Source organism: uncultured Intestinimonas sp. (assembly GCF_944387245.1).
In the GTDB taxonomy this organism is placed as follows: Bacteria; Bacillota; Clostridia; order Oscillospirales; family Oscillospiraceae; genus Intestinimonas.
The window spans coordinates 1-41,248 of record NZ_CALXEE010000007.1; the positions used below are offsets into that span (position 1 = coordinate 1).

Genomic DNA, 41,248 nt, shown 5'->3' on the forward strand with positions numbered 1-41,248 from the left:
AGGAGGAGCGCTATGGATTACGAGACCCAAAGACGGCTCATGTGCGAGCTGGGCCGCAGACTGTGGGAACGGGGCTGGGTGGCCGCCAACGACGGCAACTTCAGCCGGAGACTGGGAGAGGGCCTCTTTTTGGTGACCCCCGCCGGGGTGAGCAAGGGCTTCCTCACCACCGACATGCTTCTGGTGGTGGACAGCCAGGGCCGGATGACCAGTCCGTCCTCCTACCGCCCCTCCTCGGAGACCCCCCTGCACCTGGCCTGCTACCGGGTCCGCCCCGATGTGGGCGGCGTGTGCCACGCCCATCCCCCCGCCGCCACCGCCTTCGCCTGCGCTCACATGGGCCTGGAGGAGCCCCTGCTGGGGGAGGCCGTCATGTCTCTGGGACCGGTCCCCTGCGCCCCCTACGGCCGCACCGGCACCGCTGAGCTGCCCGCCGCCGCCGCGCCCCTCATGGCCGACCACGACGCCATCCTCCTGGCCAACCACGGCGCCCTCACCATGGGTCCCGACCTGGAGCGGGCCTACTGGCGGATGGAGACCCTGGAACACACCGCCCAGATCCACCTCAACGTCCGTCTGCTGGGCGGAGGCGTGCCCCTGACCCAGGAGCAGGCCTCCGCTCTGAGAGGGGGCTGACAACCATGGAACCGCTCTTTCAGGTGGAGACCGCCCACGACGCCGATGCCTACGGCAACATGGTGACCGTCCACTACATGCTCCATCAGAAAAACCCCATCTGGGCCCTGTATATCCTGGCCGTGGTGGTGGCCGCCGCCATTTGGTGGCTGGCCGCCGCCGGGAACTACACCAACCTGGGCGCCCTGGGCACCGGCATCTTCTGCCTGGCTTTCTTCCTGCTGGGAGTGCCCTATGTGGACCGCTTCGCCGCCCAGCGGGTGTGCCGGCGGATGGAAAAGCAGGTGGTGAAGGCCGCCCGGAAAAACGGCGCCTACGGCAAGCCCATCCGCTACCGCTTCTTCGACGACCACCTGGACGCCGCCGACTCCTCCGGTTCCACGGAGACCCCCTACGACCAGATCACCGACCTGGTGGAGACCGCTGGCTACCTGCTGGTCTTTCTCAAGAGCGGCCAGTGCATCCTGGCCCGGAAAAAGGACTTCACCCTGGGAGACCCCGCCGCCCTCTTCCCCCTGCTCTCCCAGCGCAGCGGCAAGTCCCCCCGGACCTTCCAGATGCCGGAGAAGCGCCGGTGAAAAAATCCCCTCTTGCATGACGGGCGGGTTTCTGTTATACTGGTCCCATTCTATGGAAAGAAGGGTCTGGTGAGTCCCTGTGGACCAACCTCCGCCTAGTCAGTGTATGATATGTCTTTTTAAGGGCAGCCTTAGCCGCAGGGCATAGGGCTGTCCTTTTGCGCGCAATTTTCCCCTTCCGCACCTCCCCGTCCCCCTTTCCTGGAACTACATTTAATTAAAGAAAGTTGAGTTGATCGTCCTTATGGACCCCCAAAGTATCACAATGATCGCGGTCTTGTTCCTGATGGTGGCTTTTTCCGCCTACTTCTCCGCCACGGAGACCGCCTTCACCTCCCTCAACCGCATCCGCCTGAAGAGTAAGGCCGACGCCGGCGACCGCCGGGCCGCCCGCACCCTGGCCCTGGCGGAGGACTATGACCGGCTTCTGTCCACCATCCTCATCGGCAACAACATCGTGAACATCTCGGCCTCCACCCTGGGCACCGTCCTCTTCACCAAGCACGTGGGCACGGCCTACGGCCCCGCGGTGTCCACCATCGTGCTCACCGTGGTCATCCTGATCTTTGGCGAGATCTCCCCCAAGAGTCTGGCCAAGGAGCAGCCCGAGGCCTTTGCCATGTTCTCCGCCCCCATCCTGCGGCTGCTGATGCTCATTCTCCGCCCCCTGAACTTCCTCTTCGCCCAGTGGAAGCGGCTGCTCAGCCTGGTCTTCCGCCACAGCTCGGACAGCGGCATCACCGAGGAGGAGCTCATCACCATGGTGGACCAGGCCGAGACCGAGGGCGGTCTGGACCAGGACGAGAGCCAGCTCATCCGCTCCGCCATCGAGTTCGGCGACCTGGAGGTGGACGAGATCCTCACCCCCCGGGTGGACATCGTGGCGGTGGAGGACACCGATACCATGGACGACATCGCCAAGGCCTTCGCCGAGAGCGGCTACTCCCGGCTGCCGGTCTACCATGAGGATATCGACAACATCGTGGGCGTCATCCACGAGAAGGACTTCCACGCCGCCCGCTACCACGGCCACGACGACGTCTCCGCCATCGTCTCCACCGTGCTCTACACCACCGCCAACACCAAGATCTCCGACCTGCTGCGCATCCTCCAGAAGGCCAAGGCCCACATGGTCATCGTGGTGGACGAGTACGGCGGCACCGAGGGCCTGTGCACCATGGAGGACATCGTGGAGGAGCTGGTGGGCGAGATCTGGGATGAGCACGATGAGGTCATCGAGGAGTTCAAAAAGCAGCCCGACGGCAGCTACCTCATCTCCTGCAACGCCAACCTCACCGATCTCTACGACCTCTTCTCCATCAAGGGGGAGAGCGATTCCACCACCGTTTCCGGCTGGGTCATGGAGGAGGTAGGCCGGGTGCCCGAGGAGGGCGACCACTTTGTCTACGAAAACCTGGACGTCACCGTCACCAAGGTGGACCACCGCCGGGTGCTGGAGATCCGGGTGGTGGTGCTGGAACAGCCCCGGGACGAGGAAAAACCCGAAAAGTAAAACGAACCCCCGGCGGTCTCAGACCGCCGGGGGTTTTGTGCTTCTTATGCCTTTGCCTGCGTCTTTGCCGCCGCCACGAAGGCCCGGAAGAGGGGGTGGGCCTTGTTGGGCCGGGACTTGAACTCGGGGTGGAACTGCACGCCCACAAACCAGGGGTGGTCGGGGAGCTCCACCGCCTCCACCAGCCGGCCGTCCGGGGAGAGGCCGGCCAGCACCAGTCCCTTGGAGGTGAGGGCCTCCCGGTAGTCGTTGTTGAACTCGTAGCGGTGCCGGTGCCGCTCGGAGATGTCCTGGACCCCGTAGGCCCGCTGGCAGGGGCCGCCCGGCGTGGTGAGGTGGCAGGGGTAGGCCCCCAGGCGCATGGTGCCGCCCTTGGCGGTGACTCCCACCTGGTCGGGCATGAGGGCAATGACGGGATAGGGGGTCTCCGGGTCCAGCTCGCTGGAGTGGGCGCCGGCAAGGCCGGCGGCGTGGCGGGCGAACTCCACCACCGCCATCTGCATGCCCAGGCAGATGCCAAAATAGGGTACCTTATTCTCCCGGGCGTACTTCACGGCGGCGAGCATGCCGTCGATGCCCCGGCTGCCGAAGCCGCCGGGTACCAGCACCCCGTGGCAGCCCTCCAGCGCCTGGGCGGCGTTGTCGTCGGTGAGGGTCTCGGAGTCCACCCAGCGGATGTCCACCTTCACGTCGTTGATGATGCCGGCGTGGGCCAGGGACTCCACCACGGAGAGGTAGGCGTCGTGGAGGCCCACGTACTTGCCCACCAGGGCGATCTCCACATGCTCCCTGGCCGCCTTCTCCCGCTCCACCAGGGCGGTCCACTCGATGAGGTCGGGGGGCGTGGCGGTGAGGCCCAGACGGCGGCACACCGCTCTGGCCAGTCCCGCCTCCTCCAGCATCAGGGGGACCTCGTAGAGAGAGGAGGCGGTCAGGTTCTCGATGACGTTCTCCGGGGGAATGTTGCAGAAGAGGGAGATCTTCTTCCGGATGTCGTCGGGGATGGGATACTCGGAGCGGCAGACGATGACGTCGGGCTGAATGCCCAGGCCCAGCAGCTCCTTGGCCGAGTGCTGGGTGGGCTTGCTCTTGAGCTCGTCGGAGCCGGGGACGGCCACGATGAGGGAGACGTGGAGGTACATGACGTCCTGCCGCCCCACCTCGGCAGCCACCTGCCGGATGGCCTCCAGGAAGGGCTGGGACTCGATGTCGCCCACGGTACCGCCGATCTCGGTGATGACCACGTCCACGTCGCCCCGGCGGCCCACCCGGTAGATCCGGTCCTTGATCTCATCGGTGATGTGGGGGATGACCTGGACGGTTCCGCCCAGATAGCCGCCCTCCCGCTCCCGGTTGAGGACGGTCCAGTAGACCTTGCCCGAGGTCACCGAGGAGTCCACCGTCAGATCCTCGTCGGTGAAGCGCTCATAGTGGCCCAGATCCAGATCGGTCTCGGCGCCGTCGTCGGTGACAAAGACCTCGCCGTGCTGAAAGGGATTCATGGTCCCCGGGTCCACGTTCAGGTAGGGGTCGAACTTCTGGAGGGCCACCTTCAGCCCCCGCTGCTTCAGAAGCCGCCCCAGAGAGGCCGCCGTGATGCCCTTGCCCAGGCCGGAGACCACGCCGCCGGTAACGAAAATATACTTGACCGCCATATTACATTCCTCCCATCGTTTGATGGGACGCCATTGCCCCGGGACCCCGTTGCCCCATAAAAAATCCTTTCTATTTTATGCGCCTAAAGGGCCATCGTCAAGGGGTCGGGAGGAAAAAAACAGCGGTGTTTTTTCTCAGCCCGCCAGATCGGGGAAGGCAATCCGGCCCCAGTCGTCCACCTGCCAGCCGCCGCTGCCGTCGGGGATGAGCCAGAACACGTAGGTCCCCTCCCCCTGGGGGGCGTCCGCCGAAAAGTCGGCGTAGAGGACCAGCACGTCGGCCCGGTCAAGGCCGCTCCCCTGCCCCTTGCCATTTTCCAGATAGGTCTGGACGTGGTAGCGGGCGTAGAGGGGCAGATACTGGGGAGAGCCCTCCAGGGGCGTCCCCCAGCCCTGCCCTTCCAGCCAGGCGGACAGGGCGTCCATGCCGGCGTCTACCTGCTCCCAAGTGAAGGGGTCCTCCTCCTGGGCCAGGGCGGAGCAGTAGTCCATCATCCTGTCATAGGGGCTCGTCTGATAGGCATAGGCAGGACGGTACCAGAAAACCTCACCCTCGATGGTGATGCGCAGAAGGCCGTCCTCCTCCAGGAAGAGGAGCTCGTCGCCGCTCTCTGTCTGATAGCGCACCGCCTCACCCTCGATGGTCTCCGGCCCTTGGCCCTCCATCCACACGAAGGTTTGGAGGTACCAACGCACCTCACCCGACAGGAACTCCGGGTTGTGGAAGGCCAGCCTGCCCTCGCTGCTGCCCGGGTCGCCGTCCAGATAGAAGAGGCTCTCCAGCGTGCCGGCCTGGCCCGCCACCTGCCCGATGGTGCTCCACAGGTCCCCGGCGGGCACCCCCTCCAGGAGGGTGAAGGTGAGGCCCTCCAGGGTCTCGGCGTCGTACTTCTCCTGGTACCACTCCATGGCCGCCTGGACCGGGTCCAGGAGCCCGGGCCGGTGACCCTGGTCCACCTGGGCCTGGAGGTCGGCGTAGTACTCCGCCGCCGTCACCTGGATGCCGTAGGGCAGCTCCCTGCCCCAGCCGCCGTAGTTGTTGTCAAAGCTGCCCTCCACGCACCAGATGCCGCCGCTGCCCTGGGTGACAGGCTGGGAGAGGAGGAGGGTCAGGGAGACGGCGTAGTCGGCGCTGTGGACCTCCACATAGCGGTGCTCTCCCGTCCACAGGAAGGGCCGGTTCAGCTCCGCCCCGCTGTAGGGGGTGAGGCCGTTGCGTACGATGAAGTCGGCCTGGATGTCGGGGATGCGGGAGCAGACATACTCCCAGCGCCGGTAGTCCGCGCTGTCGGTGTCCTGGTCACCGTCTGCGGTGAAAAACTGCACATCGGTGGGGTACGCCATGCCGTAGTACCACTCGCCATCCCGGGCAAAGATGGTCTGGCCCGCCCCTCCGTCCACGGCCAGGTAGTTCTGCTCGTACTCCACCTGGTCATAGCGGAAGAAGGAGAACAAAAAGCCCATGGGGGCGTCGAAGTCCTCTATGCCGGCCTCATAGCTGGAGCGGTGGTAGACCCTGGGGAACACCGGCTCCGAACCGTCTCCCAGATCCTCGTCAAAGAGGACCATGGTGTCCTCCACAATGTCGGTGGGGATGGCCAGGGTGAGCCCGCCCCCCAGGTCATAGAGGGCAGCGTCGGTAAAGAGGGCGTCCGGGGCCACCGTGGGCGCCTGGGTTTCGGCGGGGGCCGACACCTCCGAGTCAGGGGGCACGGTGGCTGTGCCGCCGATCAGGGAACAGCTCCCCAGCAGCAGGGCCACACACAGGGTCAGCGCCAGGGCGGCAGGGCCTCGTTTTGTGCCGTTCACCAGATCCACCAGCCTTTCCTTCAGATGCTCCTTTTCCTCGCACAGGGTGGTGACCACCAGCCCCTTGGGAGGCTCCGCCGCCAGGGAGAGCAGTGTCTCCCCGTACCTCCGTCGCTCCGGGTCGGACAGCGCCCCCGCCGCCGCCTCGTCACAGGAGAGCTCGCACCGCCGGGCCATCTCCCGGCGGAACACCGGCATAAGCGGGTTAAACCAGTGGAGGCTGGTCACCACCGCCGCACACCACTTATAGAGGAGGTCGTGGCGGCGCAGGTGGGTGAGCTCATGGCGGAGGATGTCCTCCAGCCGCCCCCGGTCCTCCACCCCCTCGGGCAGAAACACGGTGGGCCGCAGCAGCCCCAGGGCCATGGGACAGGGGATATCGGGGCACACCGCCAGGGCGATCTTCCCGCCGGGGTCCAGCTCCTTCAGCACCTCCAGCGCCACCGGACCGGGGGCGTGGCTCCCCCGCCGGACCAGCCTGGCAAAGCGATGGTAACTCCGGCCGTACCGGCCCAGGCTGAGGGCAAAGCCCAGGACCCACACTGTGAACCACAGGGCGGGCGAGGTGAGGACGTCCCCCCAGTCCACCGCCGGGGCGGCGGAAGTTACCGTCATTCCTCCCCCATCGGGGACCGACGGCCCACCGCCTGAGCTTGGGGACTGCCCCCCTTGATCTGTGGGCGGAAACAGAACGGTGGTCCCGCCGGTCCAGCCGCCGGCCGGGTTGGTCATCACCACACCGGTAACGGTGGTGGAATACGAATAGACGGGGACGGGCAGATCCACCCACACCGGCACACACAGCCGCAGCAGCACCAGCAGCCACAGGTAGTAGCCCGCCGCCCGGCTGATGCGGCGGCCCAGCAGGTGGAGCGCCCCCATGAGGACCACCCCCAGCACCGAGCCCAGCAGGCTCAGCCGCAGCAGGGTGAGGAGAAAACCGGTCATGCGTCCTCCCCCCTCTCCTCCCACAGCCTGTCGAAGAGATCCCTGAGCTCGGCCACATCCTCCCGGTCCAGCTGCCGCCGCTCCACCAGGGCGGCCACCAGATCCTTGGCCTTGCCATCGTAGAGCTTTTCAATGAGGGTGCGGGTCTTGTAGTCCCCCAGCTCCTCCCGGCTCACCAGGGGGCGGTAGTGGTACACCCCCCGCTTCTCCTGGGCCACCGCTCCCTTCTCCAGCAGCCGCCTGAGAAGGGTTTTTACCGTGTCGCCGCTCCAGCCCTTCCGGGCGGTGACGCCCTCCTTCACCTGGGCCAGGGTCAGGTCCTCACCCTGCCACAGCACCTCCATCACCTCCAGCTCTGCGTCGGTGATCTTCGCCTCCCGCTCCCACATACGGGTATCCCCCTTTCATGTAAACGAGGTTACAGTTGTACCCTTTGTGTGTAGGGTACAACTGTAACCTCGTTTTGTCAAGGTAGGATGGGTAACAATTTGGCGTCAGAAAAGCGCCCCAGACTTGAGGTCCGGGGCGCTGCGGCGGCAGAGGGATTTATCTGTGATAGAGCTTATTGGTCTCATAGGTGGGCTCGCAGGTGAGGCGCATGCCCAGCTTGGCGTAGGTGCCCGAGTCGGGGGCGGAGAGGATGACCGAGGCGTGGGCCTCGCAGTCCCGGAGCTGCTCCAGGCAGTCCAGGGCCTGCCGGGCCAGGGGGTTGGTGGTGGCGGAGATGGCCAGGGCGATGAGGACCTCGTCGGAGTGGAGCCGGGGGTTGGCGCTGCCCAAGTGCTTGACCTTCACGGTCTGGATGGGCTCGATGGCCTCCCGGGAGATGAGGTGGTGCTCATGGCCGATGCCGGCCAGGCGCTTGAGGGCGTTGAGAAGGGTAGTGGAGGAGGCGCCCATGAGGTCGGTGGTCTTGCCGGTGACCACCTCGCCGTCGGGGAGCTCGATGGCGGCGGCGGGCTTGCCCGTCTCCTCGGCCACGGCCAGGGCGGCGCCCACCACCGGGCGGAGGGAGGCGTCGGCCTTCACCTGCTGCATGAGGAGCTCCAGCTTGTAGACCGGCTCGTCCCCGCAGCGGCCCTGCCGGCGGTCGCACAGGGCGGCATAGTACCGGCGGACAATCTCCTGCCGGGCGGCCTCGCACACCACGTCGTCGTCCACGATGCAGTTGCCCACCATGTTGACCCCCATGTCGGTGGGGGACTTATAGGGACACTCGCCGGTGATCTTCTCAAAGATGGCGGAGAGGACGGGGAAGATCTCCACGTCCCGGTTGTAGTTCACCGTGGTCTTTCCATAGGCGGCCAGGTGGAAGGGGTCGATCATGTTCACGTCGTTGAGGTCGGCGGTGGCCGCCTCGTAGGCCAGGTTCACCGGGTGCTGGAGGGGCAGGTTCCAGATGGGGAAGGTCTCGAACTTGGCGTAGCCCGCCTTGACCCCCCGCTTGTACTCGTGGTAGAGCTGGGAGAGGCAGGTGGCCATCTTACCGCTGCCGGGGCCGGGGGCGGTGACCACCACCAGGGGGCGGGAGGTCTCGATATAGTCGTTCTTGCCATAGCCCTCGTCGCTGACGATGAGGGAGACGTTGTTGGGGTAGCCGGCGATGGGGTAGTGGAGGAAAACCTTCATGCCCAGGTCCTCCAACCGCTTCTTGAAGGCGTCGGCAGCGGGCTGGCGGTCGTACTGGGTGACCACTACGCTGCCCACGTACAGGCCCTGGGCCCGGAAGGCGTCGATGAGCCGGAGCACGTCCACGTCGTAGGTGATGCCCAGGTCGCCCCGAATCTTGTTCTTCTCGATGTCGCTGGCGCAGATGGAGATGACCATTTCCACGTCGTCCTTGAGCTCCAGCAACATGCGGATCTTGCTGTCGGGCGCGAAGCCGGGCAGCACTCGCGAGGCGTGGTAGTCGTCAAAAAGCTTGCCGCCAAACTCCAGGTAGAGCTTGTCCCCGAACTGGGCGATGCGGTTCTTGATGTGGGCCGACTGGGTCTCCAGGTATTTTGCGTTGTCAAAGCCGATTTTTTTCATCTGCACCCCTCCATGCCGTATTTATTACATAATCGTTTTATTTTACCCTCTTTCCGCCCCCGCCGTCAAGGAATTCTGTTTATCGCCGCAAAAAAGCGGTCTCCGGAAGATCAGATTCCGGAGACCGCTTATATAAGGGCGGATGAAATCAGGCGGGATAGTCGATGATGATGGTGTCGATGCTCTGCCAACCCTCGTCATCGGCGCCGAAGGAGCCGTTGGCGTCCTTGGAGACGGTCAGGGTAACGGTCTGGTCGGCCAGATAGCCCACATTGTCCATCTGGGCCTGCACCAGGTCGATAATCATGTTGGCATACTCGATGCTGTAAGCGTCATACTCGGCGTCGGTCATACTGGCCAGCGCCTCGCCGTCATACTTGGCGCTGAAGTCGTTCAGAGGAGCGTAAGTACCGGACTCATAGACCTCCACGGCGCGAGTGACCACGTCGATGGGGCTGACAGTGACGTCCACGGTGTAGCTGCCGTCGGCCTGCTCCACAGGGGTACCCACGGTGTACTTGGAGTGGGTGTAGATCTCGGTGATGAGGTCGATGATCTCATTCTTCACGGTGGTGTCCAGGGTGTCGAAGCTCTCGTCGTTCTCAGGCATCACGATGCCCCAATACAGAGAGAAGTACTCAGACTCGGCCAGAATGTTCTGGAGATGGCCAGCCTCGGCCTCGTCGGCGGTGATACCCACCAGAGACAGATAGGACTCGCCGTACTTACCCAGGTAGAGCTCGTCCAGGTTGCCCTGCACCAGAGCCTGGGCCTCCTCACCGGTGATGGTGAAGGGGATGGAGGAGAGGACCACGGTGCTCGTCTCGCTGTCCCAGCCCACCTCAAGACCAAGGGCAGTGGACACGGCGCGCACGGGCAGATAGGTGGTGCCATCCACGGCAAAGGGCTCCACCGCCTTACCGTTGGCGTCGGTGAGGGTGAGCAGGGTGCCATCCAGGCTCACCTTGATGTCGGCGTAGTCCGCCTGGAGGGTCATGCCGATGGTGCGGCCCTTGGCAGGGATATCAGTGGTCTGGGTGGTGACCTCGCCGCCGCTGGTGAGGGCCACGGTGCTGGTGTCGGCATGCCACTCCACGTTCAGACCCAGGGCGCCGGCCACGGCACGCACGGGCAGGTAGGTGGTACCGGCCACGGCGAAGGGCTCCACCTTCTCGCCGTTGGCGTCGGTGAGCACCAGGTAGGACCCGTCCAGCATCACCTTAATATCGGTGAAATCGGCCTGAATGGGCTGAGAGCCGGTGAGGGCCAGAGCATTGCCGGCCAGGCCGGCAGTGAGTGCCAGAGTGAGCAGCCCGCAGGTCAGGCCGTGCATGGGTTTGTTGTGCATTGGGTAGGACTCCTTTCCATTCTCAAAATACCACCTTATTTTAGTTCCCGCGCAGCCGCTTGTAAAGCCCGCAGCCTGAAATTGTTACTTTTCTTTCCAAGCCAAATACCATTTTCCAGTCCAGTATTATGTTACCCATTTCCGTTTGTACTGGACATTTGACCCCATCCGGCGTACAATATGCATCATTGGATATGCCGGACCTATCTACCCCGGCAGCCATGCCAAAGTGCTGAAAAAAGGAGCCAATTATGCAGTCTATGATAGAGATCCTGGCCCGTGAACTGGGCCGTGACCCCATCCATGTGGAAAACGTAGTCAAGCTCATCGACGAGGGAAACACCATTCCCTTTATCGCCCGCTACCGGAAGGAGCTCCACGGCGCCATGGACGACACCACCCTGCGCACCCTGGCCGACCGGCTCCAATACCTCCGGAACCTGGACAAGCGCCGGGAGGAGGTCAAGGCCTCCATTGAAAACCAGGGCAAGCTCACCGAGGAGCTCTCCGCCGCCATCGACGCCGCCGCCACCCTGGCTGAGGTGGAGGACCTGTACCTCCCCTACAAGCCCAAGCGCCGCACCCGGGCTACCGTGGCCAAGGAAAAAGGGCTGGAGCCCCTGGCGGACGCCCTCTTCGCCAAGGGGAGCCCCGTGGACCCGGCGGCCCTGGCGGCGGACTTCATCGACCCTGAAAAGGGCGTAGAGACGGTGGAGGACGCCCTCCAGGGGGCCAACGACATCATCGCCGAGGCCGTCAGCGACGACGCCGCGGTCCGCAAGGCCCTGCGGGAGCTCTACCTGCGCCGGGGTGCCCTGGTCTCCCGGGCGGCAGAGGACGAACCCGCCGACACGGTCTACCGCCTCTACTACGACTTTACCTCCCCGGTGAACCGGGTCCAGGGCCACCAGGTCCTGGCCATCAACCGGGGTGAGCGGGAAGGCGTCCTCAAGGCCGGGGTGGAACTGGACGCTGAGGCGGCCAAGGTGGCGGTCCGCCGCCAGGTGGTGCCCGGCCGGGCGGCCATGGACTTCGTCCGCGCCGCCGCCGACGACGCCTGGGACCGGCTCTTGAAACCCTCTCTGGAGCGGGAGATCCGCAATACCCTCACCGAGCAGGCCGACGAGGGGGCCATCCACAACTTCGCCCTCAACCTGAAGCCCCTCCTCATGCAGCCGCCGGTGAAGGGTTTTGTCACCATGGGCCTGGACCCGGGCTACCGCAATGGCTGCAAGGTGGCGGTGGTGGACGCCACCGGCAAGGTGCTGGACACGGCGGTGGTCTACCCCACCTTCAACGACCGGAAGAAGCAGGAGGCCATCGACACCCTGGCCAAGCTGGTGAAGAAGCACGGCGTGCAGCACATCGCCATCGGCAACGGCACCGCCAGCCGGGAGACCGAGCAGATGACGGTGGAGCTCATCAAAAAGGTGGGCGGGGACCTCTCCTATATGATCGTCAGCGAGGCGGGGGCCAGCGTGTACTCCGCCTCCAAGCTGGCCGCCGAGGAGTTCCCCGACTACGACGTGAACCTGCGCTCGGCCGTATCCATCGCCCGGCGGCTCCAAGACCCCCTGGCCGAGCTGGTGAAGATTGACCCCAAGGCCATCGGCGTGGGCCAGTACCAGCACGACATGCCCCAGGCCCGGCTGGACGAGACCCTCTCCGGCGTGGTGGAGGACTGCGTCAACGCCGTGGGGGTGGACCTGAACACCGCCTCCGCCCCCCTCCTCCTCCGGGTGTCCGGCCTCAACAACACCACCGCCAAGAACATCGTCAAGTACCGGGAGGAGAACGGCGCCTTCACCGCCCGGAAGCAGCTTCTGAAGGTCCCCAAGCTGGGACCCAAGGCCTTTGAGCAGTGCGCCGGCTTCCTGCGGGTGCCCGAGAGCAAAAACGTGCTGGACAACACCGCCGTCCACCCGGAGAGCTACGCTGCGGCGGAAAAGCTCCTCTCCCTGTGCGGCTGCGACCTCTCCGCCGTGAAGGCGGGCGCCCTCACCGACCTCCGGGACCGGGTGTCGGCCTACGGCGAAGCCGCCGCTGCCGAGGCCTGCGGGGTGGGTATCCCCACCCTCCGGGACGTGGTGGGCGAGCTCATGAAGCCGGGGCGGGACCCCCGGGACGAGCTGCCCAAGCCCATTCTCCGCACCGACGTACTGGAGATGAAGGACCTAAAGCCCGGCATGGAGCTCACCGGCACCGTCCGCAACGTCATCGACTTCGGCGTCTTTGTGGACATCGGCGTCCATCAGGACGGCCTGGTCCACATCTCCCAGCTCAATACCCCCCGCCGTGTGAGCCACCCCTCCCAGGTCTGCGCCGTGGGGGACGTGGTCACCGTCTGGGTGCTGGACGTGGACGAGAAGAAGAAGCGCATCAGCCTTACCATGAAAAAGCCCAAGGACCAGACCATATAAGGAGGTTCTGTCATGAGCATGCTCGGCTTCGATGAGGTGGGCCTTCTGCTGGACGACATGGCCGAGGAATTCCCGCCGGAGTTCTTTGACGAGCTCAACGGCGGGGTGGCCCTGCTGCCCGAATCCAAGGCCGACCCGGAGTTTCCGCCGGGGGAAATGTATATTCTGGGCGAATACTGCAACGACATGATGGGCCGGCACATCAACCTCTACTACGGCTCCTTCGCCGCCCTGGCGGAACTGGAGCACTGGACGGAGGAGGATTGGGAGGATGAGCTGTGGGACACCTTCTCCCACGAGTTCACCCACCACATCGAAGGTCTGGCCGGAGAGCGTGGCCTGGAGATCAAGGACGAGGCCTATCTGGAGGAACAGCGGTCCCTGCAGGACCAGTGACCTTTGGAACAGAAACAGCGGCGTTGGAATCCTCCAACGCCGCTGTTTTAATCCTGTTGTTCCGGAACATAGGCCACTACATCCTCGATCCGGCAGTTGAAGAGCCGGCACAAAGCCTCCAAGGTGTTGGTGGAAACCGACTCCCCCGCCTTCAGCCGCCGGACGGTGGAGCTGCTGATCCCCCCCTTGACCTGTAAGGTATAGGTGGAGGCGCTCCGCTGCCGCATCAGTTCCCACAAAGGCTCATAGGAGATCATGGTCCACCTCCCTGGCAGTTTCTCCTTGACATATAACCATTATTGCCTATAATAGTATGAAAGCGTGATAGGCAATATTGGCTATCATCCCAATAGAAAATGAGAGACAGGTGGACCTGTCTGAGGAAGGAGTTATGGAGTGATGAGTAAATCCAGCGATATTTTGGAGTTTCAGCCCGGCGAGCAGGAGCTCAAGCGAATCAAGGGCGATTTTTGGGGCACCAGCGCCGGCAGGGCCCAGGTCCCCGGCACCTACATCTTTACGGACCGCCGCATCCTGTTCCGGGGCAACGGCCTGGTGGAGGCCCTGCGGGTGGTCTTTTCCCTTCCTTACAGCGCCATTGTGTCCATGGAGCCCTACAATGTTTCCCTCTTCATCCCCACGGGCATCCGGGTCAACACCCAGGACGGCAAGACCTTCCGTGTCTCCGTCCTCAAGCGCAAGGAGATCATTGCCTTCATTGAGGAGCAGCGGCAGAAGCAGGGCTGACGGTACTTCTCCCGCCATTTTCAACTGCATATAATGAAACTACCGGTGTGTGAGCATGCTCACACACCGGTAGTTTCATTTCTGCCAGTCGGCGGGATAGACGAAGTAGAGGAAGCGGACCTTCCCCCTGGCGGAGAACTGGATCTCGCTGCCCCGGGGAATATGAATCACCTCGCCGGGGCCGGCGGACACCGTCTCCCCCGCCACCAGGATGTCCAGCCGCCCGTCAATGACATAGTCCATCTCGTCGTAGGTGAGCTTCCAGGGGAAGGTGGTCTGCTCCATGACCATGAGTCCGCAGCCCAGCCGGGGCGCCTCCTCCAGGGAGAAGAGGTCCCGGGTCCACACCCGGTCCCCATTCTTCCCCGTGTCCAGCCGGTCGGCCTCCCGGACCTCCAGCCGGGGCACCGCCACCGCGCGCACCCCGTGGGCGGCGGGGCGCTCCGGCGCCGGGGTGCCCCCCAGCTTCTCCAGCAGCACCTGGCGCACCAGCTTTTCCAGGGCTGACTTGTCCACATCTGCCATGTTCATCTCTCCTTTCGGGTGAGGAGCATGGCCACCGCCACAGCGGTGATGCCCCCCGTCAGCTTGGCCACGATCATGGGGAGGATCATGGCCTCGTCAAAGCCCGCCGTAAAGCCCAGGTGGTCCCCAAAGACGAAGGCCGCCGACACGGCAAAGGCCACGTTGACCACCTTGCCCCGGCGGTCCATGGCGGCCACCATGCCGAACATGGGGATGTTGTTGGCCAGGGTGGCCACCAGCCCCGCCGCCGCCACATCGTTGACCCCCAGCAGCCGCCCCAGCTTCAGCAGGGGCTTTTGAAAAACCTTGGTGATGGCAAAGACCAGGGGGAAGGCCCCGGCCAGGACGATGGCGATGTGCCCCACCACCTCGAAGCCCTCCCCGATGGGGGCAAGGCCGGGGATGAGGACCAGGCCGGTGAGGGACTCCACGATGGCGGCGGCCAGGCCCACGGTGATAACGGCCACCACCACCCTGCCGAAGATGGCAAAGCCCTTTACCATGGCGCTGGGGATCTTCCACAGCCCCAGGGCCAGGAGGAGGGCGATGAGGACGATGGGGATGAGGTTCCGGAGCACCATGCCCACCGGGAAGCCGGCGGTCAGGCCGCCCAGGAAGGCCCCCAGGGGGATGGTAACCACGCCGCAGAGCACCCCCCGGGCCAGGGGCTCCAGGTCCTCCTGCTTCAGGATGCCCAGGGCCACCGGGATGGTAAAGACGATGGTGGGGCCCAGCATGGCCCCCACGATGAGGCCGCCGAACTGCCCCGCCTCCGGCGTGAGAGCCAGCTCCCGGGCCAGGGCGGCGCCTCCCATGTCATTGGCCAGGATGGTGCCGGCGAACATGGCGGGGTCAGCCCCCAGGAAGGTGTAGACCGGCACCACCACCGGCCGCAGCAGGTCGGAGAGGACGGGTGCCAGGCAGAGGATGCCGATCATGGCCAGGGCCAGAGAGCCCATGGCCAGAATGCCCTCCTCGAACTTCTCCCCCAGGCCGAAGCGGTTCCCCGCGATGCGGTCCAGGGCACCCAGCACCAGAAAGACGGCCATGAGGCCGATGATGATCTCGTTGACGGACAATGGGCTCCCCTCCTCTCAGGACTCCACCCGGTCCACGATGCCCACGATGGCGGCGTCCACGGGGAGGTTCTCCCCCGCCGCCTTCCGGGCGCCGCTCCCCCCGGTGACCAGCACCCTGTCCCCCGGTCCCGCCCCCGCCTGGTCCGCGCACACCAGGGCGGGGCCCTGGTGGCCCTCCGGGGACACCAGCAAAAAGGTCTGGCCGGTCAGCGCCTCCGCCTTTCGGGTGCACCACACGCTACCGACGACGATCCCTAACAACACAAATGCCCATCTCCCGCAGCCCCCGTTCCAGGGCCATGAATTTTTGATAGATGCCCAAGGGGGCACACTTGCGATAGTCCTTGTACTCCAGCCCCGACTCCAGGACCTGGACCTTTTTCCCCTCCAGCAGGGCCCGGAGCACCGCCCCTTCCCCGTCGGTGAGGACCAGCCCCAGGGACAGCGAGCCCATCTGCTCCACCGGCAGCCGGGTGATGACCAGGGCCCCGTCCCGCGTCTCCAGTTCCATGGGAACACCTCCTCAGCCCGTCTGGTATTTGCCCGCCTTCAGCTGGATCATCATGATCCACATCAGGGAGGAGAGCCGGTTGAGGCCCAGGATGATGTCCTCCCGGGTCACCCCGCCGTTCTCGTCCCGGAAGGCCCGGTAGGCGGCAAGTTCCGTCTGCCGGGCCACCGCGCGCACCTTGTTCACCGCCAGGATGGCGGGAGAGTCGGTGTATCGGATGAGGAAGTGGCCCTGGCCGTAATATTTTTCCGGGTAGTGGGACCGCTCCCGCAGCTCCGCCGGGGTCAGGCCGCAGAGCTTGACCTCCCCCACCGGCTCCTCCAGCACGTCGAAGCGGATGAAGCGCCGGACAAAGTCCAGCACCTCCTCCAGCTCCTCCGCCAGGGCGGGCACCCCTTCCCGGACGCACACCTGCTGGCACAGGGCGATCTCCCCCTCCAGCAGGTCGATCATCCCCCGGAAGGCGATGCGGGGGTGGTCCTTGAAGACCAGGATGTTGCCCTTCAGATGGGTCATGTGCTCCGGTTTCTCCGTCAGCACGGCCCCGAAGAGGGTACGGTACTTCCCCGCCCCCTCCTGGTCCTCCTCCCCCTTGCCCTGGGGGTAGACCACCTCCACCCGGTGCTCCCGGAGGAAGGACCGGGCGGAGGGGGTGAGGACGTCCCCCCGGGCCACCACCACCGGCCCCCGGGTGCCGTTGTCCGACATCTGCCGGACCCGCGCCTCCGTCAAGAGGGCCACGGCTTAACCCTCCCGGTCGAATTCCCCGGCCTTGTGGGGCAGGATGCCGTCCACCTCGGCGTGGGGGCGGGGAATGACGTGGACGGAGATGAGCTCCCCCACCTTCTCGGCGGCGGCGGCGCCGGCGTCGGTGGCCGCCTTCACGGCGCCCACATCCCCCCGGACCATGACGGTCACCAGACCGCCGCCCACCTGCTCCTTGCCCACCAGCTGGACGTTGGCCGCCTTCACCATGGCGTCTGCCGCCTCAATGGCCCCCACCAGTCCCTTGGTCTCCACCATACCCAGTGCGTTTGTGTTTGCCATTTGCTTTGTACTCCTTTCCTGTTGGGGCTGTTCCCCCCTGTCCGCTGTCTGCTTCGCTGTCCCGCCGCCCTTGACGGCGGCGGCCAGGCTGGTCAGCTCCTCCTTGGCCGGGGCTTTCTGCCTCCGTGCCCCGGAGGGCTTCTTTTCCTCTTTGTCCGCCCCCTTGGCGGCCACCGCCGCCTCCCGCAGGAGGTCGGCGGCGGGATCATACATGATCCCCTCGGTCTGGACCCGGTCCTGGAGGTCCTCCCCCGGCTGGGGGACGGGCAGCTCCGGGCCTTCGGTATTTTTTGCTCTCATCTCATGTCAGCCTCCTGACGATCTGGTCCACCAGCTCCCGGAGGAGGGCGTCGTCCACCGCCGGCCGCCCGGCGCTCTGCCATGGGGCGGCGGCAGCGCCGCCCCGCAGCTCCTCCAGCTCCTTCACGCCCCAGGCCACCCGCTTGATGTTGATGAGGTCCAGAGGGCCGATGTTGTTGGAGGAGGAGGAGCCCCCCACCGCGCCGCACCCCAGGGTGAGGGCGGGGAAGAGGCAGGTGGTGGCGCCGATGCCGCCCAGGGCGGAGGGGGTGTTCACCAGCACCCGGCTGGCGGGGACGGCCTGGGCAAAGCGTTTGACCACAGCCTCGTCCTCGGCGTGGATGGAGAAGGTGTGGCCCGCACCCTCCCACTCCAGAATCTCCACGCAGCGCCGGAGGACGGCCTCCTCATCCTGCTCCACGTAATAGGCCAGGATGAGGCCCAGCTTCTCGCTGGAGTAGGGGTAGCCGGGGCCCACCCCCGTCTCCCGGGCCACCAGCACCCGGGCGGTGGCCGGCACCTTGTCCAGCCCGGCCAGCTTGGCCACCGTCTCCACGCTCTTGCCCACGATGGCCGGGTTCATGGTGCCGTTGGCGCGCAGGATAAACTTGGAGAGCTTTTTGTGCTCCTCGTCGCTGAGGAGGTAGGCTCCCTGGCGTCTGAGCTCCTCCGACACCGCCCCCTCCATGGCCCGTGTGGTGACGATGGACTGCTCGCTGGCGCAGATGGTGCCGTTGTCAAAGGTCTTGGAGTCCAAGATCCGCTTCACCGCCTGGGCGACGTTTGCGGTATGGTGGATATAGGCCGGACCGTTGCCCGCCCCCACGCCGATGGCCGGGGTGCCGGAGGAGTAGGCCGCCTTGACCATGGCGGCGCCGCCGGTGGCCAGGATGAGCCGGGTGTGGTCGTGCTTCATGAGGGCGCTGGTGGCCTCCAGGGTGGGGGTGGCAATGCAGGCGATGGCCCCCTCGGGAGCCCCCGCCTGCCGGGCGGCTTCGGAGACCACCTTCACCGTCTCGCCGATGCACTTGATGGCGCTGGGGTGGGGGGAGAAGATGATGGGGTTGCCCGCCTTTATACAGATCATGGCCTTGTAGATGACGGTGGAGGTGGGGTTGGTGGAGGGCACCAGCCCCGCCACGACCCCCACGGGCACCCCGATGTCGATGGTCCGCTTCTCCCGATCCTGGGCCAGGATGCCGTGGGTCTTTTCCTCCTTGATGGCGTCGTAGAGGGTGAGGGCGGCAAATCGGTTCTTGATCTCCTTGTCCTCCGCCTTGCCGTAGCCCGTCTCCTCCACCGCCATCTGGGCAAGCCGCCGGGCGTGCTCCGCCCCGGCCTTGGAGATGGCCGCCGTGATGCGGTCCAAATCCGCCTGGCTCATGGCCGCCAGGGCCCGCTGGGCTTCCCTGGCCTTGCCCACCAGGTCCCGGACCTCCTGGATGGAGCGCAGGTCCTTGTCCAGTTTCATGGGTTCTGTCATATTCACACCTCCCTGGGTTGTCCGGCCACATTCAGCACCGCCTGGGCGAATGCCTCGCATGCAACCCACCGGATGTTCCATCCGGTGGGGACCCGGTCCTCTTTACATGCTCGGGGCAAATGAATTGCCCCTGCGCCAAGGTTTTGGGCCACGGGCCCAAAACGCTTGTGCGCGCCTTCGGCGCGGCTCGCTTCCGCTCGCAGGCCGCCTGTTCTTTTCTCCATGCCTCAGACCTCCCTCGGACACCCGGCTACATCCAGCACCGCCGCCGCGAACGCCTCACAGGCGGCCTTGCAGGCACTCTGGGTGCCGGTGAGGAGCCCGCCGCCGAAGTTGGTCTCGCTGGGGGGCTCAAAGAGGGCGGCCAGGGTCACATCGGCCGCCTTCATGGCCTCGTCCAGCCCCACCACCGCCTCCAGGGGCGGCGCGATGAGGTAGGCCAGGGCCTCCCCCTCCCGCACCCCGGCGGTCTTGGAGAGGTAGCTCCCTGTCCGGGATACGGTGTGGGCGAAGTAGACGATGGAGTCGTCGGCGTTGGCGGAGCGGAAGCCCACCCCGCTCTCGAAAAATTCCACCGCCGCTCTGAGCCCGCTCTTCACCTCGGAGGGGTTGGGCCCGGCCAGGATGCCGATGACCTCCCCCGCCAGCTTGGTGTTGGCGTTGGCCGCGCCTGCGTAAAGGCTCCGGCCATAGACCACCTCCACGGCGGCGGCCTTGGTGGCCTCGTCCAGGGCGCAGTAGGTCACGTCGTCGCTGTCGGCGGTGAGGATGCCGATGGACCGGAACTCCGGCCTTAAACCCAGCTTTTCCGCCAGGGAATCGGATACATTGGCGATGGTGCGGGTGGCCAGGGCGTTGCATTTGAGAAGGTCTCCCGTCATGCCCCCACTCCTCTCGCCAGTTCGATGCCGGAGGCCTTTTTCTCCAGCATGGTTTTTACCAATTCCGCAATATGAGCACCCGCCATTCCCCGCCCGTCGGAAATGAATTCCGCCGGGCTCCGGCGCATCCGCGCCGCCCCGCTGTGCGGGGCCCCGTGGAGGCCGGTCTTGTCAGCGCAGATCAATACCGCTCGCCTTCCTTTCCAGCATGGTCTTAATTAACTCGGCGATATGTGCCCCGGCCTCCACCGCCGTTGTCCCCTGACTGTGGATATTGGAGATGACGGTCCGCTTGGATTCCGGGATACCGATGTGGGCGCCGTAGGTGAGGTAGGCCGACATGGACTCCGCCGTCACCAGGCCGGGCCGCTCCCCCACCAGCATGCACACCACCTCCGCCCCGGTGAGCTCACCGATGTGGTCGGAGGCGCCCACCCGGCAGTACTTTACAAAGAGGGTGGGGCCGGGGTCGATGCCGTAGCTCTTCAGACCCGCCCGGATGGCCTCCATACAGTCGGCGGCGTTGGCCTCAATGGCGGCGGAACTGAGGCCGTCCCCCACCACCAGGGCCACCTTGGGGGCATGGCCCAGGGTCTTCCGGATAAGGGCCTGCTGCTCGTCGTCAAAGCGGCGGCCCTTGTCGGGCCGGGTCAGGTACTCGTCCTTGTCTTTGCACAGGGTGTGGAGAGGCACATAGCCCTGGGCCTTCACAAAGTCCTCGCTGACGTGGGAGAAAACCGAGTCCTGGGCGGCGGCGTGGTCGCACCGCATGCGGAGCATGGTCTCGGTTTTGTACCGTGCCCCCGCCCGGCCCATGCCCAGCCGGGCGGGAGTCTTGGCCTTCAGCTCCAGGAAGGCGGGGCCGTTTTTCGGATTCTGGACCAGGTAGAGCCGCCGCAGGTCGATGGCGGCGATGTCCTGGAGCTCCCCGCCCTCGACTGCCGGACCGGGCTCCATGGGGTGATAGTCGGCCCCCTTCACCTGGGGGGTGGGTGCCTGACCCATCAGGTCGGCTACCATCCGCTCTACCAGGGCCCGCAGTTCTTTGTCATTCAAAGTTGAAACCTCCTTATAGGCTTCCCCTGGGGGAAGCTGGCAGCCCGCAGGGCTGACTGATGAGGGGAAAGGCCCCAGTCCGGCTTAGCTTCGGGCGGCTGCTCGCCGCCTCATGCCAGCAGAACCGAGCCGTCCCCCGCCAGGGGGGTGAGCTTTCCGTTCTCCACAAAGCCCATCCTCTCCAGCCAGTCCTGGAAGGGCCTGATGGCGGTGAGACCGAAGAGCTCCCGGAGGGCGGCGGTCTCATGGTAGCCGGTGGTCTGGTAGTTGAGCATCACGTCGTCGCCGTGGGGGATGCCCATGAAATAGTTGCACCCGGCGGCGGTGAGGAGGACGGCCAGGTCCTCGATGTCGTTCTGGTCGGCCTTCATGTGGTTGGTGTAGCAGGCGTCACAGCCCATGGGGACGCCGGTGAGCTTGCCCATGAAGTGGTCCTCCAGCCCCGCCCGGATGACCTGCTTGGAGTTGTAGAGGTATTCCGGGCCGATGAAGCCCACCACGGTGTTGACCAGGAAGGGCGCAAAGTGCCGGGCAAAGCCGTAGCACCGGGCCTCCATGGTCACCTGGTCCCAGCCGTTGTGGGCCTCGCTGGAGAGCTCCGAGCCCTGGCCGGTCTCGAAGTAGAGGACGTTGGGACCGGTGGCGGTTCCCTCCTTCAGGGCCAGGGCCCGGGCCTCGGCGATGGTGTCGGCATTGAATCCGAAGGCCTCGTTGCCCTTCTGGCTCCCGGCGATGGACTGGAAGATGAGGTCGGTGGGAGCGCCCCGGCGGATGCACTCCATCTGGGTGGTGACGTGGGCCAGCACGCAGGTCTGGGTGGGGATGGCCCAGCGCTCCTTCACCTCCTGGAATCGCTCCAGCACCCGGGTGACGCTCTCCACCGAGTCGTCCACCGGGTTGAGGCCCAGCACCGCGTCCCCCACCCCGAAGGTGAGGCCCTCCAGCAACGAGGCCAGGATGCCGTCCGGGTCGTCGGTGGGGTGGTTGGGCTGGAGCCGGGCCGACAGAGTCCCCGGCTCCCCGATGGTGGTGTTGCAGGTGGCGGTGACCCGGATTTTCTTGGCGGCGTAGATGAGGTCCAGGTTGCTCATGAGCTTGGCCACCGCCGCCACCATCTCGCTGGTAAAGCCGTGGGAGAGCCGCCGGATAGCCGCTCCGTCGTTCTTTTCATCCAGCAGCCACTCCCGCAGCTCCCCCACCGTCCAGTTCCGGATTTCTGCAAAAATCTTCTCGTTGATACCGTCCTGGATGATGCGGGTCACCTCGTCCTGTTCATAGGGGACGGCAGGCTCGTTCCGCAGATCGGCCAGGGTGAGGTTGGCGAGCACCACCTTGGCCGCCACCCGCTCCTCGGCGTTCTCGGCGGCGATGCCCGCCAGCCGGTCCCCCGACTTTTCCTCGTTGGCCTTGGCCATGACCTCCCGGATGGTATGGAAGTCATAGACATGGCCCAGCAGCTTGGTCTTTAAATTCATAGGTTCCTCCTCTCCCGGCGTTCCCCGCCGGGCACACTGTTTGAAAAGGCCAGGGTCTTGACCACCACCGGCAGCACGCTGCCCCCGGCCACGGGGGCGCCGATGTCCAGATAGTCCCCCTCCCGGACGCTCACGCCGTCCAGGCACAGCAGGGGGCTGCCCCCCATGGCCTGGCCCAGGACCTTGGCCATATCCCGCTCCACCACCACCACGGGGAAGTACCCCGCCGTATACATAGGCTCCAGCCCTGCCCGCAGGCCCCGGGCCAGTTCGGCCACCCGCCGATAGGGGGGTGACACCTCGCCGGTGAGGGCCAGGGCCACCTGGCATAACCCCTCCTGGTCGGCGTACCGCTTGAGCCTTCGCTCCACCGCCGCCGCCAGGGCCTCGGCGTCCCCCTGTTCCTCCCCTTCTGTGAGCCGGAGGACGGGGAGGTTTTTCAGGGGGAAGGCCACCTCCCGGCAGTGGATGGTGGAGCCGGAGACCTCCACCGAGTGAGCCCCCGCCCCCACCACCGTGGCCCGGATGGTCTCGGCGCCCCGGACCAGTTCATAGCCCGCCCCCTCCAGACGCCGCCGGAGGGCAGGACCCAGCAGCGGTCCCATGTCCCCAAAGGCCCGCCAATCTGGCGGTGGGGCCCACATGCAGTCGGCCACGCCTCCTGAAAAAGAGAGGACCTGGACGTCCTTGGGAATGGCCTTTTCCAGGACTTCCGTCATGGCATCGATAAGGGGGGCCAGCCCGGCGGCCTCCACCCGCTGTCCCAACGCCGGCACTAAGCTGGACCATGGTTCCAAAACCGGGGAACGGTAGATCACCCGGCCCTCCCGGTCCAGCTTCAAAAGCCGCCCGCCGATGTCCAGGCAGTCGGTATCCAGGAGGCTCCCACAGTCGTAGAGGGCCAGGTTGGAGGTCCCGCCGCCGATATCAAAGTGTAATACTTTGCACCGATGTTCCCTGGAGTATTCATCCGCCCCCCCTCCCCGGGCGGCCAGGATGGACTCCAGGTCGGGGCCGGCGGTGGCCACCACGAAGTCCCCGGCAAACTCCGAGAGGGCGGCCAGGACCGCTCGGGCGTTCTCCTTCCGGGCAGTCTCTCCGGTGATGATGACCGCCCCCGTCTCCACCTCCTCCCGGCGGAGCCCCGCCTTTTGGTACTCCGACCCCACGATGGACCGGACGCCGTCGGCGTCGATGACGGTGTCCGAGAGGAGGGGCGTAAAGTGGATGGCGCTGCGGTAGACGATCTCCCGCTCCGTGATGGCCACCCGGGGCACTGTGAAGGGGCTGGCCCGGTTTTCCAGGGTCAGGTGGGAAATCACCAGTTGGGTCGTACTTGTACCAATATCGATGCCCACCGATTTCAGGATCTCCCTCACGGCCGTCCCCCCAGTCCTCCGGCCCGGGAGAGCAGATCTTTGATCTCCGCTGCCGTCAGGGGGATGGGATTGGCCGCCATACAGCCGTCGGCCAGGGCGGCGGCGGACAGGTCGTCCAGGGTGGCCTTCAGTTCCTCCGGCTCCACCGGCAGCCGGTCGGGGAGGCCGAGGGCGGCACGCAATCGGGCCAGAGCGGCGGAGAGGGCCCTGGGGGTGCCCGCCAGGCCGCAGGCCTTGGCCAGGGCGGCGTACCGGGCCGCCGCCCGGCGGTCCCCGGCGTTGCGGAGGACCACAGAGGGCAGCAGCACGGCGTTGAGCCGGCCATGGGGCAGGTGGAACCGCCCTCCCAGGGCGTGGGCCATGGCGTGGCAGGCCCCCAGCCCGGCGGCGTTGAAGGCCATGCCCGCCATGCAGGAACACAAAAGCATGTCTCCCTTGGCTCCCAGGTCTCCGACAAAGGCGGCGGGCAGCCGCTCATAGGCCAGGGCAAAGGCTTTCTCGGCCAGGGCGTCGGAGAAGGGGCTGCTCCCTTTTGCCACATAGGCCTCTGCTGCGTGGGTCAGGACGTCCATACCGGTATCGGCGGTGACCTTGGGCGGCACCCCTTCCAGGAGGCTGGGGTCCAGGATGGCCGTCTCCGGCAGAAGCCCCTCCTCCACCAGGGGGTATTTGACGCCCCGCTCGGTGTCGGTGAGGACGGCGAAGGCCGTCACCTCGCTGCCTGTGCCCGCCGTGGTGGGGATGCACCACAGGGGCGGGCGGCCCTTGGAGAACCAGCACATGGCCTTGGCGCAGTCCATAGGGGAGCCACCGCCGAAGGCCACCACCGCGTCGGGACCAAAGCCCTCCAGGGCAGCCACTCCCTCGGCCACCAGCTTCAGAGAGGGGTCGGGCTCCACCTTGTCAAAAATCTCCACCGGCCCGGTGAGCCGCTCGGCGGCCCTCTTTGCCAGGCCGGAGGAGGAGAGAAAGCCGTCGGTGACCAGCAGCACCCGCTTCCCCGCCAGCCGTTCCAGGGCGCCCAGCGCCCCCGGGCCGAACCAGATCTCCGGCCGGATCGCAAATCGTTCCATACCCGTCCTCTTTTCTTGCCTTGATGGGGTTAGTATGGCAAAAGAAAGCAAAAATATAGGCCCCGGATAAAAAATCCGGGGCCCACGGCAAAAAAGACCCCGCAGGAACGGTGCGTTCCTGCGGGGTCTGCTTCTTTGGATTTACTGGGCCGCCTTGGCGCTCTCCTCGGCGGGACGGAAGGTCATGGTAAAAGTGCTCCCCTTACCGGGCGTGCTCTCCAGGGAGATGGTGCCGCCGTAGAGGAGGACGATGTGCTTGACAATAGCCAGGCCCAGACCGGTGCCGCCGGTCTTGCGGGTCCGTCCCTTGTCCACCCGGTAGAACCGCTCAAAGACCCGCTCCTGGCTCTCCTTGGGGATGCCGATGCCGGTGTCCTTGACCACGATGTCCACCTTGTCCGCCTCCCGCTTCACGGTGACGTCCACCCGGCCGCCGGGCTCGTTGTACTTGATGCCGTTCTCCATCAGGTTGGTGAGGAGCTCCCGGAGCCGGCTGGGGGCCATGGCCACCTGGGCGTCGTCGCCGGAGATGTTCACGGTGATCTTGCCGTCCTGGGCCGCCTGCTCCAGGGCGGTCCTGCACTCCTCCGCCACGTCCAGCACGTCGGCCCGGTCGTCAGGCTGGGGCATGACCACCGACTCCAGCTCGGAGATCTTCAAAACGTCGTTGATGAGTTCGATGAGCCGGTCCACCTCCACGCCGATCATGGAGATGAAGCGCTTCTGGTCCTCCGGGTCCTTCACCATGCCCGAGTTCATCATGTCGGTGAATCCCTTGATGCTGGTGAGGGGGGTCTTGAGCTCGTGGGAGACGTTGGCGGCGAACTCGCTGCGGACGATCTGGAGCTTCTCTCCCTCCTGCTCCAGGGCCTCTTCCTTCTCCTCCAGGGGCTGGGCCGTCTTCTGGGCCAGCTTCCGGGCCAGGAGCAGGGTGAGGACCAGGGCCACCGCGGCGGCCACCAGGAAGCCCACCAGGCCCTGGAAGAAGAGGGCGTTGATGGAGGAGATGGGCATGGAGATGCGGCCGATGTTGCCGTCGGTGAACTGCTTGGCCTCGTAGAGCAGGGTCTCGCCGGTGGTCTCGCTCTTCCGCTCGGCCTCGCCCCAGCCGGTCTCCAGGGCAGAGATGACCTCGGGCCGATCGGCGTGGTTTTCGGTGACCTCACCGTAGGTGTCGGAGAGGACGGTGCCGTCGGGGGCGATGATGGTGAGGCGCTTGTCGGGTGCGGCCTCCTGGAGCTGGACGGCCCAGGCCTCAGGATCGGTGTAGTAGTTCTGGGCGTCCATCAGGTCCAGCAGTTCCACCAGGGTCTGCCGGGCCGCCGAGATCTCCCGGTCCCGGTAGGCCCACACCCCAAAGAGGCTGGAGAGGGCGATGCCCAGGGCCGCAATGAGGAAAAAGTAAGTAGTCAGACGTCTTTTCATGAAAACCTTCCTCCAAAATCGAGGGTCGGGTCAGACCATTTTGTAGCCCACGCCCCGCACCGTCTGGATATAGCCCTCCCCCAGCTTCTGACGGAGGGTCTTTACGTGCATGTCCACCGTGCGGGTCTCGCCGGCAAAGTCGTAGTCCCACACCGCCTGGAGGATGTCGTCCCGGGTGAGCACCATGCCCCGGTGGGCGCACAGCAGCCGCAGCAGCTCGAACTCCTTGTAGGTGAGCTCCACCAGCTGTCCGTTCTTCCGCACCTCCCGGGCGGCGGGGTCGATCTCCAGGTCGCCGCAGGTGAGCACGCTCTCCGCCCTGGGGCGGCCGGCCCTGCGCAGCAGGGCCTTCACCCTGGCCTGGAGCTCCATGATGCCGAAGGGCTTGACCACATAGTCGTCCGCCCCCGTCTCCAGACCCTTTACCTTATCCATCTCGGAGGTGCGGGCGGTGAGCATGAGCACCGGCGTGTCCTCCAGCCGGGTATCGGTGCGGATGCGCCGGAGGATCTCCAGCCCGTCCATGCCCGGCAGCATGATGTCCAGAATGAAGAGAGAGGGCTTATGGTCCCTGCCCTTTTCAAAGTACTCCTCCCCGGACTCAAAGCAGGCCACCTCGTAGCCCACGGAATGGAAATAATAGCGCAGCATCTCCCGGATGCTCTCATCGTCCTCGATGATCACGATGGTCTCCGCCATGGGGACACCCTCCTGTCGTACTGATGGTGCGGCCTACCGCCGCCCGGGCCCTCATTGCCCAGTCCCAGCATATCACCTGGGGACCGGTCTTGCAAGCCCATCCGGTTTGCCTTACAGCTCGCCGGTCACGCAGAAGATGGCCCACTGGGCAATGTTCACGGCGTGGTCGGCCACGCGCTCCAGGTACTTGGCGATGATGATGAAGTCGATGGAGCTGTCGGCCTCGTCCTTGTTCTCGGCCACCTCCTCGATGAGCTCGCTCTTGATCTGCTGGAAGAGCTCATCCACCTCGTCGTCCAGGTTGATAACGGCGTGGGCGGTCTCCAGGTCCCGGCCGGTGTAGGCGCCGATGGCCTGCCGGAGCATGAGCCCCGCCTTGCAGGACATGACGCCGATGTCCTTGGGCACCTTTACGTTCCCCTGCTTGGAGAGGAGGAGGGAGATCTCGGCGATGTTGGCGCACTGGTCGCCGATGCGCTGGAGGTCGGTGACCATCTTCATGGCAGCCGAGATGGCCCGCAGGTCCCGGGCCACCGGCTGCTGCCGCAGCAGGAGCTGGAGGCAGCGGTTCTCAATGTCCCGCTCCATCTGGTCCATGGAGGAGGTCATGTCGATGGCCGCCTTGGCGGTGGACTCGTCGTCGCTGGAGAGGCTCTCGGTGACCACGTCGATGGCGTCCTGGGCCACCCGGGCCATGACGGTGAGGGATTCGTTGAGCTCCAGGAGCTCCGCGTCAAAGGTCTTTCTCATATCAGCCAAACCTCCCGGTGATGTAGTCTTCGGTGCGCTGGTCCTTGGGCACGGAGAACATCTGCTCCGTGTCGCCGAACTCGATGAGCTCACCCAGCAGGAAGAAGGCGCACTTGTCCGAGATACGGGTGGCCTGCTGCATGTTGTGGGTGACGATGACAATGGTGTAGTCGTTCTTCAGATCGGCGATGAGGTCCTCGATCTTGGAGGTGGAGATGGGGTCCAGGGCGGAGGTGGCCTCGTCCATGAGGAGGACGTCGGGCTCCACAGCCAGGGCCCGGGCGATGCAGATGCGCTGCTGCTGGCCGCCGGAGAGGCCCATGGCCGACTTCTTGAGCCGGTCCTTCACCTCGTCCCAGATGGCGGCGCCCCGGAGGGACTTTTCCACAATCTCGTCCAGCTTGGCCTTGCTGCGGATGCCGTGGGTGCGGGGGCCGTAGGCGATGTTGTCGTAGATGGACATGGGGAAGGGATTGGGCTTCTGAAAAACCATGCCGATCTGCTTGCGCAGCCAGGTCACGTCCACGTCGGAGGAGTAGATCTCCCGGCCGCGGTAGCGGACGCTGCCCTGGATGGTGACCCCGGGGACCAGGTCGTTCATCCGGTCCAGGGTCTTGAGGAAGGTGGATTTGCCGCAGCCCGAAGGGCCGATGAGGGCGGTGACCCGCCGCTCGGGGATCTCGATGTTCACATGCTTGAGGGCCTGGGTCTGGCCGTAGAAGAGGTCCAGGTCCTTGGCGGTCAGGATGGGTTCCATATCGTTTCTCCTATCCCCGCGCCTTCTTGAGCTTCCGGCCCAAGAGGTTGGCGGTCAGGTTGATGATGAGGGTGAGGAGCATGAGGATGGCGGCGATGGCGAATGCCACGTCGAACTCGGCCCGCTCCTTGGCGTAGACATAGAGGGCCACGGTGAGGCTGGCGCCGGAGGAGTGGAGGAAGTTGTCCATGGAGGAGAAGAAATTGTTGAGGCTCATGCCCATGCCGGCGGTGAAGAGGAGGGCGGCCGACTCGCCCACGATGCGGCCGATGGAGAGGATGCATCCGGTGACGATGCCGTCGATGGAGGAGGGCAGCACCACGGTGCGGATCATGTGCCACTTGCCGGCGCCCAGGCCCAGGGCGCCCTCCCGGTAGGACTGGGGCACCGTCTTGAGGGCCTCCTGGGTGGTGCGGACGATGGTGGGCAGGGTCATGATGACCAGGGTGAGGGAGCCCGCCAGCAGCGAGGCCTTCAGGCCCAGGAACTGACAAAAGAAGAGCATGCCCACCAGGCCGAAGATGATGGAGGGAATGCCGGTGAGGGTCTCGGTGGCAAACTCGATAGCGGCCACCAGCCGGCGGTTGCGGGCGTACTCGGTGAGGTAGACGGCGGCGCCCACGCCCAGGGGCAAAATGAAGATCAGGGTCACCACCACGATATACACCGTGTTGAGGATGTTGGGCAGGATGCCGATGGTGTCCTTGATATAGCTGGGCTCGCTGGTGAGGAAGGACCAGGTGATATGGGGCAGGCCCTTGACGAAGATATAGCCGATGACGAAGAGCAGCAGGGCGCAGGTGAGCACCGCGCAGAAGTAGAGCAGGAAGCGCAGCACCAGATCATAGAGCTTTCTCCTGCCGGAAAGCGGCTTCATTTCAGTCACAGAATATCACCCCTTCTTCCGTTTGAGCAGAGAGTTGAGGACCACGTTGATGAGCATGATGAAGAGGAAGAGCACCAGGGCGATGGAGAAGAGGGCCTGGCGCTGGAGGCCGGAGGCGTAGCTCATCTCGCTGGCCACGGCGGTGGTGAGGAAACGGACGGAGGAGAAGAGCGTGGGCATATTGGCCACGTTGCCGGCCACCATGATGACGGCCATGGCCTCGCCGATGGCCCGGCCGATGCCCAGCACGATGGAGGCGGCGATGCCGCTGGAGGCCGCCGGGACGCTGACCCGGAAGATGGTCTCGATGTGGGTGGCGCCCAGGGCCAGGGAGGCCTCCTCATACTCCTTGGGCACCGCCTTGAGGGCGGTCTCGGACACGGATATGATGGAGGGCAGGATCATGATGGCCAGGACGATGATGGCACAGAAGAGGCTGGCGCCGTCGGGCAGGTTGAAGAGCTTGCGGACGGCGGGCACCAGCACCATCATGCCGATGAGGCCGTAGACCACCGAGGGGATACCGGCCAGCAGGTCCACCGCCGTGCGGACGGCAGTGGCCAGCTTCTGGGGCGCCACCTTGGCCAGAAAGACCGCCGTCATAAAGCCCACCGGCACGCCCAGCACGATGGCGCCGGCGGTGCCGTAGATGGAGGTGAGGATGAAGGGCAGGATGCCGAAGGAGGGCTCGGCGGCAGTGGAAGCCCACTTGGTGCCGAAGAGGAACTCCACCAGCCCGATCTCCTTGATGGCGGGCAGGCCGGAGATGATGAGGTAGATGCTGATAAAGAGGACGAACACCACGGCGATGAGGCCGCAGAGGAAAAACACCGCGTTCATAAAGACTTCCATGGGGCGCAGCTTCTGTTTCATGGGGATATCGGCCTTTCTCTAGTTTTGGACGTACGGAAAGAGCCCCCTCGCGGACCGAGGGGGCTCTCGTTCAGGCGGTCTCAGTCCGTTCTGAGCGTTCCGTTCAGGCCACAGGCACAGCGCCCGCGCCGGCGATCAGGTCGGAAGCCTCAGTGGAGGTGGCCCAGTCAACGAAGGCCTGGGCGGCATCGGAGAGCTCGGTGCTGTCGCTGAGGATGAAGTTGAAGTTACGCTGGATGGCATAGGTGCCGTCCAGGACGGTCTCCTCAGAGGGAGCCACACCGCCCACAGTGAGGGCCTTCACGGTGTCGTCCACGGCGGACAGGGAAGCGTAGCCGATGGCGTTGGGGTTGGAGGCCACGTTGGCGATGACCTCGCCGGTGGAGGTCAGCTCGTTCTGGTACACGCAGGCGTCCTCGGTGCCGGTGATGGACTCGAAGCCGTCACGGGTGCCGGAGCCGGCCTCACGGCCGATGGGCACGATCTGGCCGTCGCTGCCGCCCAGGTCGGACCAGTTGGTGATCTCGCCGGTGAAGATCTGGGCGATCTGCTCGATGCTCAGGTCGGCCACGGGGTTCTCAGGGTTGACGATGATGGCGATGCCGTCCTTGGCCACGGTGATCTGCTTCACGCCGGTCTCGTCGTCCTTCAGGTCACGGCTGGCCAGACCGATGTCGGCGGTGCCGTCCTGGGCGGAGGTGATGCCGGCGCCGGAGCCGGAGCCGGTGTACTGGACCTGCACGTCGGGCTGGACCTCCTTGAAGGCCTCGATCAGGGAGCCCATGACGCTCTCCATGGAGGTGGAACCGTTGGTCACCACGGTACCGGAGAGCTTGGTCTCCTCAGCGGTCTGAGACTGGGTGGCGGGGGTGGTGGTCTCGGGGGCGGGGGTGCTGGAGGAACCGCCGGAGCAGCCGGCAAACAGGCTCACACAGAGGGCCGCGGAGAGCAGCATAGCAAGTGTCTTCTTCATGATGATCTCATTCTCCAATCCATTTGGTATTTGGGTTTGATCTCTTAGTTTCCCTTGGAACGGCTATCAGTATACCGGCCTTTTGTAAAGTCTGCCTCCCCGGATCTGTAAAGTCTTTGTAAGTCCGTTTTTCCCGCTGTTTTTTTGTAAAATCCTTGCGTCGTCTCCGATTTTACATTTCCTCTTTCGTCTATTTTGCCCCGTTTTTCTTCCGGCTATTGGTCACGGGACGGTTTTTTGTTCCTTTTTTCCACTTTACATTTCTCCCACAGCCGCAAAAAGCAGTGTGCGCCGGACCCCCCTTGCCGGGTCCGGCGCACACAGACTTTACATTCGGTTTTGTATGGTTCCCGCCCCACTTTACAGGCCCAGGAAGGCCCGCAGATCATTGAGGTCGGGGGCGATGTGGACGTGGGGCAGATCCTGAAAGTCCTCCGCCGGGGTGGTGCCGTTGAGGACGGCGCAGAAGTCGGTCCCCGCCGCCGCGGCGGTCTGGGCGTCGATGACGGTGTCGCCGCAGTAGAGAGCCTCCCCGGGTACCACGCCCAGCTTCCCCAGGACGGTGTTGAGGCCCTCCGGATCGGGTTTGTTCCGGCTGACCAGGTCGCCCCCCACGATGTAGGCGAACTTCTCCGCCAGACCGTGGCCGGCGAAGATGTCCCGCAGGGTGCCGGTGTGCTTGGTGCTCACAACGGCGGTGGGGACCCCCGCCTTTTCCAGGGCCAGCAGCAGCTCCTTGGCGCCGGGGCACAGGGGGGTGCCCGCCGCCTGCATGGGCCGGGCCACCTTGGAGAACTCCGCCCGGAAGGTGTTCCTGCCCTCCTGGCTGTCGTCCCCGGTGAGGAGGGTGTAGGCGTCCTCCAGCACCATGCCCACGGTGTGCCGGACGGTCTCCCGGTCGGGGATCGGGCGGCCCATGGCGGTCATACCCGCTTTGAAGCCGGCATAGATGGCGTCGGTGGCGTCCCCCAGGGTATAGTCAAAGTCAAAGATCACTGCCTTGTAGTCCATGTGTCAAAACGCTCCTTGTGTGTAGGTTCTCCCGTCACTCGTACTGCTTCCGGCCGGTGGTGCTGGGGATGCCCAGCTCGTCCCGGTACTTGGCCACGGTGCGGCGGGAGAGCTCGCAGCCCTCCCGGCTCATGAGCTCGCAGAGCTTCTGGTCGGAGAGGGGCTTCTTCTTGTCCTCCCCGGCGATAAGCTTTTTGAGGAGGGCCTTGGCGGCGTCGGGCGAGGAGGCGTCGGCGCTCCCCCCCAGGCTCCGGGAGAAGAAGTAGCTCAGGGGGTAGACCCCGCTGGCGCACTGGATGTACTTGTCCTTCACCGTCCGGGAGACGGTGGACTCGTGGACCCCCACCCGCTGGGCGATGTCGGCCAGGGACATGGGCTTGAGGTGGCCGGGCCCGTGGCGGAAGAAGTCCTCCTGGAGCTCCAGGATGTGCTCGGCGCACTGGAGAAGGGTGGACCGGCGCTGCTCGATGGAGCGCACCACCCACTTGGCCTGCCGCACCTTCCCCATGAGGTAATCCTTCACCTCGCTGTCCTCGCTGTCCTTGAGCATGCGGCAGTAGTAGCTGCTCACGTTCAGGGATGGGAAGAAATAGTCGTTGGTGAGGATCTCAAAGTGGTCGGGGAAGTTGACTACAAAGATGTCCGGATTGATATAGGTGAGGTTCTCCCGGGCGGCAAAGCCGCTGCCCGGCCGGGGATTGAGGCTCCGGATGACCTCGCAGGCGGCGTGGACCTCCTCCTGGGTCACACCCAGTGTCTTGGCGATGAGGCCATACCGGTTCTTGCTCAGGGCCTCCAGGTGGTGCTTGGCGATCCGGATGGCCAGGGCGTTGTCCTCGTGCCGCCGCTGGAGCTGGAGCACCAGGCACTCGGAGAGGTTCCGGGCGCCCACGCCGGCGGGCTCCAGACTCTGGACCACCGCCAGGGCCTGCTCCACCACCTCCATAGGCTGTTCCATTTGCGTGGCCAGGTCCTCCAGAGGCTCGTCCAGCCAGCCGTTCTGGTTGAGGGACTCCACCAGAAAGCGCCCTGCCGCAAGCACTTCCGGTGGGAGCTCCATGACCTGGAGCTGAGAGAGCACATACAAATAGAGGTTTTCCTCCGTCTCATCGGCGTTGCCGTAGTTGGAGATGGGGTCCTTCCCATCGTCCTCCGTGTCCTGCTGATGATAGACCCGGTTCTGGGTGTCGGTGGACTCCAGCCACTCCAGCTTCCGCTGGAGCACCGAGGCCTCATCCTGACTGCCGTACTTCTCCTCCATCTCCAGCACCGGGTTTTCCTGGACCTGGTTTTCAATGTACTCCAGAAGTTCCTGGGAGCCCATCTGCAGAATCTCCATCGACTGCATCATCTGCGGTGACAGCGTCTGGGTCTGCTTCATTGACATATTCAGTTCCACACTTCCGCCCCCTCTTGCATACCAACATACATACTTTATCAGTATAGCAAATTCGAGCGGAAAAGACAATCTTAGCCCTCGTAGAAAAGGGTAGAAATCCTGTTCCATTTCCTGACTATCATATGCCCGGAGACTGCTCAGGGCGCCGGCCCTCACCCTGCACATTCTGATTTTGGGCGTGCTTCAGGACCTGTCTCTTCCTCCAGCAGCCGCCCGTCGCTGTAACGCAGGCACCGCCGGAGCCGGGCCTCCCCCCGCTTGATGGTGCGGGAGACGGTGGACTTGTTCACCCCCATCTGCTCGCCGATCTGACGCATATTCAGCCCCTGCCCGTAGTAGAGCAGCAGGAACTGCCGTTGGCGGTCGGTGACGTCCTGCCGCAGCGCCTTGGCCAGGTTTTCCTTGAGCTTGTCCAGCTGCTGGACGTTGTCGGCCGCCATCTCTCTGGTATAGACCGCCATGTCGGCGGCATAACTCAGGCCCCGCTTATAACGTGTATTTGCCATTGCGGCGATACCCCCTGTCATAGTAGCGTTCACACAGGACGGCCAGATCCCTGGCCTCCCGCCACATGACCGTGAGCATGCGGATTCTGCCCTCCATGGTGCTCCTCTGGTCAGGGTCCAGCTCCGGCAGCTGCGCCTGTAGTTCCCTCAGGCGTTGCCGGAGAACCGTTGCCCGGGCCCGATATTCGATGGAAATCTCAATCAGTGTCATCGTTTGCTCTCTCGTCCTCCAACCCTTGTTGTTCTGCGGCGCAGGCCGAACACAGGCGGCCGCCGTTCTCCCGGAGAACGGGGTCATACCGGTACAGCTCCCCGCCGCAGCGCCGGCAGTAGGCCGCCGGCCTTGCGCGCTGGACGTCCCGCAGCGGGTACGCCCGGGTCCTCCCTCTCGTCGTCATGCTCCTCCCCAAAAAAGTTGCACGTTTTTTTCTTTTACCTGTTGACAATCAGCCTCCTTTCTGCTAGAATAAACGTCGCTGCGGACGAGCGCACATCTCATCTGCTGGTGTAGCTCAGCTGGTAGAGCAGCTGATTTGTAATCAGCAGGTCGGGGGTTCGAATCCGTCCACCAGCTCCACAACTTCATATGGAGGAGTTCCCGAGTGGCCAAAGGGGGCAGACTGTAAATCTGTTGTCGTCGACTTCGGTGGTTCGAATCCACCCTCCTCCACCAGAAAAACGGTAACCCCGTCAGGGGTTGCCGTTTTTCTTTCACGAGGGTGGATTCGAAAGCCGGCTCTTGGCGGTGCGCCGGTGGCGCGCCGCAACCGGCGTGGCTTTTCCGCAGAAAAGCGAATCCACCCGACTGCCCCCCGTTTCTATCTTTCTGACAAGATGTGTCCTCTCGCTTTCCATTTCCGGTGACCCCGTCAGGGGTTGCCGTTTTTCTTTTCCAAATATTTTTCACCTCTCTTTATATAGAACAAATGTTCTATATTGTGCATGTATCATAGCACCATTTCGATACCACCGTCAATGCAACTTTCCGTTTTTTTCCTCGTTCCCTCCCCGGAAAAGTACGCAAAAAAGGACCGCCGTTCTCTCGAACAGCGGTCCTTTTTCATTTCGATTGGTCCTCAGACCTCCATGATAACAGGCAGGATCATGGGGTTGCGCTTGGTCTTCTTGTAGAGGAAACCGGACAGGTCGCTCTTGATCTCGCCCTTGATGGCGGACCAGTCGGTGGTATGGGTGCGCTCGCAGCGCTCCAGGGCCTCCACGGCCACCCGGCGCAGCTCCTCCATGAGCCCCTCGGACTCCTTGACATATACAAAGCCACGGGTGATGATGTCGGGGCCGGAGACCACGGCGCCGTTCTCGCCGGACATGGAGGTGACCACCACGATCATGCCGTCCTCGGCCAGGTGCTTCCGGTCACGGAGGACCACGCTGCCCACGTCACCCACGCCGTAGCCGTCCACAAAGACCTTGCCGGCAGGGACGGTACCGTTGAGCTTGATGGAGTTCTGGGTGACCTCGATGACCTTGCCGATGTCGCTGATGATGATGCGGCGGGGGTCCATCCCCATCTCCTGGGCCAGCTTGGCGTGGATCTTCAGGTGGCGCTGCTCACCGTGGACGGGGATGAAGAACTTGGGCTTGACCAGGGCGTGGATGATCTTCAGCTCATCGGCGCAGGCGTGGCCGGAGACGTGGAGCTCACCGGTCCGCTCGTTGACCACCTCGGCCCCCTTGCGGTAGAGCTCGTTGATGACGTTGCCGATGGAGTTCTCATTGCCGGGGATGGCGGAGGCGGAGAGGATGACCCGGTCGCCGGCCTGGATGTCCACCTGCTTGTGGGTGGAGAAGGCCATACGGGTGAGGGCGGACATGGTCTCGCCCTGACTGCCGGTGGTGATGATACACACCTTGTTCTTGGGCAGGCCCTTGATGTGGTTGACGTCCACCAGGGTGCCCTCGGGGATGTTCATATAGCCCAGCTCGGTGGAGACCCGCAGGGCGTTCTCCATGCTCCGGCCGGTGACGGCCACCTTCCGGCCGTACTTGGCGGCTACCGAGATGACCTGCTGGATGCGGTCCACGTTGGAGGCGAAGGTGGTGACGATGATGCGCTGGTCGCAGCCCCGGAAGAGGGCGTCAAAGGAGGCGCCCACGCACCGCTCGCTCTTGGTGTAGCCGGGGCGCTCCACGTTGGTGGAGTCGCACAGCAGGGCCAGAACCCCCTTCTTGCCCAGCTCGCCCAGCCGGGCCAGGTCGATCATGCCGCCCTGGATGGGGGTGGAGTCGATCTTGAAGTCGCCGGTGTGGATGACGGTGCCGATGGGGGTCTTGATGGCGAAGGCCACGGCGTCAGCGATGGAGTGGTTGACGTGGATGAACTCCACCGAGAACTTGCCCGCCTTGACCACCTCGCCGGCCTCGCAGGTGATGAGCTTGGTCTTATCCAGGAGCCGGTGCTCCTCCAGCTTCAGCTTCACAAGGCCGGCGGTCATACGGGTGGCGTAGATGGGGGCGTTGACGCTGCGCAGCAGATAGGGGATGGAACCGATGTGGTCCTCATGGCCGTGGGTGAGGAAGATGCCCCGGATCTTGTCCTGGTTCTTGATGAGATAGGTGAAGTCGGGGATGACCACGTCGATGCCGTACATGTCGTCGTCGGGGAAACCCATGCCCACGTCCACCACGATGATGTCGCCGCCGTACTCATATACCGTCAGGTTCTTGCCAATCTCGTTGAGACCGCCCAGAGAAATGATCTTCAGTTTTTCTGCCATAAAAGTACGCTTACACTCCTTTTTTCAGTCGATGGATGGAAGGGATGCAGGCACAGGGGCGCAGCAAAACAAAGCCAGAGATCCGCTCCGCGCTTTCCGGCCCTGCCTCGCCGGAAAAAGAGAGCGCTCCCCCGCTGGAAGCCGCGACGCCCTATCCTGTTTTTGCCTTATAATCAGTGCCGGAGCACATAAAGCCATAAAAAGACGGTCCGTCCCCACCGTCGGAGCGGCGGGGGAAAATGACCCATTACGCGTAGTATACCACATCCCACAGGGAAAGTATACAAGAAATTTGTCCGTTCCCCCATCGGGAAGGATTGCGCTTCCAGTGGAGATATGCTATACTGGCCGTGCTGAACTGAATATGCTGCGTCTGGTGGAGCAATGCGCTCTGAAAAGGGAAGCGGGGTGAGAGTCCCCCACAGCTACCACTACTGTGTGAGGCGACAACTGGCCATATGCCACTGTGTAAACGGGAAGGCGGCCACGCGGATGAACCGAAAGTCAGGAGACCTGCCAGACTGCAATACGGGGGAGATTTTCCGGGTTAGGGGAAATTGCCTTACTTTCAGGATCTTGCTCTGTATGCAATTCAGGGCAGGATTTTTTTATTTCCCATCCGGGAAGAGAAAGGAAGGCATCCCATGAAAAACCTGTGGAAACGCACCGCCTGCGGCCTGTTGGCCGCCCTGATGCTGCTGGGCGCCGGCTGCTCCGGCCAGCCCGCAGCATCTCCCGCCCCAGCTGAGACCACACCCGTCCCCTCCGAGACGGCGGAACAGGCCAAGACCACCACCTTTGTGGACGATCTGGGCCGGGAGCTGGAGCTGGAGCTGCCCATCACCCGGGCCTGTGTCGCCAACCGCTACAACAACGAGCTCATCCGGGCCGTGGGCGCCGGAGACTGCGTGGTGGGCGTGGACATCTACACCTCCCAGGACAGCGTGTACTGGCCCCAGTTCGGCGAGGACGAGACCTTCGGCAAGGACGAGTACGACTATGAGAAGATCGTCTCCCTGGACCCCCAGGTCCTGATCGTGCCCAAAAACGGCAAGGTGGAGGAGTCCATCGAGGCCCTGGAGCCCTTCGGCATCCAGGTGGTGGTTATCACCGGCTGGGACAACTCCGACGTGCCCAAGCAGATCCGCCTGTGCGGGACCCTGTTCGGCAAGGAGGAGCAGGCCGAGGAGCTGGTGGACTTCTATCAGGGTCCGGTGGACTACATCAATCAGCAGCTCCAGCAGGTGACGGAGCGCAAGACGGTCTACTGGGAGTACGGCGGCGACTACACCACCTGCATCCCCGGCACCTCCAATGACGGCTGGCACAACATGATCCTCATGGCCGGCGGCGAGAACATCTTCGGGGACGCCTCTCTGGCCGGCAAGGACATCGACCCCGAGCAGATCCTCCTGGCCGATCCCGACCTCATCGTGAAGATCTACGCCGGCGAGGTGGTGGGCAACAGCGGCGTCTTTACCGCCCCGCCTCAGGAGGAGTTCGCCGCCAAGGCGGAGGAGATGCTCAAGCGGGAGGGCTGGAAGGACCTGACTGCGGTGAAGGAGGGTAATTTCTACCTCAATACCGCCTTTATGAGCGGCGGCCTGGGCAAGATGATCGGCGCGGCCTACATGGCCAAGTGGCTCTATCCCGACCTAATGACCGAACTGGACCCGGACGCCATCTTCACCCAGTGGATGGCCTATCAGGGCTTTACCCCCAACGCCCCCCACTACTACCATGTGCCCGCCCAGGATGCCGTCTCCTGAGCAGAAGGCCCGGACCACGTCGCTGAGCGGACGCTACCTGGCCCTGCGGGCACGGAAACGGCTGTGGCTGTGCCTGGCAGTCCTGCTGCTCCTGGCCGCCGCCCTGGCCGCCTGCTGCATGGGGGTGGCCGACCTGACCCCCGGCCGGCTGCTCGCCACCTGGCTGCCGCCCCTGCGCCCCCTTCTGGGGAGCGCCCCCCTCACAGAGACGGAACAAAACGTCCTGCTGATGCTGCGGCTGCCACGTGTGGCCATGGCGGTGGTGGCCGGGGCCGGATTGGGCTGCACCGGCACCGTGATGCAGGCCATCACGGGAAATGCCATGGCCAGCCCCTTCACCACCGGCCTCTCCAACGCCGCCGCCCTGGGCGCGGCGCTGGTGGTCCTCTTCGGCGGCTTCCCGGTCTATCTCCAGGAGAGCGCCATGGTCCTGGCGGCCTTTATCATGACCATGCTGTGCGCCGCGCTGGTCTACGGCATCTCCTCCCTGCGGGGCCTTGGGCCGGAGACCCTGGTCCTCACCGGCATCGCCCTCAACTACCTCTTCAGTGCCGTCAACTCCAGCATGCAGTACATCGCCAACGAGCAGCAGCTCCCCGCCATCATCCACTGGACCTTCGGCAGTCTCACCGGCGGCAGCTGGTGGGACGTCGCCATCATGGCCCTCTTCCTGGCGGCGGTCTACCCTCTCTTCGCCTCCCGGGCCTGGGCCATGAACCTCATGTCCTCCAACGGCGACGAGAGCGCCGCCGCCCTGGGGGTCCACGTGCGCAACACCCGCCTGGTCCTGGGGGTGGGCATGGCCTTTCTCACCGCCTCCGTGGTCAGCTTCACCGGCATCATCGGCTTTGTGGGGCTGGTGGCCCCCCATATTGCCCGCTTCCTCATGGGGGGAGACCACCGGTATCTCCTCCCCTTCTCCGCCCTGTGCGGGTCCATTCTGGTGCTCGTCGCCGACACCGTGGGGCGGGTGGCCTTCTCCCCCACCACCCTGCCGGTGGGGATCGTCGTCTCATACGTGGGGGTTCCCCTCTTCCTGTACCTCATTCTGAGAGAGAGGTGGGGCAGAGCATGAGCGCTTTGGAACTCTCCGGGCTCTCCTTCTCTTACCGGCAGCACCCCGTCTTCCACAGCATCTGTCTTTCTGTGGAGGAGGGCCACTTCTGCGCCCTGCTGGGGTCAAACGGCGCCGGAAAGACCACCCTGCTCAAATGTGTCAACCACCTGCTCCGGCCAAGCGAAGGCCGGGTGCTGTGGCGCGGGATGGACACCGGCCGTCTCACCATGCGGGAGCGGGCCCGGATCTACGGCTACGTCCCCCAGAACACCCAGGCCAGAGCGGGACTCAACGTCTTTGAGACCGTCCTCTCCGGCCGCCTCCCCCACATGGGCCACCGGGCCTCCCCCGCCGACGTGAACGAGGTCTCCTCCCTGTTGGAGGAGCTGGGTCTGGCAGAGCTGGCCTTCCGCCCCCTCCACCAGCTCAGCGGCGGGGAGCGGCAGCGGGTGCTCATCGCCCGGGCCCTGGCCCAGGCCCCGGAGGTGCTGCTGCTGGACGAGCCCATCAGCAGTCTGGATCTCCGGTATCAGTACGAGATCATGGACCTGCTGCGCCGGGTCTCCCAGGAGCGGGGACTCACCGTGGTGGCCGTCCTCCATGACCTGAACATGGCGGTGGAGTACGCCGACGAGCTGGCTCTTCTGAAAGCCGGACAGCTTTACGCCAAGGGGACGCCCCGACAAGTACTGACGGAACAGGCCGTGGAGGATGTATTCGGCATCCGCATGGAGCTGATGACTATAAAGGGCCGTTCTGTCCTGCTGCCGGTCCGGGACGCCGTGGCACCCTCTTCCCCGTGATCTTCTCCTTTTCAAGGGGCACTCCTTATGCTACAATGGAGGGGCCATTCTGACTTTTGAGAGGAGCTGTCTGCATGGAGGAGATCCGGCCCGGCCGTTACCGCCACTTCAAGGGGAAGGAGTACCGGGTGCTCTACACCGCCCGCCACTCCGAGACCCTGGAGCCCATGGTGGTCTACCAGGCCCTCTACGGGGAGCGGGGCATCTGGATCCGCCCCGCCGCCATGTGGGGGGAGCATGTGGAGCGGGAGGGCTATTCCGGCCCCCGCTTCACCTATCTGGGCGAGGAGGCGTGAATCGTGAACATCCAGATCTTTGGCAAAAACAAGTGTTTTGACACCAAGAAGGCCCAGCGGTACTTCAAGGAGCGGGGCGTGAAATTCCAGGCCATCGACCTTCTGAAGTACGGCATCAGCCGAGGCGAGCTCACCAGCGTGAAGAACGCGGTGGGGCTGGAGGCCCTGCTGGACCCCAAGGCCGCCGACGCCGCCCTGGTGACCTACCTGGCCTACGACGAGGACAAGCTGGAAAAGCTGCTGGAGGACCCCAAGCTCCTCCGCACCCCCATCGTCCGCAACGGGAAGCAGGCCACCGTGGGCTACTGCCCCGAGGTGTGGAAGACCTGGACCTAACGCCGCCGCACCAGTGAATTGTCAAACTAAGTGCAACAGGAATTGAGCTCGAAGTCCCATAATTCCTGAGCAGAATGGAAGTT

The 41,248-nt window shown here is 64.5% G+C and carries 41 protein-coding genes, 2 tRNA genes and 1 riboswitch; of the genes, 13 read left to right on the plus strand and 30 right to left on the minus strand.

Annotation, left to right across the window (positions count from 1 at the left end; all coding sequences use genetic code 11):
* Positions 1 to 12 precede the first annotated feature (12 nt).
* The 3 genes from Q0K15_RS02055 (at position 13) to Q0K15_RS02065 (ending at position 2,727) form a co-directional block, all read left to right on the plus strand.
* The gene (locus Q0K15_RS02055; RefSeq protein ID WP_294511399.1) at positions 13 to 636 is read left to right on the plus strand and encodes a class II aldolase/adducin family protein; all 624 of its coding nucleotides are present in this window, start codon (positions 13 to 15) and stop codon (positions 634 to 636) included.
* A 5-nt stretch (positions 637 to 641) separates the two neighbouring features.
* Positions 642 to 1,214, plus strand: a complete 573-nt coding sequence (locus Q0K15_RS02060) for a YcxB family protein (protein ID WP_294511401.1) — start codon at positions 642 to 644, stop codon at positions 1,212 to 1,214.
* Between the two features lie 244 nt (positions 1,215 to 1,458).
* Positions 1,459 to 2,727 carry a hemolysin family protein gene (locus Q0K15_RS02065; protein ID WP_294511402.1) on the plus strand — a complete coding sequence of 423 codons (1,269 nt, stop codon included), beginning with the start codon at positions 1,459 to 1,461 and terminating at the stop codon, positions 2,725 to 2,727.
* 44 nt (positions 2,728 to 2,771) lie between these two features.
* Here the strand turns inward: Q0K15_RS02065 and Q0K15_RS02070 are convergent, their stop codons facing one another.
* The 5 genes from Q0K15_RS02070 to Q0K15_RS02090 all read right to left on the minus strand — a co-directional run bounded on the left by Q0K15_RS02070 (position 2,772) and on the right by Q0K15_RS02090 (position 10,518).
* Positions 2,772 to 4,382: a CTP synthase gene (locus tag Q0K15_RS02070; RefSeq protein ID WP_294511404.1), complete on the minus strand. Its 1,611-nt coding sequence runs from the start codon at positions 4,380 to 4,382 to the stop codon at positions 2,772 to 2,774.
* A 135-nt stretch (positions 4,383 to 4,517) separates the two neighbouring features.
* Positions 4,518 to 7,139, minus strand: a complete 2,622-nt coding sequence (locus Q0K15_RS02075) for a M56 family metallopeptidase (protein WP_294511406.1) — start codon at positions 7,137 to 7,139, stop codon at positions 4,518 to 4,520.
* Complete coding sequence (locus tag Q0K15_RS02080) at positions 7,136 to 7,528, minus strand: BlaI/MecI/CopY family transcriptional regulator (protein ID WP_294511409.1); 393 nt, start codon at positions 7,526 to 7,528, stop codon at positions 7,136 to 7,138. The genes Q0K15_RS02075 and Q0K15_RS02080 overlap by 4 nt, the downstream gene beginning before the upstream one ends.
* Before the next feature lie 157 nt (positions 7,529 to 7,685).
* The gene (locus Q0K15_RS02085) at positions 7,686 to 9,170 is read right to left on the minus strand and encodes a DUF1846 domain-containing protein (protein ID WP_294511412.1); all 1,485 of its coding nucleotides are present in this window, start codon (positions 9,168 to 9,170) and stop codon (positions 7,686 to 7,688) included.
* Positions 9,171 to 9,318: 148 nt separating this feature from the next.
* The gene (locus Q0K15_RS02090; protein WP_294511414.1) at positions 9,319 to 10,518 is read right to left on the minus strand and encodes a copper amine oxidase N-terminal domain-containing protein; all 1,200 of its coding nucleotides are present in this window, start codon (positions 10,516 to 10,518) and stop codon (positions 9,319 to 9,321) included.
* 251 nt (positions 10,519 to 10,769) lie between these two features.
* Here Q0K15_RS02090 and Q0K15_RS02095 point away from each other — a divergent pair, with 251 nt between their 5' ends.
* Both Q0K15_RS02095 and Q0K15_RS02100 read left to right on the plus strand, forming a co-directional pair.
* Positions 10,770 to 12,938, plus strand: a complete 2,169-nt coding sequence (locus tag Q0K15_RS02095; RefSeq protein ID WP_294511417.1) for a Tex family protein — start codon at positions 10,770 to 10,772, stop codon at positions 12,936 to 12,938.
* A 12-nt stretch (positions 12,939 to 12,950) separates the two neighbouring features.
* Positions 12,951 to 13,334: a metallopeptidase family protein gene (locus Q0K15_RS02100; RefSeq protein ID WP_294511419.1), complete on the plus strand. Its 384-nt coding sequence runs from the start codon at positions 12,951 to 12,953 to the stop codon at positions 13,332 to 13,334.
* A 47-nt stretch (positions 13,335 to 13,381) separates the two neighbouring features.
* On the opposite strand, the gene Q0K15_RS02105 is transcribed toward Q0K15_RS02100, so the two are convergent.
* Positions 13,382 to 13,591 carry a helix-turn-helix transcriptional regulator gene (locus Q0K15_RS02105; protein ID WP_294511422.1) on the minus strand — a complete coding sequence of 70 codons (210 nt, stop codon included), beginning with the start codon at positions 13,589 to 13,591 and terminating at the stop codon, positions 13,382 to 13,384.
* 142 nt (positions 13,592 to 13,733) lie between these two features.
* Here Q0K15_RS02105 and Q0K15_RS02110 point away from each other — a divergent pair, with 142 nt between their 5' ends.
* A complete protein-coding gene (locus Q0K15_RS02110; protein WP_294511425.1) occupies positions 13,734 to 14,081 on the plus strand; it encodes a hypothetical protein in 348 nt (115 codons plus the stop codon).
* A 75-nt stretch (positions 14,082 to 14,156) separates the two neighbouring features.
* Here Q0K15_RS02110 and Q0K15_RS02115 read toward each other — a convergent pair whose 3' ends face one another.
* The 23 genes from Q0K15_RS02115 to Q0K15_RS02225 all read right to left on the minus strand — a co-directional run bounded on the left by Q0K15_RS02115 (position 14,157) and on the right by Q0K15_RS02225 (position 34,380).
* The gene (locus Q0K15_RS02115; protein WP_294511427.1) at positions 14,157 to 14,606 is read right to left on the minus strand and encodes a cupin domain-containing protein; all 450 of its coding nucleotides are present in this window, start codon (positions 14,604 to 14,606) and stop codon (positions 14,157 to 14,159) included.
* Between the two features lie 2 nt (positions 14,607 to 14,608).
* A complete protein-coding gene (gene eutH / locus Q0K15_RS02120; protein WP_294511430.1) occupies positions 14,609 to 15,685 on the minus strand; it encodes an ethanolamine utilization protein EutH in 1,077 nt (358 codons plus the stop codon).
* Between the two features lie 15 nt (positions 15,686 to 15,700).
* Positions 15,701 to 15,949, minus strand: coding sequence for a EutN/CcmL family microcompartment protein (locus Q0K15_RS02125; protein WP_294511433.1), 249 nt, complete (start codon positions 15,947 to 15,949; stop codon positions 15,701 to 15,703).
* A complete protein-coding gene (locus tag Q0K15_RS02130; RefSeq protein WP_294511436.1) occupies positions 15,924 to 16,196 on the minus strand; it encodes a hypothetical protein in 273 nt (90 codons plus the stop codon). The genes Q0K15_RS02125 and Q0K15_RS02130 overlap by 26 nt, the downstream gene beginning before the upstream one ends.
* Positions 16,197 to 16,208: 12 nt before the next feature.
* Positions 16,209 to 16,937 (minus strand): ATP-binding protein, encoded by a 729-nt coding sequence (locus Q0K15_RS02135; protein WP_294511439.1) that lies wholly within the window; start codon positions 16,935 to 16,937, stop codon positions 16,209 to 16,211.
* 3 nt (positions 16,938 to 16,940) lie between these two features.
* Entirely contained in the window at positions 16,941 to 17,243 is a 303-nt protein-coding gene (locus Q0K15_RS02140; protein ID WP_130849036.1) for a BMC domain-containing protein, read from the minus strand.
* A 301-nt stretch (positions 17,244 to 17,544) separates the two neighbouring features.
* Complete coding sequence (locus Q0K15_RS02145) at positions 17,545 to 19,014, minus strand: acetaldehyde dehydrogenase (acetylating) (protein ID WP_294511510.1); 1,470 nt, start codon at positions 19,012 to 19,014, stop codon at positions 17,545 to 17,547.
* A 239-nt stretch (positions 19,015 to 19,253) separates the two neighbouring features.
* Entirely contained in the window at positions 19,254 to 19,907 is a 654-nt protein-coding gene (eutL, locus tag Q0K15_RS02150; protein WP_294511442.1) for an ethanolamine utilization microcompartment protein EutL, read from the minus strand.
* A gap of 171 nt (positions 19,908 to 20,078) precedes the next feature.
* Positions 20,079 to 20,963 (minus strand): ethanolamine ammonia-lyase subunit EutC, encoded by an 885-nt coding sequence (gene eutC / locus Q0K15_RS02155; RefSeq protein WP_294511445.1) that lies wholly within the window; start codon positions 20,961 to 20,963, stop codon positions 20,079 to 20,081.
* Between the two features lie 110 nt (positions 20,964 to 21,073).
* A complete protein-coding gene (locus tag Q0K15_RS02160; protein ID WP_294511448.1) occupies positions 21,074 to 22,438 on the minus strand; it encodes an ethanolamine ammonia-lyase subunit EutB in 1,365 nt (454 codons plus the stop codon).
* The gene (locus Q0K15_RS02165; RefSeq protein WP_294511452.1) at positions 22,435 to 23,817 is read right to left on the minus strand and encodes an ethanolamine ammonia-lyase reactivating factor EutA; all 1,383 of its coding nucleotides are present in this window, start codon (positions 23,815 to 23,817) and stop codon (positions 22,435 to 22,437) included. The genes Q0K15_RS02160 and Q0K15_RS02165 overlap by 4 nt, the downstream gene beginning before the upstream one ends.
* A complete protein-coding gene (locus Q0K15_RS02170; protein ID WP_294511455.1) occupies positions 23,814 to 24,890 on the minus strand; it encodes an iron-containing alcohol dehydrogenase in 1,077 nt (358 codons plus the stop codon). The genes Q0K15_RS02165 and Q0K15_RS02170 overlap by 4 nt, the downstream gene beginning before the upstream one ends.
* A 141-nt stretch (positions 24,891 to 25,031) precedes the next feature.
* Positions 25,032 to 26,315 carry an ATP-binding protein gene (locus Q0K15_RS02175; protein WP_294511459.1) on the minus strand — a complete coding sequence of 428 codons (1,284 nt, stop codon included), beginning with the start codon at positions 26,313 to 26,315 and terminating at the stop codon, positions 25,032 to 25,034.
* A gap of 30 nt (positions 26,316 to 26,345) precedes the next feature.
* A complete protein-coding gene (locus Q0K15_RS02180; RefSeq protein WP_294511462.1) occupies positions 26,346 to 27,014 on the minus strand; it encodes a response regulator transcription factor in 669 nt (222 codons plus the stop codon).
* Positions 27,015 to 27,125: 111 nt separating this feature from the next.
* Positions 27,126 to 27,764: a phosphate signaling complex protein PhoU gene (gene phoU, locus Q0K15_RS02185; RefSeq protein ID WP_294511465.1), complete on the minus strand. Its 639-nt coding sequence runs from the start codon at positions 27,762 to 27,764 to the stop codon at positions 27,126 to 27,128.
* Position 27,765: 1 nt separating this feature from the next.
* Positions 27,766 to 28,521, minus strand: a complete 756-nt coding sequence (gene pstB, locus Q0K15_RS02190; RefSeq protein ID WP_294511469.1) for a phosphate ABC transporter ATP-binding protein PstB — start codon at positions 28,519 to 28,521, stop codon at positions 27,766 to 27,768.
* A gap of 10 nt (positions 28,522 to 28,531) precedes the next feature.
* Positions 28,532 to 29,398, minus strand: a complete 867-nt coding sequence (gene pstA, locus Q0K15_RS02195; RefSeq protein ID WP_294511513.1) for a phosphate ABC transporter permease PstA — start codon at positions 29,396 to 29,398, stop codon at positions 28,532 to 28,534.
* A 15-nt stretch (positions 29,399 to 29,413) separates the two neighbouring features.
* A complete protein-coding gene (gene pstC, locus Q0K15_RS02200) occupies positions 29,414 to 30,280 on the minus strand; it encodes a phosphate ABC transporter permease subunit PstC (RefSeq protein ID WP_294511472.1) in 867 nt (288 codons plus the stop codon).
* Between the two features lie 103 nt (positions 30,281 to 30,383).
* Positions 30,384 to 31,253 (minus strand): phosphate ABC transporter substrate-binding protein, encoded by an 870-nt coding sequence (locus tag Q0K15_RS02205; protein WP_294511475.1) that lies wholly within the window; start codon positions 31,251 to 31,253, stop codon positions 30,384 to 30,386.
* 360 nt (positions 31,254 to 31,613) lie between these two features.
* Positions 31,614 to 32,264 (minus strand): HAD family hydrolase, encoded by a 651-nt coding sequence (locus Q0K15_RS02210; RefSeq protein ID WP_294511478.1) that lies wholly within the window; start codon positions 32,262 to 32,264, stop codon positions 31,614 to 31,616.
* A gap of 34 nt (positions 32,265 to 32,298) precedes the next feature.
* Positions 32,299 to 33,663 (minus strand): RNA polymerase factor sigma-54, encoded by a 1,365-nt coding sequence (gene rpoN / locus Q0K15_RS02215; protein WP_294511481.1) that lies wholly within the window; start codon positions 33,661 to 33,663, stop codon positions 32,299 to 32,301.
* 152 nt (positions 33,664 to 33,815) lie between these two features.
* Positions 33,816 to 34,169, minus strand: a complete 354-nt coding sequence (locus tag Q0K15_RS02220) for a sigma-70 family RNA polymerase sigma factor (RefSeq protein WP_294511485.1) — start codon at positions 34,167 to 34,169, stop codon at positions 33,816 to 33,818.
* Positions 34,150 to 34,380: a hypothetical protein gene (locus Q0K15_RS02225; protein WP_294511488.1), complete on the minus strand. Its 231-nt coding sequence runs from the start codon at positions 34,378 to 34,380 to the stop codon at positions 34,150 to 34,152. The genes Q0K15_RS02220 and Q0K15_RS02225 overlap by 20 nt, the downstream gene beginning before the upstream one ends.
* 290 nt (positions 34,381 to 34,670) lie before the next feature.
* Here Q0K15_RS02225 and Q0K15_RS02230 point away from each other — a divergent pair.
* Positions 34,671 to 34,746: transfer RNA gene (locus Q0K15_RS02230), tRNA-Thr, on the plus strand.
* Positions 34,747 to 34,757: 11 nt separating this feature from the next.
* Positions 34,758 to 34,842 (plus strand) — tRNA-Tyr (locus tag Q0K15_RS02235).
* Positions 34,843 to 35,245: 403 nt separating this feature from the next.
* Here the strand turns inward: Q0K15_RS02235 and Q0K15_RS02240 are convergent.
* Positions 35,246 to 36,904 carry a ribonuclease J gene (locus Q0K15_RS02240; RefSeq protein WP_294511492.1) on the minus strand — a complete coding sequence of 553 codons (1,659 nt, stop codon included), beginning with the start codon at positions 36,902 to 36,904 and terminating at the stop codon, positions 35,246 to 35,248.
* A gap of 357 nt (positions 36,905 to 37,261) precedes the next feature.
* Positions 37,262 to 37,440, plus strand: a riboswitch (cobalamin riboswitch).
* 108 nt (positions 37,441 to 37,548) lie between these two features.
* On the opposite strand from Q0K15_RS02240, the gene Q0K15_RS02245 reads away from it, so the two are divergent.
* The 5 genes from Q0K15_RS02245 (at position 37,549) to Q0K15_RS02265 (ending at position 41,165) form a co-directional block, all read left to right on the plus strand.
* Positions 37,549 to 38,673: an ABC transporter substrate-binding protein gene (locus Q0K15_RS02245; RefSeq protein WP_294511495.1), complete on the plus strand. Its 1,125-nt coding sequence runs from the start codon at positions 37,549 to 37,551 to the stop codon at positions 38,671 to 38,673.
* Positions 38,660 to 39,748 (plus strand): iron ABC transporter permease, encoded by a 1,089-nt coding sequence (locus tag Q0K15_RS02250; RefSeq protein ID WP_294511498.1) that lies wholly within the window; start codon positions 38,660 to 38,662, stop codon positions 39,746 to 39,748. The genes Q0K15_RS02245 and Q0K15_RS02250 overlap by 14 nt, the downstream gene beginning before the upstream one ends.
* Positions 39,745 to 40,533, plus strand: coding sequence for an ABC transporter ATP-binding protein (locus tag Q0K15_RS02255; protein ID WP_294511501.1), 789 nt, complete (start codon positions 39,745 to 39,747; stop codon positions 40,531 to 40,533). The genes Q0K15_RS02250 and Q0K15_RS02255 overlap by 4 nt, the downstream gene beginning before the upstream one ends.
* Positions 40,534 to 40,607: 74 nt before the next feature.
* A complete protein-coding gene (locus tag Q0K15_RS02260) occupies positions 40,608 to 40,829 on the plus strand; it encodes a DUF1653 domain-containing protein (RefSeq protein ID WP_294511504.1) in 222 nt (73 codons plus the stop codon).
* Positions 40,830 to 40,832: 3 nt separating this feature from the next.
* Positions 40,833 to 41,165, plus strand: a complete 333-nt coding sequence (locus Q0K15_RS02265; RefSeq protein WP_227603945.1) for an ArsC/Spx/MgsR family protein — start codon at positions 40,833 to 40,835, stop codon at positions 41,163 to 41,165.
* Positions 41,166 to 41,248 lie beyond the last annotated feature (83 nt).

What these genes read in the sequence shown, in the direction of transcription:
- Q0K15_RS02130 (WP_294511436.1), bottom strand. Translation starts at nt 16,196, where the DNA reads ATGGAACTGGAGACGCGGGACGGGGCCCTGGTCATCACCCGGCTGCCG.
- Q0K15_RS02205 (WP_294511475.1), bottom strand. Translation starts at nt 31,253, where the DNA reads ATGAAGAAGACACTTGCTATGCTGCTCTCCGCGGCCCTCTGTGTGAGC.
- Q0K15_RS02095 (WP_294511417.1), top strand. Translation starts at nt 10,770, where the DNA reads ATGCAGTCTATGATAGAGATCCTGGCCCGTGAACTGGGCCGTGACCCC.
- pstA (WP_294511513.1), bottom strand. Translation starts at nt 29,398, where the DNA reads ATGAAGCCGCTTTCCGGCAGGAGAAAGCTCTATGATCTGGTGCTGCGC.
- Q0K15_RS02105 (WP_294511422.1), bottom strand. Translation starts at nt 13,591, where the DNA reads ATGATCTCCTATGAGCCTTTGTGGGAACTGATGCGGCAGCGGAGCGCC.
- Q0K15_RS02140 (WP_130849036.1), bottom strand. Translation starts at nt 17,243, where the DNA reads ATGGCAAACACAAACGCACTGGGTATGGTGGAGACCAAGGGACTGGTG.
- Q0K15_RS02080 (WP_294511409.1), bottom strand. Translation starts at nt 7,528, where the DNA reads ATGTGGGAGCGGGAGGCGAAGATCACCGACGCAGAGCTGGAGGTGATG.
- Q0K15_RS02090 (WP_294511414.1), bottom strand. Translation starts at nt 10,518, where the DNA reads ATGCACAACAAACCCATGCACGGCCTGACCTGCGGGCTGCTCACTCTG.
- phoU (WP_294511465.1), bottom strand. Translation starts at nt 27,764, where the DNA reads ATGAGAAAGACCTTTGACGCGGAGCTCCTGGAGCTCAACGAATCCCTC.
- Q0K15_RS02170 (WP_294511455.1), bottom strand. Translation starts at nt 24,890, where the DNA reads ATGGAACGATTTGCGATCCGGCCGGAGATCTGGTTCGGCCCGGGGGCG.
- Q0K15_RS02070 (WP_294511404.1), bottom strand. Translation starts at nt 4,382, where the DNA reads ATGGCGGTCAAGTATATTTTCGTTACCGGCGGCGTGGTCTCCGGCCTG.
- Q0K15_RS02100 (WP_294511419.1), top strand. Translation starts at nt 12,951, where the DNA reads ATGAGCATGCTCGGCTTCGATGAGGTGGGCCTTCTGCTGGACGACATG.
- Q0K15_RS02210 (WP_294511478.1), bottom strand. Translation starts at nt 32,264, where the DNA reads ATGGACTACAAGGCAGTGATCTTTGACTTTGACTATACCCTGGGGGAC.
- Q0K15_RS02250 (WP_294511498.1), top strand. Translation starts at nt 38,660, where the DNA reads ATGCCGTCTCCTGAGCAGAAGGCCCGGACCACGTCGCTGAGCGGACGC.
- pstC (WP_294511472.1), bottom strand. Translation starts at nt 30,280, where the DNA reads ATGAAACAGAAGCTGCGCCCCATGGAAGTCTTTATGAACGCGGTGTTT.
- Q0K15_RS02160 (WP_294511448.1), bottom strand. Translation starts at nt 22,438, where the DNA reads ATGAATTTAAAGACCAAGCTGCTGGGCCATGTCTATGACTTCCATACC.
- Q0K15_RS02055 (WP_294511399.1), top strand. Translation starts at nt 13, where the DNA reads ATGGATTACGAGACCCAAAGACGGCTCATGTGCGAGCTGGGCCGCAGA.
- Q0K15_RS02075 (WP_294511406.1), bottom strand. Translation starts at nt 7,139, where the DNA reads ATGACCGGTTTTCTCCTCACCCTGCTGCGGCTGAGCCTGCTGGGCTCG.
- Q0K15_RS02110 (WP_294511425.1), top strand. Translation starts at nt 13,734, where the DNA reads ATGAGTAAATCCAGCGATATTTTGGAGTTTCAGCCCGGCGAGCAGGAG.
- Q0K15_RS02240 (WP_294511492.1), bottom strand. Translation starts at nt 36,904, where the DNA reads ATGGCAGAAAAACTGAAGATCATTTCTCTGGGCGGTCTCAACGAGATT.
- Q0K15_RS02115 (WP_294511427.1), bottom strand. Translation starts at nt 14,606, where the DNA reads ATGGCAGATGTGGACAAGTCAGCCCTGGAAAAGCTGGTGCGCCAGGTG.
- eutL (WP_294511442.1), bottom strand. Translation starts at nt 19,907, where the DNA reads ATGACGGGAGACCTTCTCAAATGCAACGCCCTGGCCACCCGCACCATC.
- Q0K15_RS02175 (WP_294511459.1), bottom strand. Translation starts at nt 26,315, where the DNA reads ATGAAAAGACGTCTGACTACTTACTTTTTCCTCATTGCGGCCCTGGGC.
- Q0K15_RS02260 (WP_294511504.1), top strand. Translation starts at nt 40,608, where the DNA reads ATGGAGGAGATCCGGCCCGGCCGTTACCGCCACTTCAAGGGGAAGGAG.
- pstB (WP_294511469.1), bottom strand. Translation starts at nt 28,521, where the DNA reads ATGGAACCCATCCTGACCGCCAAGGACCTGGACCTCTTCTACGGCCAG.
- Q0K15_RS02065 (WP_294511402.1), top strand. Translation starts at nt 1,459, where the DNA reads ATGGACCCCCAAAGTATCACAATGATCGCGGTCTTGTTCCTGATGGTG.
- Q0K15_RS02225 (WP_294511488.1), bottom strand. Translation starts at nt 34,380, where the DNA reads ATGACACTGATTGAGATTTCCATCGAATATCGGGCCCGGGCAACGGTT.
- Q0K15_RS02085 (WP_294511412.1), bottom strand. Translation starts at nt 9,170, where the DNA reads ATGAAAAAAATCGGCTTTGACAACGCAAAATACCTGGAGACCCAGTCG.
- Q0K15_RS02220 (WP_294511485.1), bottom strand. Translation starts at nt 34,169, where the DNA reads ATGGCAAATACACGTTATAAGCGGGGCCTGAGTTATGCCGCCGACATG.
- Q0K15_RS02255 (WP_294511501.1), top strand. Translation starts at nt 39,745, where the DNA reads ATGAGCGCTTTGGAACTCTCCGGGCTCTCCTTCTCTTACCGGCAGCAC.
- Q0K15_RS02145 (WP_294511510.1), bottom strand. Translation starts at nt 19,014, where the DNA reads ATGAAACTGGACAAGGACCTGCGCTCCATCCAGGAGGTCCGGGACCTG.
- Q0K15_RS02245 (WP_294511495.1), top strand. Translation starts at nt 37,549, where the DNA reads ATGAAAAACCTGTGGAAACGCACCGCCTGCGGCCTGTTGGCCGCCCTG.
- Q0K15_RS02060 (WP_294511401.1), top strand. Translation starts at nt 642, where the DNA reads ATGGAACCGCTCTTTCAGGTGGAGACCGCCCACGACGCCGATGCCTAC.
- Q0K15_RS02180 (WP_294511462.1), bottom strand. Translation starts at nt 27,014, where the DNA reads ATGGCGGAGACCATCGTGATCATCGAGGACGATGAGAGCATCCGGGAG.